The 57,671-nt window shown below is 45.1% G+C and carries 36 protein-coding genes and 2 pseudogenes (2 of these 38 only partly in view); 22 read left to right on the top strand and 16 right to left on the bottom strand.

Annotated features, from left to right (window positions below):
• Positions 1-1,267, bottom strand: the 5' portion of a protein-coding gene (gene ftsH3 / locus QUA44_RS02300) for an ATP-dependent zinc metalloprotease FtsH3 (RefSeq protein WP_333247568.1). The gene continues 572 nt to the left of window position 1, outside the view; 1,267 of the gene's 1,839 nt are visible here — the first part of the coding sequence; the start codon lies at positions 1,265-1,267; its stop codon lies off the left edge, out of view.
• 499 nt (positions 1,268-1,766) lie between these two features.
• Here ftsH3 and QUA44_RS02295 point away from each other — a divergent pair, with 499 nt between their 5' ends.
• Positions 1,767-8,744 carry an FkbM family methyltransferase gene (locus QUA44_RS02295; RefSeq protein ID WP_333247570.1) on the top strand — a complete coding sequence of 2,326 codons (6,978 nt, stop codon included), beginning with the start codon at positions 1,767-1,769 and terminating at the stop codon, positions 8,742-8,744.
• A gap of 146 nt (positions 8,745-8,890) precedes the next feature.
• Here the strand turns inward: QUA44_RS02295 and QUA44_RS02290 are convergent, their stop codons facing one another.
• Positions 8,891-9,784, bottom strand: a complete 894-nt coding sequence (locus tag QUA44_RS02290; protein WP_333247572.1) for a CNNM domain-containing protein — start codon at positions 9,782-9,784, stop codon at positions 8,891-8,893.
• A 369-nt stretch (positions 9,785-10,153) separates the two neighbouring features.
• A complete protein-coding gene (locus QUA44_RS02285; protein ID WP_333247574.1) occupies positions 10,154-11,239 on the bottom strand; it encodes a hypothetical protein in 1,086 nt (361 codons plus the stop codon).
• 114 nt (positions 11,240-11,353) lie between these two features.
• Between QUA44_RS02285 and QUA44_RS02280 the strand changes: the two genes are divergently transcribed.
• From QUA44_RS02280 to QUA44_RS02270, 3 genes and pseudogenes are all read left to right on the top strand, one after another.
• Positions 11,354-12,241: a YihY/virulence factor BrkB family protein gene (locus QUA44_RS02280; protein ID WP_445243618.1), complete on the top strand. Its 888-nt coding sequence runs from the start codon at positions 11,354-11,356 to the stop codon at positions 12,239-12,241.
• Positions 12,242-12,829: 588 nt separating this feature from the next.
• Positions 12,830-13,252: pseudogene (locus QUA44_RS02275) on the top strand (glycosyltransferase); the annotation flags it as partial.
• A 144-nt stretch (positions 13,253-13,396) separates the two neighbouring features.
• A complete protein-coding gene (locus QUA44_RS02270; protein WP_333247576.1) occupies positions 13,397-14,452 on the top strand; it encodes a glycoside hydrolase family 104 protein in 1,056 nt (351 codons plus the stop codon).
• A 235-nt stretch (positions 14,453-14,687) separates the two neighbouring features.
• On the opposite strand, the gene QUA44_RS02265 is transcribed toward QUA44_RS02270, so the two are convergent.
• From QUA44_RS02265 to QUA44_RS02255, 3 genes are all read right to left on the bottom strand, one after another.
• Entirely contained in the window at positions 14,688-15,404 is a 717-nt protein-coding gene (locus tag QUA44_RS02265) for a DevA family ABC transporter ATP-binding protein (RefSeq protein ID WP_333247578.1), read from the bottom strand.
• 176 nt (positions 15,405-15,580) lie between these two features.
• Entirely contained in the window at positions 15,581-16,765 is a 1,185-nt protein-coding gene (gene devC, locus QUA44_RS02260) for an ABC transporter permease DevC (protein ID WP_333247580.1), read from the bottom strand.
• A gap of 132 nt (positions 16,766-16,897) precedes the next feature.
• Positions 16,898-18,319, bottom strand: a complete 1,422-nt coding sequence (locus tag QUA44_RS02255; RefSeq protein WP_333247582.1) for an HlyD family efflux transporter periplasmic adaptor subunit — start codon at positions 18,317-18,319, stop codon at positions 16,898-16,900.
• A 114-nt stretch (positions 18,320-18,433) separates the two neighbouring features.
• Here QUA44_RS02255 and QUA44_RS02250 point away from each other — a divergent pair, with 114 nt between their 5' ends.
• On the top strand, positions 18,434-19,042 hold the full coding sequence (locus tag QUA44_RS02250; RefSeq protein WP_333247584.1) for a TetR/AcrR family transcriptional regulator: 609 nt from the start codon (positions 18,434-18,436) through the stop codon (positions 19,040-19,042).
• An 88-nt stretch (positions 19,043-19,130) separates the two neighbouring features.
• Here the strand turns inward: QUA44_RS02250 and QUA44_RS02245 are convergent, their stop codons facing one another.
• The gene (locus QUA44_RS02245; protein WP_333247585.1) at positions 19,131-20,327 is read right to left on the bottom strand and encodes a flagellar assembly protein H; all 1,197 of its coding nucleotides are present in this window, start codon (positions 20,325-20,327) and stop codon (positions 19,131-19,133) included.
• 11 nt (positions 20,328-20,338) lie between these two features.
• Positions 20,339-21,850 (bottom strand): mechanosensitive ion channel domain-containing protein, encoded by a 1,512-nt coding sequence (locus QUA44_RS02240; RefSeq protein WP_333247587.1) that lies wholly within the window; start codon positions 21,848-21,850, stop codon positions 20,339-20,341.
• A 1,099-nt stretch (positions 21,851-22,949) separates the two neighbouring features.
• On the opposite strand from QUA44_RS02240, the gene QUA44_RS02235 reads away from it, so the two are divergent.
• Together QUA44_RS02235 and QUA44_RS02230 are read left to right on the top strand one after the other, a co-directional pair.
• The gene (locus QUA44_RS02235) at positions 22,950-27,083 is read left to right on the top strand and encodes a PAS domain S-box protein (protein ID WP_333247589.1); all 4,134 of its coding nucleotides are present in this window, start codon (positions 22,950-22,952) and stop codon (positions 27,081-27,083) included.
• Positions 27,084-27,088: 5 nt separating this feature from the next.
• A complete protein-coding gene (locus tag QUA44_RS02230) occupies positions 27,089-28,417 on the top strand; it encodes a response regulator (protein WP_333247591.1) in 1,329 nt (442 codons plus the stop codon).
• A gap of 19 nt (positions 28,418-28,436) precedes the next feature.
• Here the strand turns inward: QUA44_RS02230 and hpsU are convergent, their stop codons facing one another.
• Complete coding sequence (hpsU, locus tag QUA44_RS02225; protein ID WP_333247592.1) at positions 28,437-29,114, bottom strand: hormogonium polysaccharide biosynthesis acetyltransferase HpsU; 678 nt, start codon at positions 29,112-29,114, stop codon at positions 28,437-28,439.
• Positions 29,115-29,169: 55 nt separating this feature from the next.
• Between hpsU and QUA44_RS02220 the strand changes: the two genes are divergently transcribed.
• Complete coding sequence (locus QUA44_RS02220) at positions 29,170-29,967, top strand: cation diffusion facilitator family transporter (RefSeq protein WP_333247594.1); 798 nt, start codon at positions 29,170-29,172, stop codon at positions 29,965-29,967.
• 67 nt (positions 29,968-30,034) lie between these two features.
• On the opposite strand, the gene QUA44_RS02215 is transcribed toward QUA44_RS02220, so the two are convergent.
• A complete protein-coding gene (locus QUA44_RS02215; RefSeq protein WP_333276357.1) occupies positions 30,035-30,952 on the bottom strand; it encodes a glycosyltransferase family 2 protein in 918 nt (305 codons plus the stop codon).
• On the opposite strand from QUA44_RS02215, the gene QUA44_RS02210 reads away from it, so the two are divergent.
• Positions 30,879-31,091 (top strand): hypothetical protein, encoded by a 213-nt coding sequence (locus tag QUA44_RS02210; protein ID WP_333247943.1) that lies wholly within the window; start codon positions 30,879-30,881, stop codon positions 31,089-31,091. The two genes, QUA44_RS02215 and QUA44_RS02210, sit on opposite strands and share 74 nt — an antisense overlap.
• Before the next feature lies 1 nt (position 31,092).
• Here QUA44_RS02210 and QUA44_RS02205 read toward each other — a convergent pair whose 3' ends face one another.
• Positions 31,093-32,064 (bottom strand): glycosyltransferase family 2 protein, encoded by a 972-nt coding sequence (locus tag QUA44_RS02205; RefSeq protein WP_333247596.1) that lies wholly within the window; start codon positions 32,062-32,064, stop codon positions 31,093-31,095.
• Between the two features lie 402 nt (positions 32,065-32,466).
• On the opposite strand from QUA44_RS02205, the gene cobU reads away from it, so the two are divergent.
• The 3 genes from cobU (at position 32,467) to QUA44_RS02190 (ending at position 35,868) form a co-directional block, all read left to right on the top strand.
• Positions 32,467-33,018, top strand: coding sequence for a bifunctional adenosylcobinamide kinase/adenosylcobinamide-phosphate guanylyltransferase (gene cobU / locus QUA44_RS02200; protein ID WP_333247598.1), 552 nt, complete (start codon positions 32,467-32,469; stop codon positions 33,016-33,018).
• Positions 33,019-33,295: 277 nt separating this feature from the next.
• The gene (locus QUA44_RS02195) at positions 33,296-33,718 is read left to right on the top strand and encodes a hypothetical protein (RefSeq protein WP_333247601.1); all 423 of its coding nucleotides are present in this window, start codon (positions 33,296-33,298) and stop codon (positions 33,716-33,718) included.
• 77 nt (positions 33,719-33,795) lie between these two features.
• Positions 33,796-35,868, top strand: a complete 2,073-nt coding sequence (locus tag QUA44_RS02190) for an AarF/ABC1/UbiB kinase family protein (protein ID WP_333247603.1) — start codon at positions 33,796-33,798, stop codon at positions 35,866-35,868.
• Between the two features lie 108 nt (positions 35,869-35,976).
• Here the strand turns inward: QUA44_RS02190 and QUA44_RS02185 are convergent, their stop codons facing one another.
• From QUA44_RS02185 to QUA44_RS02175, 3 genes are read right to left on the bottom strand one after another with little or no spacing between them, the layout of a single operon-like run.
• Positions 35,977-36,372, bottom strand: a complete 396-nt coding sequence (locus tag QUA44_RS02185; RefSeq protein ID WP_333247605.1) for a hypothetical protein — start codon at positions 36,370-36,372, stop codon at positions 35,977-35,979.
• Positions 36,369-36,575, bottom strand: a complete 207-nt coding sequence (locus QUA44_RS02180) for a hypothetical protein (protein ID WP_333247607.1) — start codon at positions 36,573-36,575, stop codon at positions 36,369-36,371. The genes QUA44_RS02185 and QUA44_RS02180 overlap by 4 nt, the downstream gene beginning before the upstream one ends.
• A gap of 50 nt (positions 36,576-36,625) precedes the next feature.
• Complete coding sequence (locus QUA44_RS02175; RefSeq protein ID WP_333247609.1) at positions 36,626-36,826, bottom strand: hypothetical protein; 201 nt, start codon at positions 36,824-36,826, stop codon at positions 36,626-36,628.
• A gap of 358 nt (positions 36,827-37,184) precedes the next feature.
• Between QUA44_RS02175 and QUA44_RS30610 the strand changes: the two are divergent.
• The 4 genes and pseudogenes from QUA44_RS30610 to QUA44_RS02160 form a co-directional block, all read left to right on the top strand.
• A pseudogene (locus QUA44_RS30610) lies at positions 37,185-37,376 on the top strand (HNH endonuclease); the annotation flags it as partial.
• A 27-nt stretch (positions 37,377-37,403) separates the two neighbouring features.
• Positions 37,404-37,712, top strand: a complete 309-nt coding sequence (locus QUA44_RS02170) for a hypothetical protein (protein WP_333247613.1) — start codon at positions 37,404-37,406, stop codon at positions 37,710-37,712.
• Positions 37,713-37,745: 33 nt separating this feature from the next.
• On the top strand, positions 37,746-39,227 hold the full coding sequence (locus tag QUA44_RS02165) for a helicase-related protein (RefSeq protein WP_333247615.1): 1,482 nt from the start codon (positions 37,746-37,748) through the stop codon (positions 39,225-39,227).
• Positions 39,194-39,967 (top strand): hypothetical protein, encoded by a 774-nt coding sequence (locus tag QUA44_RS02160; protein ID WP_333247617.1) that lies wholly within the window; start codon positions 39,194-39,196, stop codon positions 39,965-39,967. Before QUA44_RS02165 ends, QUA44_RS02160 begins: the two co-directional genes overlap by 34 nt.
• Before the next feature lie 205 nt (positions 39,968-40,172).
• Here QUA44_RS02160 and QUA44_RS02155 read toward each other — a convergent pair whose 3' ends face one another.
• A complete protein-coding gene (locus QUA44_RS02155; RefSeq protein ID WP_333247618.1) occupies positions 40,173-41,282 on the bottom strand; it encodes a hypothetical protein in 1,110 nt (369 codons plus the stop codon).
• 522 nt (positions 41,283-41,804) lie between these two features.
• On the opposite strand from QUA44_RS02155, the gene QUA44_RS02150 reads away from it, so the two are divergent.
• The 3 genes from QUA44_RS02150 (at position 41,805) to QUA44_RS02140 (ending at position 44,200) form a co-directional block, all read left to right on the top strand.
• The gene (locus QUA44_RS02150) at positions 41,805-41,972 is read left to right on the top strand and encodes a hypothetical protein (protein WP_333247620.1); all 168 of its coding nucleotides are present in this window, start codon (positions 41,805-41,807) and stop codon (positions 41,970-41,972) included.
• A 141-nt stretch (positions 41,973-42,113) separates the two neighbouring features.
• A complete protein-coding gene (locus QUA44_RS02145) occupies positions 42,114-42,692 on the top strand; it encodes a Uma2 family endonuclease (protein ID WP_333247622.1) in 579 nt (192 codons plus the stop codon).
• Between the two features lie 482 nt (positions 42,693-43,174).
• The gene (locus QUA44_RS02140) at positions 43,175-44,200 is read left to right on the top strand and encodes a hypothetical protein (RefSeq protein ID WP_333247624.1); all 1,026 of its coding nucleotides are present in this window, start codon (positions 43,175-43,177) and stop codon (positions 44,198-44,200) included.
• A gap of 225 nt (positions 44,201-44,425) precedes the next feature.
• Here the strand turns inward: QUA44_RS02140 and QUA44_RS02135 are convergent, their stop codons facing one another.
• Positions 44,426-52,795 (bottom strand): hypothetical protein, encoded by an 8,370-nt coding sequence (locus QUA44_RS02135; RefSeq protein ID WP_333247626.1) that lies wholly within the window; start codon positions 52,793-52,795, stop codon positions 44,426-44,428.
• Between the two features lie 1,349 nt (positions 52,796-54,144).
• Between QUA44_RS02135 and QUA44_RS02130 the strand changes: the two genes are divergently transcribed.
• The 3 genes in view from QUA44_RS02130 to QUA44_RS02120 are tightly spaced (at most 30 nt apart) and all read left to right on the top strand, a layout consistent with a single transcriptional unit that may run on beyond the window.
• Positions 54,145-54,846: a hypothetical protein gene (locus tag QUA44_RS02130; RefSeq protein ID WP_333247630.1), complete on the top strand. Its 702-nt coding sequence runs from the start codon at positions 54,145-54,147 to the stop codon at positions 54,844-54,846.
• A 25-nt stretch (positions 54,847-54,871) separates the two neighbouring features.
• Complete coding sequence (locus tag QUA44_RS02125; RefSeq protein WP_333309465.1) at positions 54,872-56,026, top strand: DUF1822 family protein; 1,155 nt, start codon at positions 54,872-54,874, stop codon at positions 56,024-56,026.
• 30 nt (positions 56,027-56,056) lie between these two features.
• A protein-coding gene (locus tag QUA44_RS02120) for a CHAT domain-containing protein (protein ID WP_333247633.1) crosses the window boundary here: on the top strand, positions 56,057-57,671 show its 5' portion. The gene runs 242 nt beyond the window's last position; the window shows 1,615 of its 1,857 coding nt (coding positions 1-1,615); it begins with the start codon at positions 56,057-56,059; its stop codon lies beyond the right edge, outside the window.

Here is a 57,671-nt window from a genome sequence, read left to right as displayed (position 1 = left end):
GACCGGCTTCGTGGTAAGCTACTAAGGTTTTGCGCTTTTCGCTCATCACACGGTCTTTCTTTTCTGGGCCTGCGAGCACGCGGTCGATCGCATCGTTGACTTCATCCATCGAGACTTCGGTCAAGTTGCGGCGGGCGGCCAAAATTGCCGATTCATTCAGCAGGTTAGCCAAATCGGCACCTGTGAAACCGGGTGTCCGGCGGGCGATTTTCTCCAAGTCCACGTCTTTCGACAAAGTTTTGCCGCGGGCGTGAACGTTGAGAATTTCCAGGCGGCCGGAGAAGTCGGGGCGATCGACCACAACTTGGCGATCGAAACGGCCCGGGCGCAGCAGCGCAGCATCCAGCACGTCGGGGCGGTTCGTAGCAGCAATCAAAATGATGCCTGTATTGCCTTCAAAACCGTCCATTTCGGTCAGCAACTGGTTCAGGGTTTGTTCCCGTTCGTCGTTACCGCCGCCCAAACCAGCTCCCCGCTGGCGACCTACCGCATCAATTTCATCGATAAATACGATGCAAGGAGCGTTGGTTTTAGCTTGTTCAAACAAGTCGCGGACGCGGGAAGCACCCACACCTACGAACATTTCCACAAATTCTGAACCGGAAATCGAGAAGAAGGGAACGCCTGCTTCTCCAGCCACTGCCTTGGCGAGCAAGGTTTTGCCTGTTCCGGGAGGGCCCACTAGCAGTACGCCTTTGGGGATTTTTGCTCCGACTGCGGTGAAGCGATCGGCATTTTTCAGGAAGTCCACGACTTCGGCGAGTTCTAGCTTGGCTTGTTCGATGCCGGCTACGTCGCCGAATGTCACCTGAGTTTGAGGTTCCATTTGAACTCTAGCTTTGGATTTGCCGAAGTTCATGGCTTGGTTGCCGGGCCCGTTTTGGGCGCGTCGCACCAGGAAAAACAGTCCCACCAAGAGCAGGATCGGGAAGAACAGGCTGCTGAGGGCTTTTACCCAGAAACCTTCGTCGTTTTGGGGCAGAACTGAAATGTCTACCTTATTTTTGGTCAGGATGTTGATCAGTTCTGGGTCGTTCGGCAGGTTAACCAGTACCTTGTTGCCATCTTGAGCCGTTACGAGGGCTTTGCTGCGATCGGAACTGATATTTATTTTGTCTACTCTCTTGCCTTCGATTTCCTGAATGAATTGACTGTACTTCCAAACTTCGCGGCTTGGGGGCTGTTTGTCAAAAAAAGCCGTTGCTAAGGCAATGACTACAATAGCCAGCAGTGCGTACAGGCCAGCGTTTCTCCACCGTTTATTCACCGAGGTCGATCCTCCTAATTATTTAGTCCCTGTGATTTGGGATTTTTTATTTATGTTCATCAATCTTAACGTAATTGTAACTTGTTTTTGCGTGGGAGGAATCCCGGCCAGGGCTCTGCGGTCTGAGGTGAGGTCGTGGAAACCGAAGGTTCCTTCACTTCGTCAGGAGATGGGAGTGCTTTACTAACGGGTGCATTTTTATACACTATAAAGTAATATTTGTCAAGTGCATTATAAAAGTGGCGATCGCGCTCCTGTGCTGTTTTGGTAGCCGACTTGGCGTATAACTGTGAAGAAGCTTTGGAGTAACAGGAGCGCGATCGAGCTGATACGACAGAACCAAGGGCAAGGCTCAAGGCTGTTTCCCTATAGGGAATAACTCAAAAAAGTTAAGCATCAGACCTTCGCCGTCCTATAAAATCTCTTGTAAAAGGTTGAAATTTCAGAATAATGATTCAGCTAAACTCTTAATTTAGACTTTCATCTGGAGACACTAAAAATGGACTTAAAAACAATGGAAATTAAATCATCAATGGCAATTAATTTTATTCGTAACTTTGTTCAACCTGGAGATATTGTTTTTGATGTCGGGGCAAATATAGGGCAAAAAACAGAGGTCTATGCTGCCGCTGGAGCGAAAGTAATATGCTTTGAACCCCAGCCAAACTGTGTCAACATCTTGACCGAAAAATACCAGCACAATCAAAATATCGCCATCGTTAACAAGGGATTGGCAGAACAAAAGGGAACGATGGAGCTTTCAGTATGTAATGATGCGAATTACATATCAACTTTTTCTAAAAAATGGCAGACCGGACGTTTTGCTAACTACCAATGGAATGAAACTGTTAGCGTAGAAGTTACTACCTTAGATGAGATGATCGAAGTGTGGGGACGACCACATTTTTGTAAAATAGATGTAGAAGGCTTCGAGTATCAAGTATTAAAGGGACTATCTACACCAATTCCTTATATATCATTTGAGTTTGCCATAGAATTTATTGACGATACAAAAAAGTGCATAAACCACCTGAAAACTCTCGGATATAAGCTTTTCAATTTTGCCAATGGCGAACAAGCTAATTTAGTATTTCCTGAATGGGTTTCCGAGGAACGCCTTGTCAAGTACCTAGAATCTAGCAATGACTCCTTACTGTGGGGAGATGTTTATGCTAAATTCGAGGCAAATCAACATCATATTTCTGGTAGCGGAATAGCTAAAAATAGCAGCAATGAAGTGATAGCAACAAAAGGATATCTAAACTTACAGAAACTTTGTCAGGAACACTCGATTACCCCGCGCGGTCTGATTCACATCGGAGCCCACGAAGGGCAAGAAATGAAGGAATATCAAGCGATGGGCGTGCCAAAAGTGCTGTTCATAGAGGCTAATCCTTCTGTCTTTGAAAGATTGAAACAGAATATAGCTGGACTTCCTAATGTGTGGGCGGCAAATTGCGCTGTCAGCAACGAAAATGGCACAGTCAATCTGCGAGTGAATTCCCACGATATGAGCAGCAGCATTCTGCCCCTGAAGCTGCATAAAGATATTTACCCCGGCATGGTAGAGGTAAATCAAGTTACCGTCATCTCGAAAACTCTAGACGCACTTCTGGAACAAAGCCCCTTCACTTCAGCCGATTTTAATATCATTAATATTGATATTCAAGGGGCAGAACTTTTGGCTTTTCAAGGCGCTGTCGAGACTTTGAAATATATAGACGCAATTATCACAGAAGTTAATCGCGAAGAACTTTATGAAGGGTGCGCGTTAATTGACCAAATTGATGATTTTCTCTCATCATACGGCTTTGTGCGAGTAGCGATGGCCAATCCTTCCCATCCATCTTGGGGAGATGCTTTTTATGTCAAACAACCACTTCCCAGTCAAGATGGGGGTAATTTGAGTTCGAGTGGCTTGTCTGTAAATGAGATAAACAATACCATCATCGTAACCAGCATAGCACCGGGAAATATTGAGAATCAGCGGGCGGCTGTAGAAAGCTGGCGCAGTCTGGGATTTTCCCCTGTTTCGCTCAATAGCCCTGAAGAAATTAGCCAACTACAGCCCATCTATGAAAATGTTACTTTTCATGCGGTAAACCGCGATGCACGGGTCGAAGCGGGAAGACCGCTAGTGTATCTTGATGATATGTTTGCATATTTGCGCGATCGCCCTACAAAAATCTGCGGCATAGTCAACTCAGACATCCGCCTGAAAGCTGGTGACGATTTTCTCGCCTTAATCTGCAAAGAAGCGGAAAATTCCATAGTTTTCGGTTCGCGAGTCGATGTCGAGACATCTGAAAACACAGAGGGGAAAGTTTACGCTCAGGGATTTGATTTCTTCTTCTTTGACAAACAACTGTTAGAACAGTTTCCAACTTCCCAATTTAGTTTAGGTCTTCCCTGGTGGGATTTGTGGATACCGCTTACCGCTCATCAGAAAAATCTCAAGTTGAAATATCTTGCTAGTCCTGTTGCCTATCATATCAAACATCAGGTCAATTACATCAACAATTTTTGGCAAACAAAAGGAATTCACTTCACGCAGTTTTTCGATCTAAATTTGTCGCGCCAATTTGAACAACTGCTGGCGAATGACAATAGCCGTTTGCAAAGCGAACTGACGAATGTTGCAGTTCAATTCATGACCTTGATTGACAAACAGACGCCAAAAATTAAATATGAAACAAAAGATGTCACTGCTCAAGTTTCAGATTCATTAAAAGTATCCGCCATAGTTTCTACCTACAACTCAGAAAACTTTATTCGCGGATGTCTGGAAGACCTGGTAAACCAAACCCTGTACCAAAAAGGCGCACTGGAAATCATTGTAATAGACAGTAATTCTCAACAGAATGAAGGAGCAGTAGTTCGGGAGTTTCAAGGGAAATATCCTAACATAATTTACTGCCGGATTCCAGAGCGAGAAACGATTTATGCGGCTTGGAATAGAGGCATCCAGATGTCGCGAGGCAGATACATTACTAATGCGAACGCCGACGACAGACACCGCCCCGACGCATTGGAAATCATGGCTAATTATTTAGACTCGCAACCAGAAACTGCTCTGGTTTACGGAGATCAATTAATTACGAATGTTGTTAATGATACTTGGGCGGGGACGCAATCTAAAACGCGGTGGAATTGGCCGGAATTTTCCTATGGGGAACTGGAACAGCGCTGCATTACGGGTTCTCAGCCGATGTGGAGAAAATCTCTGCACGAAAAACATGGCTATTTCCGAGCAGAATTGACTGCGGCTGGGGATTACGAATTTTGGTTGCGGATTGGCAAAACAGAAAATATGTGCCGCATCCCGGAAGCGATCGGGCTTTACTACCACAACGAACAAGGTTTAGAATATGGTTCAGGGCGATCGCAACAAGAAACGCTTAAGATATGGAATGAATACGGCATCATCCGCCGAGGTATCAAACCCGCCACTACCGTCCCCGTTGCCATCTCTCCGTCACAGCTAAATGCCATGCCCTACCGCACATCCGAACCAGCACTCGTCAGCATCATCATCCCCTGCTACAACCACGCAAATCTACTCAGAGAAGCTGTAGAAAGCGTTGTCAATCAAACCTATCAAAACTGGGAGTGCATAATTGTCAACGACGGTAGCACCGATGATACCAGCAACTTCACAAATTATTTAATTCAATTGTATCCTCAAAAAGCGCTGCGCCTGATCGATAAACCCAACACTGGGCCCGCAGATTCGAGGAATGTTGGCGTTCAGAATTCGTCAGGAAAATTGATTTTATTCCTGGATGCTGATGATAAAATTCATCCCAAATTTATAGAGGAGTGCGTTGAAGTTTTATCAGCAAAACCGAATGTGGGCTTTGTCTATACAGATGTGCAGCACTTCGGGGCAAACTGCGATTTAGTCAACCACGGCGACTTTGAACCCAATAAATTTTTGAGAGACAATCAAGCCCCCGCTACTTCCTTATTTAGAAAAGAAATTTACGAGCAAGTAGGCGGCTTAAAAAAAGTGATGAAGCTGGGATGCGAAGACTGGGAATTTTGGATTTCCGCCTATGAAAAAGGCTGGTTAGGCGATCGATTACCTCAGCCTTACCTGTACTATAGGCAACATGGCGACGGCTCTAGCAGAACCCAAAAAATGGCGGGAGAACGCCCAAAATTAGACTTGATGAGAGCTACAATTGTTCGCCTACACTCTCAACTTTATAAACCCGAAGAAGTTCGTTGGTCAGAACAAATTTTGCAGCAACACGGCAACTTGATTGCTGATGAATTAGCTCAAGTTATTAAACCAGAACAATTCTTAGTTTCCCTTCCTCAATACTTGGGAGATTACCAAAAAGACCAAACTAATCAAGTTGCTTTGGCTAACATCCGCGACTGCCGCCGACAACTTGCCGATTATTTGGTGAATCTACCCGCAGAAAAACTAGAAACTGCCTACTCCGGCGATACAGGTAAGGCACATCAAATGCTGCTCAATAGCACTATCAAATATGAAGCACTAACAGATGCCGAACAGAGTTTGATAGCTCAACTAGCAGCACATATATCCCAGGGAATTAAAACTCTCAAAGATGTTAACTACTTACTAGCAGCCGCTCTTTACCGTCGGGCTGACCAGTTGTTGCTGAAGTATGAAAACGCAGCTATACCCAATTGGTTTGTCAACGACTATCTCAAATTTATGTTTGCGGCGCCGACTCTCTTTCAAGAATTAGGAGAGGCTGACAATTATTGCCACTACGTGCAGGGATGGGTTAGTTACGTACACCGCAATATATTCCAAAACCAAAATTCACAAGTTTGGCAGGAAATTGCCTGGTTTTTTACTCAAAGTGCTAACTTTATCCCTCTATACTTCAATAGTGAAAATCTCAAAGATATCTACACGAAGCGGGCAGATATTATTGAATTTGCGATGAAAAATCGCGGGGCTGCCATTGATTGCATTTTTCCTGCAAGGTCTGCAAACAGACAGAAAATTCGGGTCGGAGTTCTGACTAAGCATTTCGGGGCGATGACGGAAACTTTCGCCACATTGCCGGCTTTTGAATATCTCAACCGAGAGCAATTTGAAATTATTTTGTACGCTCTTAATCTCGACGGGAACAAACTAGAACAGTATTGTCAGAGTTGCGCTGACAGACTGGTTAAACTGTCGAATGACTTGCCAAGTCAAGTTCTGACAATCCGCGCTGATGATTTAGATATTCTGCTGATAGCTACAAATATTACTGCGGTTACTCACCCGATTAGTTTACTGGCGCTGCATCGATTGGCGCGGGTACAAACTACTTGTTTTAATTCTCCTGTGACTACAGGAATACGACACATTGACTATTACATTGCTGGTAAGTTGATGGAACCTGCACCTGAAGGACAGGAGCATTATCGCGAGGAATTAGCAACTATTGACGGCCCTGGATGCTGTTTTAGCTATACCCTCGAACCTTACACTCCTAACATTAATTTTACCAGAAATAGTATCGGCATTTCCGAGGAATCGGTTGTCTTTATTTCGAGTGCGAATTTGTATAAGCTAGTGCCGGAGTTAAGGGAAACATGGGCAAAGATTATGGCGGCTGTTCCTAATTCGGTGCTGTTTTTAATGCCTTTTGGCCCTAGCTGGACTAATTATTATCCAGGGGCGGCTTTTGTGAATAATATGAAAGCCGTTTTTGCTAAGTATGGCATTGAGAGTAATCGTTTGCGGGTGTTGAAGAGTTTTCCTAACCGTGCGGATGTTAAAGAAGTTTTGAAGTTGGGGGATGTTTATTTGGATTCCTATCCCTATGCGGGGACTACTTCCCTTGTAGATCCGTTAGAAGTGGGACTTCCAACGGTGGTTAGGGATGGGAATACTTTACGATCGCGCATGGGAGCGGCTGTGGTACGATCGCTCTTGATGCCCGATTTAATCGCCCATGACGAAGCATCCTACATTCAGCTAGCCGTTACCCTCGGCACTAACCCGCAACTGCGCCAGCAAAAACGCCAGGAAATTCAGCAAAAAATGCAGGGCAATCCCGCCTGTTTTGATAGTGTTGCATACTCGGGGGCGATCGGCAAATTATTCCAACAACTCTTTGGCAAATGGCAAACCAGCCACCTGGAAGCATCCCGCAGCTTACAAGATAGCATTCCCAAACAGGCAGATTTGGGCGAGATGCTCTCGAATGCCGTCAAGCTTTACCAAAGAAACTCATCAAACATCTCAGCAATATCCGAACTGCGTCAAATCCGCAAACAAATCGCTGATTTTTGGCTGAACCTTCCCACAGAAAACCTTGAAACCGCCTACAAAAGCGCGCCCGGTAACAGCTATCAAATCCTGCTCAAGAGCGGTTTCCAACGTCAACCGATGATCGAAAGCGAACAAATATTTTTGCAGCAATTAACCCAGATTAGCAAAGGATTAGTGCATCCCAAAGCTGTCAACGCCTTGCTCGCGGCGATGCTGTATTTCCCGCCGGAAACCATGCGAATTCCCGAAGCTCGTAACCGTTTGCCACACTGGTTAATTGGGGATTACGAACAAGTTTTTGAGACTGAAGCCGCCGTCAAGTCGGATTCAAGTTCTGACTTGCTAGCTCAATACATTCAATCCCCGCAATTTGCGAATCAACTGTTAGGATGCGTCAATCTTTACCGCATTGATTCGTCAGACGAATCCGTAGTTTTGGAACTCCGCCAAATCAGAAAACAAATGGCTGATTTTTGGCTGACTGTTCCTTCAGAGAAACTAGAAAAGTTTTACCGAGGAGAAGTTCGCAAGGGATATCAAGCAATACTAGGATGTGGCTTGCAAGCAGAAGCAATGACTGAAGCAGAACAAAAATTTTTGCAGCAATTGACCGAAATTAGCAAAGGGTTGGTGCAGCCTCAAGCTATCAATGCTCTGCTGGGGGCAATGCTGTATTTTGTTCCGGGAAAAATGCGGGTTCCCGATGCTCGCACCCGCTTGCCACAGTGGTTGCTTGAAGATTATGAAAAGGTGTTTGAGAGCGTATTCGCGACAACAGAACCAACACTTGCAAAACCCGATTATCTGCCGCAGTTTCTCAATCAATTAACTGCTGCGGTTAATCTTTATGAAATCGACCCGACGGCTGAATTGGTAATAGCAGATTTGCGGGATATTCGCAAGCAAATTGCCGATTTTTGGCGGAGCGTTTCCGGCGAACAAGTAGAAGTTTTGTACCGGAGCGATTTTGGCAAGGGTTACAAAGCAATGCTGGGCAGCGGGTTTATTAACGAGCCATTAAATGAGAGCGATCGCGAGTTTTTTAACTCGTTGGTTGTTGAGTTGAGTAAAGGGTTTGGAGCGCCTAAAGCTGTAAATAATTTGTTGGCGGCGATGCTGTTTTGTCGCCCTGGGCAGTTGCAACTTCAGGATGCGAATAGTTGTTTGCCTTCGTGGTTGTTGGAAGATTACGAGCGGTTTGTTGGGGTTAAGATGGCTGTTGGGTGAGAAAGGTGCAGTTTTTGAGGTTTGGGATTATTTGTTAGTCTCAAATCTCAGGATTGAAACGAACCGCGAAGACGCAAAGTACGCGAAGGAAGAGAATGGAAGGGAAGATAAAGAGTTGAGAAATCCTTGTCCCTACTTGTAGTAATTCAATTTAACACGAGTTGTGGATGTTGAATTTCAAATAAGGGGCGAGTTACCTGACGCACTAGCACTGTTTCTAAACTGCCTTCTACTACAGTTGCTGCTTCTATTTCTAATTCGCCCCACAAGAATCGATCGCCCTGAGTGGGCATTTTACCCAAAGTGTGAATCACGAATCCGGCGATTGTTTGGTACGCTTGGTTCGCGGGCAGGTTTAAGCCGAGTTTTTCGTTAACCGCTGTTACTTCCCAGATGCCGGAAATCAGTGCTGAATGAGCATCTTTTTGAATGATAGTGGCTTCGGAAGTTTGCAGCAGGGGCTCCGACTTTTTACTGGTAATCCAACCGGTCAGCAGCCACACAGTACCGTTGAGAATTGCTAGCAGCGGCCACAGTATTTTTGAGCAGATTTCTAGGGCTGGCATCAGCAGCAAAGCGGTGCGTTCTGGGGCGTGGGTTGCTAATACTTTGGGGATGAGTTCTCCTAATACTATCTCGACGTAAGTTACTAAGATAAAAGCTGCGGGAACTGCGATCGAATGAGCGCTCAACATGGCGGGTAAATGACCGATCGGCAATTTGTCGATCCACGGCTCGATCCAGTGTACAGTCGCACTCTCGCCCAACCAACCCAACAGCAAGCTCCCTGCCGTTGTGCCTGTTTGAGTCACCGACAGGTAATGCGGTATGTTCTTCTGCGCTTGGTGTACGAGTTCGGCGGTTTGGGCGGTTGGGCGATCGCGCAAGTGAGCCAGTTGGCGGATTTGATGGCGATCGGCTGATACTAATGCTAATTCTGCCGCCACAAAAAATGCGATTAAAAGTGTTAATCCCAGCAACATTGCTAATCTCAGCAGTGTTTGGGCGACTTCTATTTCCAGGCAAGCAAGGTTGTTCAAGATAGATATCTAATAGGATAGATGTTTTTGACTAATACGTTTATTTTAGCTGTCGATTCAGATTGATTGACTGCCTCAGCTATCGGATATCCCCACTACCCTTATTCGTAGGCGCGCCGAGGCGCACCTTACCCGTAGAACTTGTGAACTCTTTCTCTTCTCTTCCTTCGCGCCCTTGGCGTCTTCGCGGTTCGTTTTAACTGAGATATTGCACCATTCTAAATTACTTGTTTAGGAACAGGCTTTCCGGCCTGTTCCACAAGAGATAAATTTTATTGTGGAACAGGCTTTCCGGCCTGTTCTGGACAATGATGCAAGATGTGAGTAAAAAAAAGAATCCAATTCACAAAACCGCAACTCATTGCTGTATCAACTCTCCCTTACTCCCCGGAGCGAATTAATTTCCGTAAAAGTCTGCACCGGATCGGACTTCAACCCGCCTTGAATGTAATTCAACTTCACTTCTTCCAACAAATCCGACAGCAGCGACTGCAATTCCCCTAGAGTTTTCTCATCTTGCAATTCCCGCCGCAAACTTTGATTAAATTCTTGGCTGAAATTATCTAAAATTTTTCGACCTTTATCGTCTTCATAAGTAGTAGCTACCACATCAACAGCAGTTTGAGCCAAATAATTCGCTAGCTGTTCCGTCATCTCCGTCGGCAAAATGTTAATCGGAGAGAAATTTTGCAGGATTTGATAAAAATCCGACTGTTTGATTGTTGTTTCCAAATTGTGGTGCAGCAATTCTTCCAAATCCGGTTGCACCTGTGGCAAAACTTTGTAAATTGTCAGATCTAAAATCCGCTTGGTAATTTGTTCGATCGTATTTTCCTGATTGACGTGAAGGTACGGCTGCTGCGCCAGCAACATCTGCACCGCGTCGCCCTGTTCGATCGAACTTTTAGCTTGATTGATAAATCGCACCATCATGTATTCCGACATCGTATTGGCTAAATAAGCCACCGGTTCATAGGTAACTTGAGCAACTGCGCGATCGAGATTCACCAAACCCGACTTGTGCAGCCGCGCCAATACCGGCAGAATCCGCCACCCCTGCCAAATCGGGATCACCAGAAACACCTCGTACCAGCGCCTCAGCACAAAATCAAACCAAGTTACCCCCGGTTTGCGGCGGGTATGGAACAGACTTTTAATCAAAAACTCCGCCCCAAAAAAACCGATAAAAAACGTATCAATTCGCCAAAACTGGTCAGCGCTTTTCAAAAATTCGGGATTTGGCAAACTCGAATCAATGCCTTTAATTGGGTCATAAATTTTAACTAAACCCGGAAAAAAGCTCTGATAAACAGGGCGCAACTGAAGGTAACTGAAATGGAAAAGCACCAGCAATAAATTGACCACCGCTACTAAGGCGCTCAATTTTGCCCAAGACATTGCTTTTTTGGACAAGTTTACATCGGTGCTGTTAACAGTTGTGTTGGAATCTGACATAAAAGTAATTTTCCGAATTTGCTAATCGATAAATCTATCTTGTGGCCGACGCTAAAAAACCCCTAACAGCTTATAATCCCTTGGTGAACGCTAAGTATAAGGAAACCAAAAGCCGTGAAATTAAAAACAGTCATATCGCTGCTAAAAGAAACTTTTAGTCAATGGCAAAAAGATAAAGCCCCAACCCTAGCCGCCGCCCTAGCCTATTACACAGTCTTCTCCCTCGCCCCGTTGCTAATTATCGTAATTGCGATCGCGGGTTTAGTCTTTGGTGCAGACGCAGCCCAAGGTCAAATCGTCACCCAACTGCAAAGTTTAATCGGTAAAGATGGCGCCCAAACTGTCCAAGAACTGATTCTCAAAGCCTCCGAACCCAAGTCGGGAATGATTGCTACTTTAGTCGGCATCGCTACACTTTTGTGGGGCGCTTCCAACGTGTTTACTAATCTCAAAGAAGCCCTCAATACTATTTGGAATGTTTCACCGCCTCCCGGACGTGGGATCTGGGGATTCCTGCAAGACCGCGTATTGTCTTTTGCAATGATTTTAGGCATAGGCTTTCTACTGCTAGTATCTTTAGTAATTAGCGCCGTTTTAGCAGCCATCAGCTCTTGGTTGAACGACTTGCTGCACTTACCAGTCGGCATTTGGCAGATTGTGGATTTTGCTCTCTCCTTTGGCGTAGTCACGATGCTTTTTGCCTTAATTTACAAACTCTTGCCCGATGTCGAGCTTGCCTGGAACGATGTTTGGATAGGCGCTGCCATCACCTCAGTGCTGTTTACGATCGGCAAATCCCTAATTGGAGCTTACCTCGGAGGTAGCGGTATCGCCTCTACCTACGGTGCAGCGGGTTCCTTCGTGATTATCCTGCTTTGGATTAATTATTCCGCTCAAATTCTCTTCTTAGGTGCCGAGTTTACCCAAGTTTGGGCTAACCGATACGGCTCCAGAATGCGAACTTCGCGAAACAATATCCTCAACATCGAAAAAGGAAAATGAATCCTTTGCACGCAAACATCGGAAGAACTCTTAACATTACACAAACGGGAAATTTGAGGTTAAACCAGAATCCCTAGTTTGAGATAAGAAGCAAGAAGCAGAACGCAGAAGGAAGAGGGAAAAAGGCAGAAGGCGGAAGGCGGAAAGAAAGAAAAATTTTCAATGCAATAATTTGGCTTTTTTTTTCTTACCCTGTAACATTCTGTTTTCGGGGCGACATACTTCTGCTTTCTCCAAATCCCTACCTATTTATCCAGAGAAGTAAAAATTATACCTTCGACTGACCTCGCATCTCGAACACCAAGCTGAAAGCAGGTGCGATTTTTACACCCACCAGAATCCAGGAAATTCCCTTCACCCTCATTCATTTCTATTTAGATTATCTAGAGTTTGAGCTGCTGCACGTCTCTGTCAGCAGAAGGAAGTCGTCTGTCAATTTTTCCCTGTAACTTATCCCTGAAGGATGATTTCTAGATCCAGCCTTTTCTATTTAATACAAATTAGCTAGAAGATTCGAGTCCCGGCGCTGCAGCCAAAATTGCATTTTCAATCTTCTCCTGAAATATTTTTAATTTTTGGTAAACAATCATGATTTCATTAACTAAAAAACGCATCGGTCTCATCTCCGTACACGGCGATCCCGCTGTGGAAATTGGCAAAGAAGAAGCGGGCGGGCAAAATGTTTACGTGCGTCAAGTAGGGGAAGCTCTGGCTAAACAGGGGTGGCAAGTTGATATGTTCACCCGCTCATCCGATCGCCAATAAGCAAGAATTGTACAGCACAGTCCCAATTGCCGGACAATTCGGCTAGTAGCAGGGCCGCAAGAATTTATTCCGCGCGACGAACTCTACGGATATTTACCAATCTTTGTTCAAGAATTTCAGAAGTTTCAGTTAGAGTCAGGCTTTCAATATCCGTTAGTTCACACAAATTACTGGCTGTCTTCTTGGGTGGGAATGGAGTTGAAAAAATCCCAACCCCTGCAGCAAGTTCAAACTTACACTCAACTGCTCGAACAATCGGCCCTTGAGCTTGACCCCGTGAGCGCTTAGTAGTATCACTTAATATGGTTGAACCCAGTTTCCCTTGATCCCTATTTCACTCATCCGTTCTAACTGGCAACCTTCAACTAGAAGTGATATCAGGAGGTACTCTTGTACGCGCCAGAACATCTGGGAAGCCATCTACAACCCATTTCCGACATCGAGCTAATTCGCCTGTGGGTGGAGCGCAAATCCCCCCGCAGCAAGCGCTTTAGCTGGCAGGCGGCCAACCGTTTTCGGCTGTTTGTAGAAAAACCGCTGGCAGAAGTGACTCTGACAGATGTCGAGACTTTCGCCGCAGCAATGAGGGTGAGCAAACTTGCACCCGGTTTCTACAAGCAAACCTTGCTAGCGCTGAAATCGCTGTTCGCCTTCGGCCAGCAAACGGGAATCTTGCCCGCAGCCCTCCCTCTGCAGGGGTGGCCTGTGCGGCAGCGCAGGCAAGTGTCCAAACACCTCCGTTTTAAACTTTCGTGGACTTTGTTAATCTGTTTGTGCTTTTTCTTAGGTCGAATGACGCCGAGACTGTGGGGGCAATCGGTCTCGGCAGAAAGCTCGCCCGCCCCGAAACGCCTACCGGAAGTTGCGGCCCTCGGTTCAGCAGACAAAGGAGAGAATAATATCGATCGCGATCGAACAACCGAAACTGGAACCCTGAATTCACCAGATCCGAGACAGGATAGCCGACTCGATAGCATTGGGCCCGAACGTCGAGTCAAAGCCTTTCTCGACACGATTGCCGCCGCCGAAGGAACCGCTAGCCCCGACGGCTACCGCACCCAGTACACCGGCACGAAATTTGTCAGCTTTCAAGATCATCCCAGGGAAATGAGGTGCGGCCGCCGCTATGGCAAAAAACTCTGTTCAGACGCAGCGGGGCGATATCAGTTTCTCAGTACAACTTGGGACAGATTTGCCAAAAAATTTAGCGTCAGCGATTTCAGCCCAGAAAATCAAGATTTGATGGCTATAGAGTTAATCCGAGAAAAAGGTGCATTAGAAGATATAGAAGCGGGTCGATTGGAGTCAGCAGTCAGAAAACTCGCTTACATCTGGCCTTCTTTTCGGCGTTATGGCGGTTCCGTGGAATCCTCTCTGCCGAAACTAGAAGCAATGTACCTGCAAAAATTGGGTAGTTACCGGCAAGGATTGGTTGTTAGCAATTAGTCAACAGTTCAAGGACAAGTTTAGATTGGGGTTGGGAATTTTGGATTAAATTTTGACATCCAAAATTGAAAATGGGGGAGTTATGGGTGATATCAAATCCGTTAGCATCGGAATAGTAAATTCGAGTTCACTGTTGACTGTTGACTGTTCACTGTGCACAGTCAACAGTCAACAGTCAACATCATTCCGGTGTAACCGGAAATGATATGATGTCTATTCTTTGGTATGTTAAAAATTATGCTAATTTGCCATCTTCCATGTGAACGATGCGATCGGCAATATCCAAAATTCGGTTATCGTGGGTTACTAACAAAATAGTACAACCCTGCTCTTTGGCTAGTTGCTGCATCAAATTGACAACTTCGCGGCCGGATTTGCTGTCCAGCGCGGCTGTCGGTTCGTCAGCTAAAACAATTTGCGGTTGGCTGACCAAAGCGCGGGCGATCGCAACTCTTTGTTTCTGTCCTCCCGACAAATCATCTGGATAATAGTTAATCCGCTGTTCCAGTCCTACTAACTCTAGCATTTTTGCCGATCGATCGCGCATTTGGGAACGCGACAAATTGCCGTGAACTTCCAAACCCATTTGCACGTTTTGCAGTGCGGTCAAACTGCGGTGCAAGTTGTGCGCTTGAAAAATGTAGCCTATTTTGCGCCGCGCCTTTACCAATTGGTCTGCACTCGCTTTGCACATTTCTTGACCGAGAATTTTGAGACTACCAGATTGACCAGAACGCAGTGCGCCAATCAATGTTAAAAGCGTGGTTTTTCCCGAACCAGAAGGCCCGGTCATCAGGACGATTTCACCTGCATTTATTTCTAGGTTGATGTCAAAAAGTACCTGTTTTCGCAGTTGACCTTGACCGAAGTAGTGGTCGAGTTTGTGCAGGGAAATTACTGGCTCAGAAATCTGTAAGTTGTCGGTTGTGGGGTTGAGGGTAGTGGATTGCATAATTTAAAAGATTCGGATTTTTTTAACCACAGAGGGCGCAGAGAACACAGAGAGAGAGATGAATAATTCGGATGAATCGAGGATTTGATATGATACAAAATCCGGCTTAAATATCCGTTTACTTTTTATTTCTTAGTCTCGCGGTTTTAACCGCCGAGTTATCTACGAAATGCAGATTAAAAAATATCGGCTGGGTCGGCTGCTTGCAGTTTACGAGTGGCAATAGTTCCGGAAATACTGCACATTACCATGTTCAAAATTAATACTGTAACTGCCCGCATTATAGTCATGTATAGAGGTAAATTTGTTGCATTGCGAGTTAAATGATAGAGTCCTACCGAAACTCCTACCCCAGGCAAAAAACCGAGAACAGAAAGAATTATAGCTTCTTCAAAAACAATGCCAAGCAAATAAATATTGCGGTAGCCCATTGCTTTAAAAGTAGCGTATTCTGCCATGTGGTCGCTGACATCGGTTGATAGGACTTGGTAAACGATAATTACTCCTACTACGAAACCCATCGCTACGCCTAAGTTAAATATGAAGCCGATCGCAGTATTATTCGCCCAATAATTTCTCTCAAACTCGATAAATTCTTGTTTGGTCAATACCTTGACATCCGACGGCAAATATGCCTTTAAAACTTGTTGAACTTCCACAGGGTCAGCACCCGGTTGCAGTTGAATTAATCCGGCATTAACACTCGTGGCATTTTGTCTGGGAAATAGGCGCAAATAATTTTGGTCGCTGGTCATCAAAATACCGTCAGCGGCGAAAGATGCTCCAATTGTGAATAAACCACTGATGTTAATTGTGCGCCGATCGACCTCTGTTTTAACAGATTTTCCCTGATTGATTTGTGCGATAGCTGCTTGATAATTACCTCTAGAAGCTCGGTCAAATAACACAGTATCCGGCAATTTAATCGAGTTCAAATTTTGGTTGACTTCGGGCAACGCAAATGCAGGGCGATCGGGATTGAAACCGACCACCATAATTGACGTTTCGCGACGAGTTTCGGGATTTTTCCAGTTGCCAATTTTGACGTAAAGCGGCTCGGCTGATTTCACACCCGGTACATTCATTGCCTGATATAATCTGCGCCTGGGAAAAGAAGACAAATTAATTAAATTTCTGGCTTGCGGGTGAATCAAAACTATGTCTGTTTGCAAAGTTTGGTGCAGGCGCGTATTGCTGCTAAAAAGCGCATTTTGAAAGCCCAACTGCATGAACATCAAAACGTCAGCAAAGGCAATTCCCGCTACTGCTACTACCATTCGCCCTTTGTCGTGACTAAGTTGTAGCCATCCAAGAGGAGTTCTGTTTCTTAATTGTTGTAATGGTTTGATTAGTCCAAGCATAGGATTTTAGATTTTAGATTGTGGATTTCGTCAGTCATGTTCTTAATCTTTAATTAAAGTCGAAATTATTCATCTCTCTCTTCTCTTCCTCTGCGTTCTCTGCGCTCTCTGTGGTTAAAAACTTCTTAATCCTTAATTCCCGCCGATCGCCACTTTGACTTGCAAATTGGTTAATCCCGCTACTTTCTGGCTGGAAGCTTCATCTAAGCGCACTTTTACTTCCACAATTCGACTATCAATATTCGCAGAAGGATCGGTGTTAATAATATTTTGGCGCTGCACTTGTAAGCCGATATGTTCAACAGTTCCCTGCAATTCACTCTTGAAAGAATCGCTAGTAATTTTAGCTGATTGTCCAATGCGTACTTTGTCCACATCGCTTTGATAAATTTCAGCAATAGCCAGCATTTCGCGAGTTTGTCCGAGTTCGACAATGCCGTCATTCCCCACTTTTTCGCCTGGATATGTGTGAATTTTTAGGACTTGGGCATCTCTAGGAGAGCGAATGTAAGCTAGAGCCAGATTGGCTTTGGCGCCTTTGGCGGCTGAAGCGGCGGAACTGACTTCGGCGGCGGCTGCTGCTATGTCAACGGGACGCACTTCGGCGATACGATCGAGATTTGCCGCAGCTTCATTAATCTGCTGTTGTCGAGATTCCTGAATTTGGCTGAGTTTGGCTTGGGCTTCGTTAATTTGCTGTTGGCGAGATTGCTGAATTTGATTCAATTTGGCTTGGGCTTCGTTAATTTGTTGTTGGCGAGATTGCTGAATTTGATTCAGTTTTGCCTTTCCTTCGTTGAGTTGCTGTTGAGTTGTTTCGGCGGCGAGGCTTTTGCTGTCGCTAGTTGAGGCGGAAATTGCTCCCTGTTCATAGAGTTGCCAATAGCGCCGATCCTCGCTTTGGGCGTTGCGGAGTTCGGCTTGTAGGCGGGCAATTGCGGCTTTTTGAGTTTGAATTTCCCCTTGCTGTTCGGCCCTCAAGCGAGCAATTGTGGCTTGTTGCGCTGCGATTTCGGTGCTGCGATCGATTTCTAGACGGGCAACGATCGCCTGTTGCGCTGTGATTTCGTTGCTGCGATCGGCTTGTAAACGGCTAATAGTCGCTTTTTGGGCTTGGATTTCGCCGTTTTTGGCTCCTGCTTTGACTTTTGCTAGATTTGCCTCGGCGACACGCACTTGTTCTTGAGCTTGGTCGAGGGCCGCTTGCAGGCGATCGCGGCTGTCCAAAATTGCGATCGTCTGACCTGTTTTCACCATGTCTCCCTCTTTTACTAAGAGTCGATCGATCCGGTTTCCTTCCGCCGCACCGGAGGCGGAGACTTTAATTACTTCTCCTCTGGGTTCCAGTCGCCCCAAGGCTGTAACTGTGGTTAATTGGGATGCTGCGACGGCTGCTGCTGCGGCTACTGCGTTGGGATCGGGTATGCGCGATCGCCAGATCGTGTAGCCTGTGGTTCCCCCTGCCGCCAGGGTTGCTACTGCTGCCACAACTAGGAGTTGTTTAACTAGGGATGGAGTGGAGGATAAGCTGTCCGCTGTTGGTTGGTGTACCATGACATACCTCTTTTTGAGTAATAAAACTAAACCGTTTAGTTCTGATATGTTTTAATACTAAACCGTTCAGTATAATAATGTCAAGAGCCCAAATAAAAATTACAGAAGCAAGATATGGCAAGGACAAAATCTATGGAACCAGACGCAGCAGCAAGTGACAAAACCGAGCAAATCCTGCAAGGTGCGATGCAAGAATTTTTAGCCCACGGCTACGCGGGCACAAGTATGGACAAGGTAGCGAAGACGGGGGGAGTTTCCAAAGCCACGGTTTACAGCTATTTTGCAGATAAAGAAGGATTATTCGTTGCCTTGGTACAGCGGCTGGCGCAAAAAAAAGTCCATTTTACAGTTCTGGATGAAGAACCCGCCGTAGCGCTGCGATTCGTTGCCACAACTCTATTAGAGCAGGTGACGCAGGAACCTGAATTTCTCAATTTTGTGAGGTTAGTGATTGCGGAGTCGGGGCGTTTTCCCCAGCTAGCGCAGACTTTTGTGAGAAACTTAGCTAAACCGGGTATCGATCGGCTTACTCAATATTTGGCATCGCATCCAGAGTTAAAATTGCCCGATCCGGAGGCAACGGCGCGGATTTTTATTGGATCGCTGGTATATTTTCAGTTAACGCAGCATATGATGCACGGCCAAGATATTATCCCAATGGAGCGCGATCGACTCATCGACGGTCTGCTGCACTTGATTTTAGGCCCGCAGTCCAATTGCTAAGTGCGATCGACAGAATCTAGGAATTTTCTTTGATAATTATTTAAATGCCATAAAGAGCGAGATCCCTTTATGGCTGCGATCGCAGGTTTTAGTCAGGTGTTTTTCCTAACCTGTCCCTCAATTCATCAGCCGATAACTGCGGCAGTTGTTCTACAAACAATGTCAATTCGGCTACAGGCAATGCCAATAAATTAGTAACTGCTGTAGGCAGAAGATCGCCCAATTCAGGCGATCGTATTTGCAACGCACTTTCAGCTAACAATTTAACCGCTGCTTCTCGCCCTGTTTCATCGACTGTTAACATCGATATTGCCAGCAACAGCACTGTAAATTCCGCCGCCGCCAACTTGGATATTGGAGATAAAAAAGCAGTCATTTTTGGACTTAATTCTCCAAATCGAACTCGCAGAAAGTTTTCTAAGATTAAGCGCTGTTGTTCTTGTCTGCCTCGTTCTAGCCCTTGTTCTAGCCCTTGTTCTAGCCCTTGTTCTAGTCCCCGTTCTAACCCTCGTTCTAGTCCTCGTTCTAGTCCTTCTTCTAGTCCCTGTTCTAGTCCTTCTTCTCTAGCTTGTTGCTGGGCTGCTTGTATTTGTTGTTGAAAAAGTGGTGCAATGGCCATAATTAACTCCCGCTCTTCTGGCTCTAATTCTTGTGGCACATCGGTTACTAAATTTGACTGTAACCGATACAGCAATTCTAGCGCGATAATCCGCAACGGATCGTCTGTTGCTAAAGCGCTTAATTGGGAAATAGCCCTTTGCTGCACTCCCCCTTTGCCCAAAATCCTCAACCACAGGGTGTCTGGAGTTTCTGGCAACTGGTGAATCGCCACAATTGCAGTTCGCAAAGATTCCCCCAAAAAATAAATTCCCTGCATCCAGTTCTCTGTGTCTGGTATCGCATTAAAGCTATCTACCAATGCTTTCGATGCTGTGGGCATCAAAATCCACAGTTTGGGTAACTGAGCGTCATCATAGCGAGTATTTTCTCTCCTAAATTTTCGCTCCAATTCACCTCGCACATCCAATAACTTGCCCAGACAGCTACAAATTTCGCTGACGTTTGCCGGATTGCGAAACGGTTCAAAAATTGCAGTTGTGTTTGCCATTTTCCCCAACAATCCCAGGGTTTCTGAGTATTCGGGAATGGCGGTGCTGGGAGTGAAATAAACATCGATTTCTCGGACTTCTGAAGTCACATCGCGGCCGATATTAACCGTTCCGAGTGGTGACAGCAATTCCTCCAGGTATTCTTTGGCAAAGAGGTCATGAATAAATCGCGTCATAAGAAATCATTTCAAACACTAAATAGATTTTTTAGCCGTTTTCTCACCCATTCTACAGGATTTTCATCCTCTTCTGCTGCCTCTACCAATTCCAGTTCTCGCAATAATTGCTGTCTCTCGCTGAGTTCTTCTTTGTGTTTGACTATTTCTTTAATAATCTGTTCAGATAAATCCGGTCGTTCAGTTAAAACTTTTTGGAAACCTTCTTTATTGATGGCAAACAAAATTGTTTCTTCTAAAGCTCTCACCGAAGCAGTTCTGGGGATTCCCAACATCAAAGAAAGTTCCCCGAAAAACTGACCAGTGCCGAGGTTATTCAGATGTTTGTCAATAGCTTCTACAAAAACTTCTACTGAACCTGAAAGAATCATGTAAAAAGCATCTCCGGGGTCGTTTTCGTGAAACAAATATTCTTGCGATCGCAGCCGTTTGCGGTATCCAACTTCAATCAATTGCCGCAATTCAAGATCAGTCAGATTTTCAAAGTATTCCACCTCTCGCAGCAAACAGCTAAGGGACGATGGCTTTTTCGGTTTTTCTGCAAAAATTGGCTGTTTTTGCTCATTTTCAGAGTAACTGTTCGGGAGGTCAATTGCAGTTTCTTTTTTGTTGAAAATTGATAACAGAACTTCGGGGTTTTGCAAATAAATTTCTCTGTCATTGAACGGAAATTCTATTTTGTGCTGGCGGAAATTGTATTCAATTGCAAAATTCAAAGAACTTTTAATTACTTCTCTTTCAGTCGGCCTGTCCGTCCAAACTAAAAGTTCAAACTTAAAACTATCATCACCAAACTCGACAAACAATACTTTCGGATGCGGTTCGTATAAAACTCCCGATTCCGCGTAAGCAATATTTAACAGAGTTTCTGTCACTAACAGCGGGTTACTATTCTCGGCTACTTCTATGGGAACTCGCAGACAGAGTAGCGAGTTTTCGTAACTCCAGTTAACAATTTTGTTGCTAATCATTTTGCTGTTGGGAACTATGACGCTAGAGTCCTCAGTGGTTTGAATGATGGTCGATCGAATCGAGATTTTTTTGACGATTCCCATTAATCCTTCTAATTCCACAAAGTCTCCGACTTTCACAGGCCTGTCTAAAAGCAGCGTTAAGCCGCTGACAAAATTAGTGGTTAAATCCTGGATTCCGAAGCCAATTCCCACTCCCAATCCCCCCGCAACTACTGCAAAAGAAGCGAGGTTGAATCCGATGCTTTGGATGGCGACTATCACACCCAAAGCTACTATTAAATACCCAATAATTACTGCGATTGCTTCCCGATTTCCCTCGTCAATTCCCAGTCTGACTAACAAGCGTTCCTTAAGAAAATTTGTAAAATATCGTGCTATCACAAGGATAGCCATAAACAATATAATCAGTTCCACCAGGGACTGCAAGGATACAGGATTTTCACCTATTTTAAATAGGGTAGCGGTAAATATTTTCGAGAGCTGTGTCAATACTTCTTCTGGTATTGTATTAAATTCCAATTCCGGCCATAAGGTTTTTTGTGTTGTCATTTTTTAAGTTGGTAGTAGTAAACAATAAAGTCCTCAGTGCCAAATTTAAAAATAAAATCCTGAAGTCTTTATCACAAATGTTAGCCTATTTTGGTAAAAAAAATGAAGTCTTTACATAGATATGTGGTTCCTCATACTACGCAGTTATCCCTCTTGCGAATTTTTCGGATACCTTGTCTTCGCAGACCTGCGGTTATTGTGCCACTTTTTCGCGAGACGAGATCCGACACATCTATTATTAAAGCGAACCCTCTATAGCAATCCTCGCATCATTTGTGAATTTCTTACTCCCTCCCTTTACCAAGGGGAGGGTTGGGGTGGGGTAAAAAAAATACGACTCCTGCAAGGATTGCTATAGTAAATTTATTCAACATTAACTCTATGCGATTTTATCATACTCTCCACTAATTATTTTTGGAAGTCCCGTTATCAACTTAAGCGGGGATTATTCAATGACTCTTTAAGTGGACAAGTCAAATATCCAAGTATTACAATGACTTTAACTGGTGGGAGAGATATTGCTATTACTCTGCCAGTGGCGTCCGTCTTGTGTATATCTAAGTAAAAATTTAACGGATCTAGCTAAAATTGATAACGTTCCAAGAATACTTGGCATTCTACCGATATGGGGGACAAACTATAACTTAATTGCATTTGTCAATCCGTAAATTTACTGAAAATATTGCTTTGCTTATTTAGGAGTGGAAAATTGGCGATTTGGGGGTGGGTGGGCATAAATATGGCGAGCCGATCGCCATTATTGCTCGATCGCCCAAATCTTAGTTTCCCCCCGCCCAATCTGAGTAAATTATGAGCATAATTGCTGATTGACAAGCGCTTCCCTAGCTGATGTTGTCACTAATGTTCTACCGATAGGATTGATTAGGAATAGAATTGATGAGAAATAGAAATACTTGGCGATACATCCGAAGAATTAAGGGAAATAGTGTCGCAAGGGATACAGAATATCGCAGATTGAAAGCCTAATGGTCACGCTACTGAACGTTTTCTTCAGTACCAAAATTGGAGGTAATGAAAACCTTGCGATCGCCCAATTGGAGACAAGTTGTAGAATAAAAGCTGAAATGCACGAGCCAACATGAGCAAATTCCCACCAGAGAAAACCCAATTGCCACAGCAAGAGAACACAACAGCAGAGGTATTGCGACAGGATCACTTCGAGGCTTTTTTTGCAGGTGCCAACGCCGGAATGATGATTTATGACAGCCAACTTCGGTACGTCTCAATTAACGAAGTTCTGGCCCAGATCAATGGCATTCCTGTGGCAGACCATATTGGTAGGTCGCTGGGTGAAATGCTGCCCGACTTGGCTCCGACTCTGGAACCAATGCTGCAAGGGATTCTGGATACGGGCAAGCCAATTCTCGACTATGAAGTAGTGGGTGAAACCCCGAAACAACCAGGCATCCTCCGCTACTGGGAAACATCTTACTATCCTTTGCTGGATGAAAATGGCAGGGTTTTTGGTGTGGGTGTCATTGTGATTGAAATTAGCGATCGCAAGCGGGCAGAACAAAAGCAGGCACGACTGACGGCAATTTTGGAAGCAACTTCCGACTTAGTAGGAGTTTGTGATACGGCTGGGCATAGCGTCTATCTCAACCAAGCCGGACAGGAAATGCTGGGGATGTCCCCAGAGGAAGCACGATCGCCGTTTAGTCTAGATTCTGTGTTAGCTCCCTCGGCAACGGCAAAATTTCAGGATGAAGCCTTTCCCACCGCTTTACGAGAGGGTAGGTGGGCTGGTGAAATCCTATTTTTGTCACGGGATGGGGAAGAAATTCCAGTCTCCCAGGTTTTGATCGTTCACAAAACTGCAGCGGGTGAAGTCGAGTTTATTTCGACTGTTGCGCGGGATATTCGCGAACAACAAGCTGCCCTGCGCGATCGCAAAAAAGCAGAGGAAGAACGGCAATTGCTTGCTACCACAATTGAGAACAGCCGTGACTTTATTGGCGTTGCTTCAATGGATGGTCGGCCGATGCTGTTAAATCAAGCGGGCATGGATTTAATGGGACTGAGTAGTGTGGACGAAGCCAAAACCAAACACATTACCGACTTCTTCATGCCAGAAGATTTAGACTTTGTACAGCAGTATATCCTGCCTGTGCTGATGAAAGAGGGAAGTTGGCGAAGTGATTTCCGGTTGAGACATTTCGTGACAGGTCAACCCATCGCGGTAGACTACACCCTATTTTTGGTCAATCATCCAGAGACTAATGAACCGATAGGAATTGCCACGATTACGCGGGATATTCGCGATCGCAAAAAAGCAGAAGATGTCCTCAAACAAAATGAAGAACGATTTCGTTCTTTAATCGAAGCTACCGCTCAAAGTATTTGGATCGGTAATGCTGAGGGCGAATTGGCTAGTGAACAACCTACTTTAGGTGCATTTACAGGACTGACATTTGAGGAGTATAAAGGACGGGGTTGGCTAGACACGATCCACCCAGACGATCGCGCTCGTGTTGGTAGTATATGGTCGGCTGCCGTGGCCAATCGATCGCTCTATGAAGATGAATTACGTATGCGCCGCTATGACGGGGAATATCGGTACATGAGTTGTCGTGGTATACCAATTCTGAACGCGGATGGTTCAGTTCGGGAATGGGTGGGAGCTAATACAGATATTACCGATCGCAAACAAGTTGAAGAAGCTCTGCACGAACAGCAAGCTGCGCTGCGCGATCGCAACCTCTTGCTGAGCTCTATTTTGGAAAGTACGCCAGACATAATTGTGGTTAAAGACCGGGAAGGCCGATATGTTGCCCTTAATTCCGAGGTAGCAAACTCTTTTTACGGTAGACCCATTGAGCAAATCATCGGCAAAGATGATTCGGAACTTCTTCCTTCTGCTAGTGCCCTTGTAATAATGGCAAAAGACCGCGAACTCATGGAAGCAGGCATTACTGAAACCTACGAAGAAGAGGTTTTTAATGGTAAGGAGACCACTTCTTTTTTAACAACAAAAGCCCCTTGGCGAGACGCTCAGGGCAATATTCTCGGCCTGATCGCCATAGCACGAAACATTGGCGATCGCAAACAAATGGAAGCAAAGTTGCGCGATCGCAACTTCTTACTAAACTCTATTTTGGAAAGTACGCCAGACATCATTGTTGTTAAAGATTTAGAAGGGCGTTATGTTGCCCTTAACTCCAACGTAGCCAACTTTTTGGGCAAGCCAATTGAGGAAATCATCGGCAAAGATGATTTAGAATTAATGTCTGCTGACAGTGCTCGTGAAATTATGGCAAAAGATCGCCAAGTCATGGCAGCAGGAATCACTGAGACTTTCGAGGATGAAATCTCTGCTGATGATGAAACCCCTACAACCTTTTTGACTACAAAAGCTCCTTGGCGGGATGCTAAGGGCAATATTCTGGGCATCATCGCCACAAGCCGAGATATTAGCGATCGCAAACAAGCCGAAGATGCGATCAAACAAAGCGAAGAACGCTATCGATCGCTAATCCTTGCCACGTCCCAAATTGTCTGGACAGGCGATTCTGAGGGGCGATGCTGGGATATGCCGACTCTGAGAGCTTACACCGGACAAACCGAAGCTGAGGTAATTGGTTTTGGCTGGTTAGATGCAATTCACCCGGACGATCGCGAACAAACGGCTCAGGTATGGATGGAAGCAGTGCAAACGAAAAGCCTGTATGACATAGAATATCGAATTCGCGGAGCGGATGGAAACTATCGTTATTTCCAAGGTAGAGGCGTACCCATTCTGAATGAAGATGGCAGCATTCGGGAGTGGGTTGGCACTTGTACCGATATCCACGATCGCAAACAAGCAGAATTCGTACTGTCAAAAGCCAAGGAAGCCGCAGAAGCTGCTAGTCGGGCTAAAAGTGAATTCCTTGCTAACATGAGCCACGAGTTGCGAACTCCCCTGAATGGCATCATGGGATACGCACAGATTCTTCAGCGTTCCAAAGTCTTGAAGGAAGAAGAGCGATCGCGCATTGATGTCATTTATCAGTGCGGTTCCCATTTACTAACCTTAATCAATGATATTCTCGATTTGTCGAAGATTGAAGCACAGAAAGTGGAACTCCAGCCCACCGATTTTCATTTCCCGGCGTTCCTGCAAGGTGTAGCAGAGATGTGTCGCATCCGAGCTGAACTCAAGGGAATTCAGTTTCATTTTCCATCAAGCCCCGAACTGCCGATCGGTATTCGTGCGGATGAAAAACGCTTGCGACAAGTGTTAATTAATCTTTTGAGTAACGCTATTAAATTTACGGATGCGGGCACTGTTACTTTTATAGTCAGTTTTGCCACACACGAAAAAATTCGCTTTGAAATACGCGATACAGGTACTGGCATTGCACAAGATCAACTCCAAACTATCTTTCAGCCCTTCGAGCAGGTAGGCGATCGCAGACGGCAGACGGAAGGTACGGGATTGGGACTGGCAATTAGCAAAAGGATTGTAGAACTAATGGGCAGTACCATTCAGGTTCAAAGTGAGATGAATGTTGGCAGTATTTTCTGGTTTGATGTCGATCTGTATCAAGCCGATGAATGGGTGAAAACGTCTCAAATTGACCATCGCGGGCAGATAATCGGCATCAAGGGCCGCCAACCTAAGATTGTAGTTATTGATGACAAATGGGCTAACCGTTCGGTAGTTAGCAATTTGCTCAGTCCGATCGGCTTTGAGGTGTCTGAAGCCAACGATGGGCAGGAAGGATGGGAAAAAATTATAGAGGTGCAGCCAGATTTAATCGTTACCGACTTACTAATGCCCGAACTAGATGGCTACGAACTAATTAAGCGGGTTCGAGAATCGGAAAATTTCAAAGACATGGTGATTATTGTCTCTTCTGCGAGCGTATTTGAAACCGATCAATACAGAAGTTTAGAAGCAGGAGGCAACACCTTTATTCCCAAACCTGTTCAAGCCACGGAACTCCTACAAAAATTGCAACAGTATCTTGATTTGGAATGGGTTTACGAAGCTAATGAAGAGCCACTGGCGAGATCCTCAGACACCAATGAGCTAATTGCCCCGCCTGCTACAGAAATGGAAATACTATACGAGCTGGCTATGAAAGGAAATTTCCTAGAAATAGTTAAGCAGGCGGCATTACTGGAAGAAATAGATCCCAAATACATTCCCTTTGCTAAAATATTGTATCAAATGGCAAAAGACTTTCAAGACGAAGAGATTTTAACGTTTATTGAGTCCTACAAGTAAGGTTTATGAATTCAGAAATTCAAGCAAAGGGTACGATTCTTATAGTTGATGACAATTCAGCTAACTTGGGTGTCTTGTCTGATGCCTTAAGCCAAGAAGGATTTGAAGTTCGGGTTGCGAAATCTGGCAAAATGGCACTAGAGCGCGTCAAATATGCTCTCCCCGATCTAATCTTGTTAGATGTCATGATGCCAGAAATTGATGGATTTGAAACCTGTCGTCGATTACAGGCTAATCCAGAAACTAAACAGATTCCCATTATATTTATGACTGCTCTCTCGGATACGGCTAATAAAGTTGAGGGGTTTAAGCTTGGGGCTGTAGATTATATTACCAAACCCTTCCAACAGGAGGAAGTATTAGCTCGCGTCAAGCTGCATTTAAAGCTTCATGTTCTAGCTGAGAAATTAGAAGAAAAAAATACGTTATTGGAGGAAAAAGTTGTAGAAGTCAGCCAAGCCTATGATAATTTACAACAAATGCAGCTTAAGTTAATCCAAGGCGAGAAAATGTCCGGCTTAGGGCAAATGGCGGCTGGGATTGCTCATGAAATAAATAACCCTGTAAATTTCATATCTGGCAATCTGGGTTATGCCCAAGAGTACGCTCATAACTTACTAAAACTTATACATCTCTATCAAGAAGACTATGTAAATCCCACCCCTCGGATTCAAGCAGCAATGGATGAAATAGAACTAGAATTTGTAGAGGAAGATTTTATCAAAGTTCTTAACTCAATCAACTTAGGAACGGAGCGCATCCAGGAGATTGTCAAGTCTATGCGAATCTTTTCTCGTGTGGATGAGGCAGAGGTGAAAGCAGTAAATATTCATGAAGGAATTGATAGTACACTCACGATTCTGCATCATCGTTTAAAAGCAAAACCAGAGCATCCTGAGATTGAACTAATAAAAAAATATGGTCAGCTTCCACCAGTAGAATGCCATGCCGGACAATTAAATCAAGTGTTCATGAATATTATTGCCAATGCCATTGATGCTTTAGATGAATCTAATCAGCAGCGTTCGTTTTCAGAAATCAAACAACACCCGAACCGCATTCAGATTAGTACAAAAGTAATTGACGAGGATTCAGTGGCTATTCATATTAGTGACAACGGTAGAGGAGTTTGCGAAACCCTACAACCAAAGCTATTTGACCCCTTTTTTACCACCAAACCGATCGGTAAGGGAACTGGATTGGGGTTATCTATCAGTTACCAAATTATCGTTGAAAAGCATGGGGGCAGATTGTACTGCCAGCCTACAGAAGGAAAGGGAATAGAATTCGTCATTGAAATTCCTATTCGACAGCAAGCTTGTCAAGCTGCTTAGTTTCCCGGTGCAATGTCTCTTATGAACTTTGGTTAATTTCTCGCAGGTAGCGCGGACAACAGGGTGTTCCCGTGCAAATAAAGCCGGCTGGCATATTTTTAAAGACGCTGCTACGAGCTCCAATTAAAGCATTGACACCGATTTCGACACCGGGGCCAATGAAACAGTCGGCGGCAATCCAAACGCCGTTATTTATGATAACAGGTGCTGTGATTAAGCGAAACGCTTGATCTTGAGGGTCATGAGTGCCGGTGCAGAGGTAACTTTTTTGAGAAATGACGCAGTGTTTGCCGATCGCAATTCGATCCAAACTGTACAATACAACATCATCTCCGATCCAACTGTAATCGCCGATTTCAATTTTCCAAGGATAGGTAAAACGAGCCGTGGGGCGGATAATTACGCCAAAACCTATTTTCGCTCCAAATAACCGCAGCAAGCCGCTTCTGATGCCGTTAAAAGGGTGTGGAGTGAGGGGAAATGCGATCGCCTGGACGAACCACCAAAGCAAAATTAGCCAAGTAGGCTTTCCCCGATCGAACTTTGATTGATCGTAGCGGCGCAAATCAACCAAAGATTCGCCTGTCAAAGTATTTGCGTGATTGTCGCTAATTGGACTAGGGTTTATTTGAGGATTTGGGGAATTTGCGATCAAATTTTCCTGATCTTGGTTGGGATTTGGTATATAATCGGTCATTGATAGTTAATTTAATGTTTAATTTAAAATCGAATTTAACCTTAAGGACTGCTGCATGACATTTCTAGTTAGGGACAATTTTGACTCGGAAAACGCCAAGGATATCGCACAATGCGAGAATATAAATCCCAGAATTGGCAAAGTTCGACTTTTACAAACAGCATTGGTACTGCTTAGCAGCTTTTTTGTAGCAGAGTTAATCGCCGCACTTAATTCTCATAGTTTGTCCCTATTAGCAGACGCGGGTCACGTTTTTTCAGATGTAGCAGCTTTAGCAATAACTTTGACAGCGACTTGGTACTCCTCAGTCAAACGCAAAAGTAAATCCGTAGATTGTACGATCGCACAATCGCCAATTCCTGAACGAGGAGAAATCATTGCTGCTTTAGTTAATAGTATCAGTTTAGTGGCGATCGCCCTGTGGATTGCAGTAGAGTCGATCGCCCGTTTGCAGTCCCCAACCCCCGAAGTAGAAGGGCTCCCGATGTTAATTACCGCCATAGTCGGTTTAAGCATCAACTCGATTAATGCTTGTTGTTTGCATTCCTGCTGTCACGGCGACTTGAATCTCAAAAGCGCCTTTCTGCACGCAGTCGCCGACATTTTTTCGTCGGTTGGAGTAATTTTAGCTGCGATCGCCGTCGCGTGGCTGCACTGGAATTGGGCTGACGGCTTGATTAGCTTGCTGGTGTCAGCATCAATTATTTTATTAACTCTACCATTGCTAATCGAAAGCATCCAATTGCTGCTAGGAAAAGTATCAGCAATATCCGCAAGTCAACAGCCTTGTGATTGCGAAAAAGTGAGCGCCGAAAAATTGCTTTTTCCATCCCTAGAAGAACTTATTAAATGAAAATGTCTCAAGCCACTCGCTATGGGCTGGCTTTCCTAATTCCCAATTTCCCCATGCTTCCAAAATATTAAGGCAATTTCACTTCTGTCTCCTGAGTTATAACTACTGGTGCCGACAGAGTAGGCTCAGGTTCTGCCACATTCAACTGACCGCCACAACAACGCAACTCGTAAAGTTTTGCATTAATTTGATACTCATATTGACTCAATAACCTCGCATAAATATAGCCAGCTTTTCCATCCAAAAAGCCGAGCTGAATGAAGTAAAATAAAATAAATCTGAGCATTGGTTTAAAAGGCAGCCGCACCCAAACTTTTTTGAGAAAGCGTTTCCGCTGCACTGCATCTCCAAATAAGTGAGCGCCAATAGTGCCGCTGTCGTCGCGCCCTTCAATAATATTGTAATAAACGCGAGCTTCCCAATTAGAATAGCGGTTGTGCCGTTCTATCCAGTGAAATAAATCGCGGTAATCCTCGTGGATCATGTCATTTTTTAAGTAGCCGACTTGACCGGCTAAAATGACGTGTTCGTGAACTTCGTTGTCGCCAGTATTGGGGACGGATTCAGTGCCGAGATTTTCGTAACGTCCTTTTTGATGCTTGAACAAACGCAAATTCCAGTCGGGATATCGGCCGCCGTAACGCAGCCACTGACCTAAAAAGAAGACTTTGCGGTTGAGGTAGTAACCGTCAAAATTTGGGTCTTCAATCACCCGTGCGATTTCGTCCCAAAGTTCCGGCGGAATGCGCTCGTCGCAATCGACAATTAATACCCATTCGTTGCGAAAGGGCAGATTGTCCAAAGACCAATTTTTCTTTTTCGGCCAGCGGTTGTCGAAGTAGAATTGCACTACTTTTGCGCCGGTGCTGATGGCAATTTCTACCGTGCGATCGCTACTTTGGGAATCAACCATGAAAACTTCATCCGCCCTGGCAATGCTGGCTAGACACGCAGGTAGATTAAGTTCTTCGTCTTTTGCCGGAATGAGAACTGAAACCGGAATCTTGGATGAACTAGATGTCATAATCGAGTGCTTGAACCTAAATGCGGTCGAGTTTTGGTGGATGAATTGCGATCGGCACAGCCGCGCCGACGACTTGAGCAGCGAGGGATATTGCCTATAGCCTAATGCCTGCTGGTCGATTTCGGTGCAAAAATCAGGCCGCGGATGGCTGCGATCAAATAACCGATTTGACCCCAGGCAAAAACGAAATTTTCAAAGCGCAGCCCTGGATCTCTAATATATTTAAAAGACTTCCATACACCCCTCAATATTCTTTCACCCCCCCGCCCAAGCTGAGCAATACCGGCTCGATCGCACAATTGTTCCCGATAACACTCGCTGATGCCTTGCCACCAACCGCGCTCTAGAAACCAAGCTTTGTTGAGCCGTTCTGGGGCAACATTGTGCATCACCAACGCGGACGGCAGATAAATTACTTGCCAACCTAACTCTAATGCTAATTCTGTGGCGCGCAATTCTTCATTTGACAGCAACTTTTTGCCGACTCTACCGAGTTTGACATCGAAGCCGCCAATTTGTTCGAGAAAATCGCGCCGGATCGAGTAGTTTACGCCCCTGGGAGTCAAACCTGCTGTCGTCACGTACTGGTAAGTATCGCCCAAATCGTAAACTCCCAAATTCTGGGCCAATCCGGGCGACAGCCAGTCGGGCGGAGAGACTCCAGCAGGCCACAGCAAATTAACTTTGCCGCCTGCTATGGCTAGTTTTTGATTGCTTTGATAAGCCGCGTGCAGCACCCTGAGCCAATTCGGCTCAGCAATAGCGTCGTCATCGAGATAAGCCAATATTTGGCTACGAGCTGCCTTTGCGCCAGTGTTCCGGGCTACTGACAGACCGATTTCGGGTTCCCATACGTACTTGAGCCGTCGATCGCCCAGTCTCGCTTCTACCACCTCACGGGTGCGCGAAATGGAACTTTCGGCAGTCGCATAATCGCTAGAACCGTTATCGACTATTACTACTTCAAAGTTGTCGGGAAAATCCTGTACCAGCAAGCTGTCGATCGCCCCAGCTAAATAGGCGGCGCGATTGTGGGTGCAAATAATCGCTGAGATCTGAGGATGATCTGGCATAAATAACAGCTTGGGAAATATTGGGCATCGGGCATCGGGCATTGGCCAAACAGGGCATTGGGCGAAGCGAAGCGGAGGGATTGAGCATTGGGAATAGTTTCTGCTTCTTGCTTCTTCTACCTGAATTGCGAATTAGTAGTACCTCACTTGAAAAGAAAACGGCTATGCTAGGAAGCTCGATCGACTGACTCTGATATAGCCTTTCTCAGAAAGATCAGGTACGCTTCGGGCATCGGGCATCGGGCATCGGGCATCGGGGATATGGCATACCTCACTTTTTTGAGAACCGCTATATTGTCCCATTAATGCTATTATCGCCTTAAAATAATTGGCAATCAAATAACCAATAACCAATAACCAATAACCAACAACAAATAACCAACAACAAATAACCAACCATAAATGACTAAAATAATCTTAGTAACTGGGCCGGCCCGAAGTGGCAAAAGTGAATGGGCCGAAACTTTGGCGGCGGATTCAGGAAAACAAGTAATCTATGTGGCTACCGGCTTGGTTGATGAAGCGGATTTGGAGTGGGTTCGTCGTCTCGAACAGCACCGAAATCGCCGTCCAGTTAATTGGAAAACTCTCGAAGTGCCGATCGCATTACCGAAAGTTGTGCGTGCCGGCCAACCGTCGGATTGCTTGTTAATTGATTCTCTAGGAACTTGGACAGCAAATCTTTTGGAACAAGAAGCTGCAGTTTGGGCTACTACGCAGCAAGATTTGCTCGCTAGTTTGAAGTCAACGGCGGCCGATGTAATTTTTGTAGGAGAAGAAACCGGATGGGGTGTTGTGCCTGCTTATCCGGCGGGGCGACTGTTTCGCGATCGCCTCGGCACTCTCGTCCGCCACATCGGGGCGATCGCCGATACTGTTTATCTCGCTACCGGAGGTTACGCCTTGAATTTGAGCGCTCTGGGTACGCCACTGCCGCCTGCTGCGAAAAATTAACAGGCGGAGTCCCGATCGACAAGGGAGAAAAAATGTCGGTTTCCCGATGAACAATTTTAACTAAAAATCAGGTATAGTTCTAACTAAGATTGAAAACTCAAACCTCACAAAAATTACTCGCAAAAAATACTCCATCGGGCAACCCGCACAACAATTTGATACGAGGAATAGCCAAATTTTGCAAAAATGTAAAATAGAAAATGTCTTTTGAACAAGAGTGCAAATTTCAATTTCTAAGCTTAAAATCATCAACTAATCGCAGGATTGACAAAAAGTTATGGCATCAAATACTGAAGTAAAAAAATATATTGCTTACTGGTTTCAGTTAGGCAAAAAAGTATTAATTCGCAACGGTTCCGAAGCGCTGCTGCCAAAATCGGTAATTGCGGGCGATCGCTACAGCCAGGAATTTGAAGAATGCTGGGAAAAAATCATCTCCCCCGACAGCGGAGACTGCTACCTGCAAGGCACAAACGAAACAATTGCCCAATTGCTGACACCAGCATGGGAAGTCAGTCCCTGCGCGCGCTGCGCCATGCCCGTAGTGTTCCCACAAGCCGGAATGCCACCTGAATCCTGTGCCTGTAACGACTTACCGAACTGGCCCGATACCGAAATGCCCCAACCTCGATCGCCCGTCAGCACAAAATCGCAACTGTCAGGCATTCGCGATCGACTCAAAAAATCCAGCGACGAGTAAGTATATAAGAAGGAAGAAGGGTCTTCTTCCTTAAATTGTTACAATATATTTACAATGCTTCACACTAGGTCTGATTTATGAATGTCAAGACAGTATCGCCAGCCTCCCCGCAAACTTATGTAAATTCAGGGACTCAGGCTGTACTCGGCAATCTCCAAGATGCAAATACAATTCCCCTACAAGCAGTACCAGTATCACTAGAGACGGATGTCGTAACGGACGATCGGCTCAAATCAGCCAGAGACATAGCTTTCGAGTTGGCCGGAGATGCTGTTCGGTACGATCCAGTGGCGATCGCAGCCCTGTACCGAAATCGACCTCTACAAGTCTGGGGAAGGCTGTCGAGCGTTGTTTGGACATTTTTTAGCTTTGCCTTCAGTGTGTGGTTCGACGGCAAAACAGGTCGTACCGCCACCAACCAAAAGCGTCGCGCCGTCCGACTGAGGGAAATTCTCGCCCAACTCGGCCCAGCTTTCATCAAAATCGGACAAGCACTCTCAACACGGCCCGACTTAGTACCACCAGTATATTTAGAAGAACTAACAACGCTGCAAGACCAATTGCCAGCGTTTCCCAACGAAGTAGCATATCAATTTATACAAGAAGAATTGGGCGCGCACCCCAACGAAATTTACGCAGAAATCACGCCAGATCCGATCGCCGCAGCATCCCTCGGACAAGTCTACAAAGGCAAACTCAAAACCGGAGAAACAGTCGCCATCAAAGTGCAGCGACCGGGTTTAGCCGAGAACATCGGCTTAGATATCTACATCCTGCGGCGCGTTGCAGTTTGGGCACAAAACAACTTCAAAATAATTCGCAGTGACCTCGCAGCAATTATGGACGAATTGGGCGAGCGCATTTACGAAGAAATGGACTACACCCACGAAGGTCAAAATGCCGAACGGTTTGCCCAACTCTACGGCCACATCAAAGACATTTACGTTCCCAGCATCTACTGGGAATATACCCGCCGCCGCGTCTTAACAATGGAGTGGATCACCGGCATCAAACTTACGAATTTAGAAGCCGTTAAAGCTCAAGGAATTGACGCTCCTTACTTAATTGAAGTAGGAGTCCAGTGTTCTCTCCGCCAACTTCTAGAACACGGTTTCTTTCACGCCGACCCGCATCCCGGCAATCTTTTGGCAACTCCTGATGGTCAATTAGCTTATCTCGATTTCGGAATGATGAGCGAAGTTAAACCTTATCAGCGATACGGCTTGTTGGAAGCTGTAGTGCATTTGGTCAACCGCGACTTTGAAGGTTTAGCTAGAGATTATGTCAAGTTAGAATTTTTGACACCGGATACCGATTTAACGCCAATTATTCCAGCTTTGGCCGGCGTGTTTAACAATGCTTTGGGTGCTAGCGTTGCCGAACTCAATTTCAAAAGCATTACTGACGAACTTTCCGCCGTGATGTACGAATATCCGTTCCGAGTTCCAGCGTACTACGCTTTGATTATTCGATCGCTCGTCACCCTAGAAGGCATCGCCATCAACGTTGACCCGGAATTCAAAGTGCTCAGCAAAGCCTATCCTTACGTAGCAAAACGGCTGTTGAGCGACCCCGCACCGGAATTGAGAGCATCTCTGAAAGATTTGCTGTTCAAACAAGGCGAATTCCGCTGGAACCGCTTAGAAAACTTGCTCAACAATGCCCGCGAGAGTGACGATTACGATGTCAGCAAAATCATGAATCAAGCCTTAGAATATTTATTTTCTGAAAGGGGAGATTTTATTCGCGATCGGATTGTCGCTGAATTGGTAAAAAGTCTCGACACACTTTCCAGCAATGCTTTTGCTAACGCCAAAGCAGTTGTCGGCGAATGGTTTGGAGTCAAGGCAAATCAACCTGTGGTTTCACAAACCGAACAAAAAAACTTAGAACACATCAAGCGGATTTGGGATATTTTGCAATCAACTCCAGGTTTTGACACGATGAAAGTATTGCAGCTACTGCCGCAGTTGTTGGTGAAACCGGAAGTGCAGAACATGGGTCAGAAAGTAGTCGGCGGTTTAGCGCAAAGGGCAGTTGCTAGATTAATTCGCGAGTTTTTGTTGTCGCAGGAACCGCCTTTGGTGATTGCTGAAAATGGCAGCTATTCTCATCCTTCGCCTCAGTTGTCTTTACCTGCTGCGAAGTAGTTAGATTGGGATGCTTTTATTTTGTAGGTTGGGTTGAGCGATAGCAAAACCCAACACTGATTAATTGGATGTTGGGTTTCGTTCCTCAACCCAACCTACACTATCACATTAAGCTGCTGCTGTAGCTGCTGGTAAAGGTTCAATTTCTTCTGGCTTAGCGTGACGGCGGGGGTCATCAAAACCCCAAGCAAATAGCCAATCGGGGTCAGCGTTACCGCAGCCGATCGAATATATTTGGCTGTGTTTGAAATGGTTGAAAAATTCCTGACATTTTTCATCGGTCATTAGCGATTTTTCCAGCGGTAAGTCATGAATTAGGGCGTATAGATCGAATTCGTTGCGTTCTGGATTCCATTGATAGCGCAGTTCTGGAGTGTAACCGAGTTCGATCAGTTTTGCAATTGCGCGATCGGGATTTTCATAGTTGTCTAAATGAACGCGATTTAGGGAGACAACTACTTGTACATGGTGGTATTTGGCAGGAGTTAATTGATATTTGGTCATCGGTTTTTCCTTTTTTTATCGTCACAGGTGTAGTAGGTTTTTCCGGTAACATCAGGGTGTCTGGTTGCTTCGCGGTTTTGCTGTTCGCATCGCTTAGCAGCTTCTGCGTCACTCCGAGCATAAAAAGGTCTGTCCGGGCGTTGGGCGAGTTCGGCTTCCAAGTCTTCCCAAGATTTTTCTGGGTTGTCTGCGTCTCTCAACATTTGTCCCTCACAAATCTGTCTGCGCTAGAGGTCATTTGCTTAATTACTCCTCAGTCTGGAACGTTTTGCCCCGCTTGAGTTTGAGACTCTGACTGGGTTTCTATTGTCTCTAGCCATTGCTTCATCAATAAACCGATGACTTCGCTCATCGGCTTTTCTTGAGCTGTGCAAGCTAGTTTGAATCGCAGCTTTAGCTTTTTATCTACGTAAACGCTTAGTTCAGCCATTTCAGGTGGAATTTTTTTAGCCATGTCTCTCATACGCGCATACCGTATTCTCGCATCTGGCGAGGCGGTGGTTGACTGCGGATGAGTTTGACTGCATTTTGCGCGGTTGCGCGGTTGCGCGGTTGCGCGATATACGTTATCATACCAATACAGCCAAGAAACGGCAACCCCACCGCATTAAGAAATGTTGCTACCGGAACAGCAGAACAAGTCATCGCCACGGCGTTGTTCCAGTAAGATGTCGCTGCTTCACGATCGTCCTATTCACAAAAATGGAGACAGCTAGCCCATAAAATTTTGATGTTGACTAAAACTTCAAAAACAGATAAAATTTCTACAGTAGATCTTTTTACTTGCTGCGTAAGCCTTATAGCTTTTTCAGATGCAGAATCAGAGTCGCTTCCTTCGATCGAAACGGCTACGCGCTGCCCTCTGGTATGCCGCCAACGGCAAGTGCCAGCATTGCAAATGTGGTTTGCCTTCAGACTGGCACGCAGATCATATTGAGCGATGGGCAGAAACTCAGAGAACCAATGTCCATGAAATGCAGGCATTATGCCCTAAATGTCATTATCAAAAAACTGCTGAGGAGAACAGAAACATGACAGATGCAATCCAATTAGATATTTTTTCACAATCTCCTAAAGAACCTCTTAATTTAAGAAGACATCAAGATGAATTTTATCAAATCTGTAAACGCATACAGGCTGGAGCACAAATAAAAAAAATTCTCATGCTTGTTACGCCTGGAGGCGGTAAGAGTCTTATCCCAGTAATTGCAGCAGCACAATTAATTCCAAATCCTAATTCTGGGAACAGCTTTCATGGAACTATAGCTGATGCAATTTGTTGGGTGGTTCCTAGACTCAATCTCCAAAATCAAGCAGAAGAACAATTTGAAGATTGGTAGTTCAAAAATATGCTAGGGCATCAGCATAGAATTATGGCAAATAATAATGAGCCTAATCCATGCAAGGGAATGTCTGGCTATGCAGCTACATACCAGGCTATTACAGCAAGTCCTGACCTTCATGCTCAAGAGATTCGACGCAAGCGTTATATTTTAGTGCTGGATGAGTTTCATCATGTTGAGGAAGATGGAGCATGGCATAGAGCGTTGCAGCCGTTGGTAGATAATGCTGTATTGGTTATCTTGGTAACAGGAACTGGTGAACGTGGAGATCGGAAGCCAATTGCTTTTATGCCCTATAAAGCAACTCCTAGCGGTCTTACTCCCACCCTATCTAGTAGTGAAGATACCGTAGTTATTGAATATACGCGAGGACAAGCACTCAGAGAGGGTGCGATCGTTCCTCTCCATTTTGAATGGGGTGATGGGGAGGCTAAATGGATCGACGAGCAAGGGCAAGAATGTTCAGTCGAAAGCTTAGCAGAGGCTGGAGACTATAGGGGTATAGCACTTCGCACAGCGCTTAGTACCGGATACGCCGAGCAATTACTCACAAAATGTGTGGATAATTGGAAGTCACATAAAGAAAAGAACCACAGATCTAAGCTATTGGTACTCGCGCCCTCAATAGCAACAGCTAATCAATATTTAGAGTGGCTGAAAAAGTTAGGAGTCAAAGCCTTAAAAGCCACAAGTGATGAATCGAAAGAAGCGCAAGCCTCAATTAAAAGATTTAAGAAGCACTACAATTACGGCGATTCAAAGGCAGTTGATGCTTTAGTAACAGTGGCAATGGCTTATGAAGGACTTGATGTTCCGGCAATTACCCATGTTGCCTGTTTAACTAATATCAGAAGTAAGCCTTGGCTCGAACAATCATGGGCAAGGGCTGCGAGAGTTGATCGAGAAGCTGGAGACTTGAAAAAAACAGGGTTGATTTATCTTCCAGATGACCAGTTGGCTACTAAATGCGTACAAGATATCATAGCGGAACAACAGCCAATTCTTAGAGAAAGAGAATTAAATAAGCGTGATAATGATAATGGTGGTACTGGGGATAATGATGCCAAAAGTAACGATCGGCGATATAATAGTAGTATCGCATTAAATTCAAGCTTAACACGATCGAGAGCATCTGATTTAAGTAATGGGGAAACAGTTGATTATGCTGAGACTGCTCAAATCCAATCAGCAATGCAAAAGGTTGGATTGGGTGGAATTAGTACCGTGCAAATGAAACGATTTCTAGATGCTTATCAGGAGCCAGAAGCCAAAGATAGTCATGATTATTTAATTGGGAGAAAAGAATCTTTGACTCCCAGTGAAGAACGGGATATTATCAGAGAAAAACTTGAAAAATATGTCCGTTACTATGCAGCTCGGAATCGAATAGAATCCAAAACCATTAATCAGGAAATTGTCAAACAATTTCGCAAGGGACGCGCAGCAATGACACTTGAAGAATTGAGGCAGGTGTGGGCATGGCTACAAGGCAAATATCCAATGAACGATTGAAAGCTCACATAGAAACTCTCGGCAATGCAGGCGAACTGAATGCACCTCCTGGATCGCGCCCCTGGGCGATCGCTGTCAGGTTGGAACTGCAATCAGCCCTACATGATGCTGCATTCAATGCTCAACAATTGAAAGCATGGCGCGATTTGATGAAGCAATTCTCTGGCTATCATCAGCTTGTTGACGATCGCGGAAAGCCATTCAATACTTATGAGGAACTGTGCAAGGCTAAACCACCATTTGGTTTGGGTTGCGATCCGTCAGATATTGACAAAATCATTCAAGAATTAGCATCACCTAATGCAAAGACGTTTGAGCTTAACGAAGACCAAGCTGAAGAACACGGAATTCCGTCAAAATATCTTCATGATTTTTCTAAATTGGTTCAACGTTGTGCGGATAATCAGCCTATTAATGCAGCCAAGATTAAGCAAGTATTGCGTCTCACATCTAGCCCAATATATCTCCGGCAAAAATGCTGGCTAGACTTGGGATGGATTGAACAATTATCTGGTAATAAACGTGGTTATTACCAAATCACCGATCTGGGGCGGAAACAGGTGAAAGATTGGTTAGAAAAAGTTCCATCTAGTAGCCTAAATACCCCTTCATATATAAAGATTCCTCGACATAATTCCAAAAGAGCTGGAGAGGCACTAATTAAAGCTTTGGACTCTGAGCAACTTAGAGAACTTTACAGTCTAATCGGAGAATCACTTGCGCTTGAAAACAACCCATAATAAAAACCCGGTTTTTTCAACAGCACTTATGCAATGGGCATGAGGACAATCAACTTGTAGGGTGCTCTACTACTTTCACGATCGACGGATTATCGAGGGGTTGGGATAGTAGAGTGCCTTACTAATTGTGACACTTGCATAATTCATGATTTTTTAACCGCAGATAAACACAGATGAACGCAGATAAAATTTCGTCTGCGTTCTTTTACTGAAGCTTAAATCCTTTAGCAGCTAATTGTTGGCGGAGACTTTGAATTATTACGCTATCTAGAGTATTCTCGCCTCTATTGGTACTAGATTGGCGCTGTTGTTCAACATATTCGGTTCGCTTTTGAGATAAGTCGCGGATTGTCTTTTTAATGCTCTCTCTTTCGGCTTTCTTGGCAGCTACATATGCTCTTTTTTCTGTTAGAGTCATAACACGCATAATTTCCGGCAAAGCATCGTCTGATAGTGACTCCAGCGTAACTCTTCCGTTTTCGAGAGCATCGAGCAAATCCCAAGAAGCATTATCATAGTATTCAGAAGCTTTGGAAACACCACGCATAAGCAAATTTCTGCCAGCATTACTATCTTCAACTTCTTGACGTTGTTGTCCTACTCTTCCTTCTCTACCATAGGGAATGTAGGTTTGATTTAGTTTAGTATTCCAACTAGAAATTTCGTCATCGTAAGGAGACTTAATTACCACAATTTGTTGGTTTTGATTGATGTTGAAGCTACTGCCTTTTGCTAACTCGGCTCCTGATGCCCAAAGTCTTCGCTCCTGACTTTCGGCTGAACCACAGTAGATTGTATTAACGAGGGTATCTCCTTTGACAGCGAGATTGACAGATTGATTCCAAACTATTGGGCCTTGATCGAATGGTTCATTACCCGCAATAAAAATCACGCGAAAATCTTCTTGATTTTTACTCCAATTTAATTCTTGCATTGCTGAACGAATTACCCAGCCAGCATATTCTTGACCGCCGTTGGTTTTGATACTAAACAGCTTTTCGGAAACTAAATCTAATTCAGGAGTAAATCCAGTTAATAATCTGACAAAACCTTCCGAGGAAGGTAAGCTGTCATTACCATAATGGTAAAGGGCAACCTCTAACTCTGGCACTTCACCATCTTTGGTTACTTTAGTTAAAAAATTCACAATTTGCCAAAGTTGAGTGCGCGTCTGGTCGATCAATCCATCCATGCTATTACTAGAATCTAAAAGGATGGCTATCTGAATTTTCGCTTTGGCGAAAGCTGCTGTGGGAGAACACAAGATACTTAGGGTTAAAGCTGTAGTGAATAAAATTCGAGTTAGTTTCTGCATGGAATTTCCCCTACAAAACGATTTTTTTCCAATTATAGTCAGTTAAAATAGATTTAGTCACAGTTGTCAAGTTACTTGTAACAACATTTTACAGTTGTGATTAATTCAGTACAGGATTTACGCAATCAGACGAAAGAAACCGAGTTTTCCTTGGGTGTGGACTGCAACGTTATAGCAGTTTTGTTGATGCTGCATCATTAGTTTTATAGTTTTCTAAGTGAATGCGGTTTAGGGAAACAACTACTGTACTTTGCGGGCGTTAATTTATATTCAGTCATCGGTTTTACCTTTTTTATTCCCAAGAGTAATAGGTTTTTCCGGTTACATATTATGGGTTAGAGTTGCTTTTGGGAAAATCAAACAAATTTATTGAATTAACTGCAACGATCGCCCTACTTGTCCGTGCGCTATCATAGAAGGAGTCACAGAAAAGCCTAGCATCGGGAGTCAATATATGCAGGCAATCCTTTTAAGCCGCGAAGAAGTTGCACAACGTGCCAAGCAGCGGATGATTCTAGCGTTATGACACGGCTACATCTGGCAACAATTATCTGGCATGGGGTAGAACGCGAGGTCATTGTGTTGGCAATGGGGCGTCGTCCGCTGATGGGAACCGCGTTAATTGAGGACTATCATCTCAACGTTGATTTTTGTGAAGGTGGTTCTGTCATTATTGACGAGATTATGTGAGGATTGGGCGATCGGTGAGGTTAATTCCAAAATTTTAAATCTCAAATCGATCGAGATAATTTACGTAAGTTTACCAGAGCGTGTCACTTTTTATCGAGTTTTGAGTTGGTATTATTAACTTTTGATTAATGGAGTATTGTGATGATAGCAGCACGAGATAACGATCGGCACTTTACACCGGAAGAGTATTTTAGTTGGGAAGAAAAGCAGCTAGAAAGACACGAACTGATCGATGGTCGGGTTTATGCAATGGGTGGTGGCACTCAAAATCATAGTGCGATTAAATTAAATGTTGGTAGTTTAATCAGAGCGCACTTGCGGGGAAATCCTTGTCGTGTTTTTAATTCAGATTTAAAGGTTAACATTCTCAATACACCCAACTATACGTATCCCGATCTAAGCGTGACTTGTGACGGGCGCGATCGCGAGAATGCTCTTTATATTACCTATCCCTGCTTAATTGTGGAGGTTTTATCGGATAGCACCGAAGCTTACGATCGAGGGAAGAAGTTTGAAAAGTATCGCCGCAACCCCAATATTATCGATTATGTATTAGCAAGTTATGATGAGGTGGCGATCGATATTTATCATAAAAATGATGCTGGTGAATGGGTGATTTTGAGCTATCGGGAGGGCGAACGGGTTGAGTTTCAAAGTATCAATCTAAGTTTGCCGATCGAGCAATTATATGAGGAAATTATTTTCGAGAGACAGCCCTAGATATAGCCTTTCAAGCTCTCATATGAGGTACTGTCGGGCATCGGGCATCGGGCATCGGGCATCGGGCATAAGGCATACCTCATCTTTCTGATAAGTGCTATGGGAGGTAATTTTTGATAAAATTATGTGAGGATTTGGCGATCGGTGAGGTTAATTCCAAAATCTCAAATCTCAAATCTCAAAGCTTAAATCGATCGAGGTAATTTACGTAAGTTTACCATATCCTGTTACTTTTTCTCACCAACAGGGCGATCGGGGTGGTTTATTTTTTGAATTAAGTCAGAGCAGAAGGTGTTCAGACTGTTCAGAGTTAAATTGCAGATGTTCCGGATCAGTCGATCGGAAAGAGTATTCTACTGTAGCTGCGGGACAATTATAAGTTATGCGGTTAGTTTATCGGTGGGGGTGCAGTCGAAAGCTCACTTGTAAATTCCGCAGTATGAAGTTCCCACAAGATTGTTTGTGGATACGAAAAATCATCTATGAATTGCGATTATCAGCCTAGTTTTATAGCTATGGTTGATCGTATAGTGCAAAGTGTGGTGGGGTCTTGTATGAATAGAAATTATCCTCGAAAAATTAATCAAGATGAGCGATTGAATATCAATTCAGCTCTTTCCTCTTCTTTGAGAAAAAAATACTCGATTACTATCATTATCTTAATCATATTAAGCGTACTCAGTATTTGCGTTAAATCGGATAAAGTTAACAGCAATATTTGGAGTTTGTCAGTTGAATTAAAGGTTACATCGGTAACTTTAGTTCTTCTCTTTCTTTTTTGTATTCCTATTTTACTTCCTTGGATTCTTTATCAAGTTCCGCAAGTGGAAGGTTCTTTAAATTGGTTGCGTGAACAAGGCATTGAGGAAATTGAGACTAATCTACTGAGAATTAAACTAAAATACGGTATTCAAGAAGCATCAGAAAAATACGAAGAAAAAATATCAGATATTGGTGCTATAAATCTAACATCTCAGGAAACGCAGCAGCAGCTTGAGGGACGCTATCGAGAGGCCATAGCTTTAGTTGATGCTGCGAACGATATAGATTCAACGGAAGCATTGAAGCGGATAGATCAATTGGGTGGCTATTACGATAGGGTTAGAGATGAAATGCCATTTGGACGTAACCGCACAAAATTACTGCACGAAATTTCCTCAACAATGTGGACTTTAATTCCTAAAGTTATAAATTTTCCTGTTCATGAAAGATTAAATAGCAACAAGGGGGGAGAGCGTTTGTCTGCTTACCAGCACGTTGAGTGGAACACATCAACTGATTATATAAATTTGTTAGTTTCTAGAGCAGTTGGTATTATGGAGATGCCCTACACTCAATACAGTGCTTTATTGGCACTAAGAAGAGTGGTAACAAATAATCAATTTGCTCCCAGTAAATCAGCAGAAATCATACATATTTTGAACTGGTCAGCAAATCTTGATTATATGAAGCCAGATCGCCGAAAATTAATGATTGAAATTGCTGGCATACTAGAAACAAAGGCATAAAGCCTGCTAGTTCCGCCGCAAACCAAGAGTATCCTGTCTGGTCGCCCTACAATTGCTCTGAGGATGCCAATGTTTTAATGAATTTTCTAGATACAAAACAACGATGAAAATGAAGAAAGGTTCGTAGTGTCAGTTTTTTACTTTTGACCTTAAAAACTGCAAAAAACCCGGCTTCTTTAAGAAACCGGGTTTTTATTCGATCGCCCTCAACCAAACCTACAATTACTACAAGCTAGAAATTCCTGTCAAACCGCTATTTGCTAGCGGGTTGCCGGGACTTGCAGCCGGAGTAATTAAGAGGCTGCTGTCGTTGCCAAAAGTATTGGCAATTGGGGAAATTGAACTACTAGCGATCGTGCCGCTTAAAGGCATAATTGGCTGAGTTTGAGCGCTGGTTAGAGAAGTCAACAAGTTGTTAGTGTCGTAGATCAGGATGTCATCGTCGGTTTCGCTAAAGGTCATCATGGTGGGAATTGCACCGCCATTCAGCAAGATATCGTCGGGGATAGTATTGGCAGAAGTTACTGTCAAACTAGCTGGATCAGTCGCTGTTGTTAATGGTTCCAAGGTGATAGTTGCTGGTGCAGCAGTTGTGCTGTTTGGCTGACTAATTGGTGCAGTTGCTGTTGCTGGATTAGTACCTGTTGTTAATGGTTGCAGAATCAAACTTGCTGGTGCAGCAGTTGTGCTGGTTGACAGACTAATCGGTGCAGTAGTCGTGCTTTGGGGCAGGCTGGTAGATGCAGGAGTAGCGCTGGATAAGCTAGTGCTAGAACCGCTGTCGATCGCACTTAGAACATCGTCACTCTCAACAGGTTCCCCGGTTAAATCATCGATCGTCGGGGGAGTATTGAAAACTCCAGGCAGCGGGGCTCCGGGGGTGATGGAAATAAACCGAGAACTGTCGATCGCACTAAATTGAGTATCTTTCAACCAAGCTAAATGTTCGCCGGTGCCTGCGATGCTGATCAAGGCATCGTTAGTATAATTATCGCCGCCTTGAACGATTTGCAATTGGTCAAAAGTGAGGTCTTGTGCGAGTCCTAAGTAATCGCGATCGGTCTGGAAGTAGAAAATGTTATCGAGTCCCGAACTTGGCGACAGTACAAATATGTCGGAACTGCTGCCTCCAATCAGCGAATCTTGACCGTTGCCGCCCTTGAGCACGTTGTTGCCTTCGCCGCCGTAAACGCTGTCATCGCCGTCGTTGCCGTTGAGGCTGTCGTTGCCGCTGCCACCGTTTAAGAAGTCGTTGCCGTTACCGCCGTCGAGGGTATCGTTGCTGCTGCCGCCGTCTAGGCTGTCGTCGCCTTCGTTGCCCAACAGGTAGTCGCTGCCGGCTTCCCCGGTTAGCAAGTCGTTGCCGCAACCGCCGTCGAGAGTGTCTTTACCCGCGCCTCCCAGCATCGTGTCGTCGTCGCATTCGCCGAACATCAAGTCGTCGCCGTTGCCTCCGCCCATCCAGTCGTTGCCGCTGCTGCCGACGAGGGTGTCGTCGCCGGAATCGCCGGTGAGAGTGTCGTCGCCGGAGTCGCCGACAACCAAGTCGTTACTCGCGCCGCCGTCCATCAAGTCAGTTTCGTCGCCGCCGTAGAGGGTGTCTTCGCCAACTTCGCCTAACATCGTGTCTTGCCCTTGACTGCCAAACATCAAGTCGTTGCCGGCCCCGCCGAACAGTTTGTCGTCGTCGATGCTGCCGTCAATTTTGTCGTTGCCGGCACCTCCTAATAATTGGTCGTTGCCGGTACCGCCGAATAGTTCGTCATTGCCAGCGCCGCCGTCGATGCTGTCGTAGCCGGAACCGCCGTCGATTTTGTCTTGCCCTGCTTCTCCGAGAATGGTGTCGTCGTCTTCGTTACCCCAAATGTTGTCGTTGCCCGCGCCGCCTTTGATGAAGTCGTCGCCTGCTTGCGCCCAGATGTTATCGTTGCCGTCGCCGCCGAGAATTGAGTCTGCGCCGGAACCGCCGTCTATGTTGTCGTCTCCGGTTTGTCCGAGGAGGGTGTCGGCTGCGTCTCCGCCGTAGATTTGGTCGTTGCCGCGGCCGCCGTCGATCGCATCTCGGTCTTCGCGGCCGTAGAGTTCGTCGTCGCCGTCGTTGCCCCAAATGTTGTCGCTGCCGGTACCGCCATCGATGAAGTCGTTGTCGTCGTTGCCTTCGAGGCTGTCGTTGCCGGATTGACCGAAGATGCGATCGTCCCCTTCTCCTCCTGCTAAAGTATCGTTGTTCGCGCCGCCGTCGATGTAGTCGTCACCGCTGTTGCCGTCGGCGAAGTCGTTGCCGTCATTTCCGTAAATTCGATCGCGCCCTTCACCACCACTCATGCTATCGTCGTCAGCGCCGCCTTCTAAGTAGTCGTCGCCATTGTTACCGGAGAGGGTGTCTTTGCCGACTTGACCGAAAAGTCGATCGGCCCCATCGCCTCCTTCCAAGCTGTCGTTGCCGGATTCGCCCCACAGTTGGTCGTCTCCGGTTTGTCCCAACAGCGTATCGTCGTTATCTCCGCCCCAGAGTCGATCGTCATCAGCATTGCCTTCTAAGAAGTCGTTGCCTTGGCGGCCGTATAATTTATCACGTCCGTCGTTGCCGGAGAGAGTATCGTTTTCGGTGCCGCCGTCCAGGATGTCGTCGCCGCTGCCGCCTGCGAGAGTATCATTGCCGGCTTCTCCCAACAGGCTGTCATTATCTTCGCCGCCGTCGAGGGTGTCGTCGCCGCTACCGCCGAACAGGGTATCTGTACCCGATTCTCCCTGCAAGATGTCAGCGTCGTCTCCTCCCCAGAGGGTGTCGCTATCGTCGCCGCCGAACAGGGTGTCGAGGCCGGCTTGACCGTAAATTCGATCGCGCCCTTGGTTGCCTTGAAGCAAATCGTTGCCGGAACCGCCGTCAACAATGTCATCGCCGCGGTTGCCGATAACCGTATCATCACCGACTTGTCCGAACAGACTGTCATTATTATCACCACCGTCCAGGATGTCGTTACCGTCGCCGCCTTCGAGGGTGTCATTTTCCGTACCGCCGTCGAGGGAATCGTTGCCGAGTTCGCCAAACAGCCTGTCCCTTCCCGAATTGCCTTCGAGAATGTCATCGCCGCTGCCGCCGTAGAGAGTGTCGCTGTCACCTTGACCCAGCAGGGTATCGTTGCCGTCGCCCGCCAACAGCGAGTCCTCGCCGGAACCGCCTTCTAATAAATCGCTGCCAGCTTCGCCGAACAAAGTATCTTTGCCGTCGCCGCCGTAGAGGGAATCGTTGCCGTCGCCTGCATCGAGAATGTCGTTGCCGTTTTCGCCGTAGAGGTAATCGTCGCCAGTTTGGGCTAATAAGGTGTCATCATCTTGACCACCCCAGAGATAGTCGTTGCCGCTTCCGGCATCGAGAATGTCTTTGCCACTGTCGCCGTAGAGACTGTCGTTGCCTTCTGCTGCGTTGAGTGAGTCGTTGCCCGCTTCCCCAAACAGGTAGTCGTCGCCAGCTTCGGCTAATAAAGTGTCGTCGTCTTGACCGCCCCAGAGGTAGTCGTTGCCTGCGCCAGCATTCAGAAAGTCTTTGCCACTATCGCCGTCAAGGGAATCGTTGCCTTCGGCTGCGTAGAGGAAGTCGTCGCCCGCTTCGCCAAACAGGTTGTCGTCGCCGGCTTTGGCGTATAGCGTGTCGTCGTCTTGACCTCCCCAGAGGAAGTCGTTGCCAATTCCGGCATCGAGAATATCTTTGCCGTCGCCGCCGTAGAGGCTGTCGTTGCCTTCGCCTGCATCGAGAAAGTCGTTGCCGCCTTCCCCAAATAGGTTGTCGTCGCCGGCTTGGGCGTATAGCGTGTCGTCGTCTTGGCCTCCCCAGAGATAGTCGTTGCCAACTCCGGCATCAAGAATATCTTTGCCGTCGCCGCCGTAGAGACTGTCGTTGCCTTCGGCTGCATCGAGGGTGTCGTCGCCCTCTTCGCCGTAGAGGTTGTCGTCGCCTTCTTTGCCGAGGAGGATGTCGGCATCGTCGCCGCCGTAAAGGTTGTCGTTGCCTTCGCCTGCATTCAGGGTGTCTTTGCCGGTGCCGCCGTAGAGATAGTCGTTGCCAGTTCCGGCATCGAGGGTGTCGTCGCCTGCATCGCCTGCGAGGGTGTCGTTGCCGGCTTCGCCGATGAGGGTGTCGGCATCGTCGCCGCCGGAGAGTTCGTCGTCGCCGGTGCCGCCGTATATGAGGTCGGTGTCTCCTTCTCCGTAGAGTTTGTCGTTTTCGCCTTCGCCGTAGATGGTGTCTTTGTCTTCGCCGCCGTACACAAAGTCGTCGCCAGCGCCACCGTAGAGTAAGTCGTTGCCTGTTTCGCCGAAAATCGTGTCGTTGCCGTAACCCGCGTCTCCTGCCACGGTGTCGTCATCGCTACCGGCGTAGATTAAGTCGTCGGCATCGCCACCTCGGATGTAGTCTCGGCCTGCTTCGCCGTAAAGGGTGTCTTCGTCTTGGTTGCCGTAGATGCTGTCGCCGCCTTCGCCGCCGTAGATTAGGTCGTTGCCGAATTCGCCGTAGAGTTTGTCGTCGCCGCCGAGTCCGTCAATGCGATCGTCTCCAGCATCGCCAGTGATAACGTTAACGGTATCGTCGCCGGTAATATTATCGTCATGGCGAGAACCGGCGACGTTTTCAATGCCAGCAATCTTGTCTTGGTCTCCCCAGCCGTCAGTAGCATCGCCTGTTTGTAAGTTGACAGTAACGCCGTTGGGGTCGCGGCGGTAGCTGAGAATATCGATGCCTTCTCCGCCGTAAAATGAGTCATTACCGGCATTACCAATTAATAAATCGTTGCCTTCTAATGCCCAAATTCGGTTATCTTTTTCGTTGCCAATTAAGATGTCTTCAAAGCGAGTACCGATGATATCTTCTAAATTTATCAAAGCATCGGTAGTGCCAAAACCATCTTTACCTGTACCGGCAGCAATTTCAAAATCTCGTTCGAGTTCGGTGTAATATTCGCTGGGATTGACATCGGTAACGAATTCTTTGAAACGTTGGTTGATGTTGTTGTCGTAGTCGCTATTTTCGTCAATATTAACGATAACGCCGCTGGGAGAATTGATGTAATTAACGAGGTCAATTCCTTCGCCGCCGTCAATTAAATCGTCGCCGATTTCTCCGATTAACGAGTCATTGCCAGTACCGCCAAATAATTCGTCATTTCCGGCGTTGCCGTTGAGAGTGTCGTCGCCTGCTTGGCCTAAAAGTACGTCGTCATCGAGGCCGCCAAACAGAGTATCTTTGCCGTCGCCACCATCGATGAAATCTTGGCCTTGACTGCCGAAAAGATTGTCATCGCCAGCTTGTCCGTAAATATCATCGTCGTCGGCACCCCCATCAATGATGTCTTGGCCATCGCCGCCTTCTAACCAGTCATTGTTTTCGTTGCCTTGGATAACATCGTTGCCAGCTTGTCCGTAAATTCTGTCATCTCCGGTATTGCCGGAAAGCGAGTCTTGGCCGCTGCCGCCATCGATGTAGTCGTCGTCGGCGTTGCCTTCTATGGTGTCGCTGCCGTCTTGTCCGTAAAGGATGTCGTCGCCTTCGTTGCCTTGGATGAAGTCGCGGCCGCTGCCTCCTTCGGCGTAGTCTTCGCCAGTGTTACCTTGGATGATGTCGTTGCCTGCTTGGCCGTAGAGTTTGTCATCGCCTTGTTCGCCGTAAAGTAGGTCATTTTCGCTACCGCCATCGATGATGTCGTCACCTTCACGACCGTAGATAATGTCGATGCCGGCGTTGCCGTAGAGAAAGTCGCTATCAATCCCGCCGTCGAGGGTATCTTCACCTTCATTTCCTTGTAGGGTGTCGCTGCCAGCTTCGCCAAGGATGATGTCGTTACCATCGCCACCACGTACTTCGTCGTTATCTGTGCCAGCATAAACAATATCATTGCCAGCTAAGGCATAAACAATATCATCGCCAGCACCACTGGTGATTATATTAACTCCATCGTCACCTTCAATTCGATCGCCAAAGCCAGAACCGACAACATTTTCTAGACCAGAAATATTATCTTGCCCGCCAAATCCATCTGTAGCAATACCATCTTTCAGGCTGACGGAAACACCGCTAGGATCGCGGCGGAAACTTACAGTGTCAATTCCTCCATTTCCTTCTAGTCGGTCGTTGCCAGCACTGCTAATAACAAGATCGTTGCCAGTACCTGCTTCAATGACATTATCTAAACCATTGCCGATTAAAATATCGTTAAAAGAAGAACCAACAATATTTTCAACTGCAACAATACTATCTGCAAAACCAAAACCATCTAATGCTTGACCTGAAGCAATTGCAAAATTAGGTTCAAGGTCAAATATTCCTGCTGTTTGTTGGTGTTGATAGTTATTGTTTTCATCAATGTTGACAATAACACCACTAACTGAATTGGCGTAACTGATTGTATCTATGCCAATTCCTCCATTAAGTAAATCATTGCCTTGTTCACCTTGCAAGAAATCATCTCCTTGTTCGCCATGAAGACTATCACTACCAACCCCTCCATAAATAGTATCATTGTCTTCAGCACCCATGATTCTGTTGGCGTATGAATTGCCGTAAAGGACATCATTACCTGCTTCACCATAGAGATTTTCAACACCAGCAGATTCAGGTAAGCTTAAAATGTCGTCGCCAGCCGTTCCTACATTTGGATAAATGGCATTAAATGGTATCTGGACAGAAATTTTGTTAAATTCCGGAGCCGCACCACCATTAAACTTCGCATACAGATCATTGAAAGGTATGCTGAAATCTGACTTGAAAATATCAATGCGACGGCTCAACCCATCAATAACGATTTCAGGTAGGTCAATAAGGTTAACATTTGCACTGACATTTTTCAGGAAGGGATTGCTGAAGACTGTACTACTAAAGTCTACTTTTGCGGTAAGCCTCCCGATATCTACATTAAACTGTGTTTCTAAATCTAATGCAAAGTTTGGCTTGAAGAAAATATCTGGATTCAGTTCAAATTTAACATCCATCTTGGAATCATTGTCTAGATCCTTGGCGAGTAATTCATCAAGCTCAGAATATGGGGTGGTAACATCTAGAAATTCACCGCCAATTATTTTTGGTTCAGTATTTCTAATCCCTACCTCAAGTTCATAAATTGCACTTACTATACCAGTAAGCTCCATAGGTAGTAACCTGTATTCAGCTTTAAATGGTCCAGTTTCTATGCTCTGAGCGAGAAATGCTAACTGTGGTATTTTTGCTAGAAGTTTATCAAAATTTAGTGTGAGGCGAGCCAACTCATCGGGAAGAGAGGGCTCAGGGTTAGGTTCGCCAGGAGCAAGGAGTTCAGGATCGTCTGGGAGGTTAGGATCATTTGGAGAGCCAGGATCATCTTTAGGTCTTTCATTACTAACTTTGATAGAAAACTGGTCTTCTGTAGATGAATTTTTCAAGCTAAAGTTAAACTTGGGGAGGGGACTTGCTTTAAAAGTTGCCAAGCCACCCAATAGGGGAATTGTATTAACACTAATTGAAGGAGCTAGAAAATTCACTTGCCCTGGCAAGAGGTTCACTTGTATTACTGGATTGTTTAACGTATTGATGTTAACCATTCTGTGTGTAAAGTCTCCACTTATACCACCAAGAATGGTTTGCTCTGTACCCACTCCAGCAATACTTGCAGATGCACTCAGCGAACCAATATTGTAGTCAAAAACAGCATCTAAAACTGCATAAGCAGAAGGAATTGTATAGCCAAGCTTTGCATCAAAGATAGTGGTGAAGTCAAACAGAAGTTTCTTCCCAGAATCACTTGCATTCAAAAGAGCTTGCAATGGAAGATCGAAATCTATTTCACCTAAATTTATACCTGCATATGCTTTAAACCCTGCGCCAAACGATCCACCTCCTAGCTTGATTCCAGCCTTCAAGCCACCTTCATCAAAAAAAGTTTTCTCAAACCCAGGGTATCCTGTCTTTAGAATCAAAGAATCCTTAGAGTCATAGTCATAAGAATTTTCAATTTGTATGCCAGAAAACTTTTCTATATAGTCTGCTGTCTCAGCCTTAAAAGCATAACGGCCGAAGTCGATACCATCGGAATAAGTTCCTGTTGTTATTGACTGTTCAACAACAATACTAGAATTGTCGATAGTTAAAAGATTCGAGTCATCCTCTTGTTTAATTGCATCCAAAGTAGAAGCATCTAAATCTTGACCTAAAACTGTTGCGGAAAAAATGGCACCTTCATCCCCAGGAGTATCAGAAGTGTTAATACTCCAATCCACAGAATGACCAATTTCTTCCAATAAAACACTGGCAATCCCTTGAAGATTATCAGTATTTTGGATCAAAAAGTTTTCAGAAACATAAATGGTATTATTTGAACCCGCATAAGCAGCATTAGCCCCTTGGAGTTCAGAACCAGTGCGAATTTCGATCGCAGGTAAAGATCCAAAATCGCTGTTAATCCACTGCTGGTGGATTTCTTCTAACTTACCAGCATCAAAATTTGTGCCGAAAATACTTTGAGCTTTGGCAACAAAATCATCACCCTTGGCAAAATTATTTAACGTGGTGTAAACGGCTTGCAGGGAAGTTTCGATCGCAGAATTGAAAGAGTTATTAGTAGTAGCCATGATAATGGTCCTCGCGTGGTAGATACAATGTGTTCTGAAAATTGACAAAGCGACTCTATCGACAAGCCCGATCGCACTTATGCACTTCTGCACTCTCGAACTGCCGTATATCCGTCATTTACCCAAACTGAAGTCTCGCGAAGTACGATCGCACTTCAACTCAGTTGTCGCAATTACCGGTTCAAATCAACTCAATAAATGCAACTGTGGAAATAGACTAAACCAACATTGGAAGAACCCCTTTCCAATACCCGTTGGGATGTTGGTTCGGAATTCGATCGGGAAGTTACGGGCGATGCGACTTTTGAATAAATCTCAACAAGTGCGATTAGCTTCGTAATTTCCCTTCTATTTATCTATCAGGGTGAACTCAGTGGTTTTATGCAAAACTCTCAAGTTTTTTGGTAAAGTTTTACAAACACTGGGTGGAAGTACGGAATAATCCGTGTTTTTGGGGTTTTGGGGCGATCGCCCCGTCAGGCCTGTTTGTTCTTCCTATTTATCTATCAGGGTGAACTCAGTGTTTTTATGCAAAAATCTCAAGTTTTTTTTGATAAAGTTTTGCAAACACTGCGTGAAAGTACGGAATAATCCGTGTTTTCGGGATTTAAGGGCGATCGCCCCGTCAGGCCTGTTTGTTCTTCCTATTTATTTATCAGGGTGAACTCAGTGGTTTTATGCAAAACTCTCAAGTTTTTTTTGTGAAGTTTTGCAAACACTGGTGAAAGTACGGAAAAACCGGTGTTTTCGGGATTTAAGGGCGATCGCCCCGTCAGGCCTGTTTGTTCTTCCTATTTATCTATCAGGGTGAACTCAGTGGTTTTATGCAAAACTCTCAAGTTTTTTGGTAAAGTTTTGCAAACACTGGGTGGAAGTACGGAATAATCCGTGTTTTTGGGGTTTTGGGGGCGATCGAACTTACGCACGGGTGGTCAGAAACCGGGTTTTTTCGGATAATACTCGTTACAAATGGCAAAAACCCCAAAAACCCGGTTTCTTTGATTTTGATGCGTGAATAAGGCTTTCATAGGCGGGCTAGGAGAAACGGCCCACAAAAAATTAATTGCATTTTTGTGGAACAGGCCGGAGAGCCTGTTCGCGAGCCCACCCCACAAAAAATTAATTGCATTTTTGTGGAACAGGCCGGAGAGCCTGTTCTTGAAAAACCCGGTTTCTTTAGTTCCGATGCGCTAGTCTTAACAAAAATTTACATCCAATTTTACAGCCAAATCCACCGCACAGCAGGACTTTCAACCATCTGCCGCAAAAAACTTTCAGAATTTCACATAAAATTTCCCAGCTAACCCTGATAAGTAAATGTAGGAACAAAGTTGCGGCCGCACTGAACTATGAATGATGAGTACAACCCCTCCCAGGGGGAAGACCACCCATGCGATCGACAAATTCTATATCAAGAGCTCGACATCCTTGTCACCCAAATTCGCCAGGAAACATCGAACCCTTGGAAGCAGAAACGTTTATTGAGTCAGCTTGTTACTAAAATGACAAACTCCGGTCTGATCTGGAAGGAAAAAGTACCTTACTATGAAGATGCTCTAGCAGAACAGTGGGTGTTTTTCTGTAGCAATTTGTGCGAATCCCGCACGGGCCGTCAGTACGATCCTACTCGCAGTAACCCGATGACTTGGTTCAATTATTATTTCAAGCGACGGCTGCAAAATTGGGTTGTGAGGGTAGATAGAGAAAATAGCAGGAGATGCGATCGAGAACAATTTTCAGAAGACGGAACGCGGAGAGATAGAATCGAAGAGATACCCGCTGAGGATGACAGTCATATTATTGAATGTATCCAATACTTTGAAACCGTTAAAAACTGGATCGAGACTAATCCTGATGGCATATTAAACGCACACATTCGAGGACGGAAGGATCTAACTTGTCAAGTTATCTTGAGAAATTTGTTGTCTGGTAAAAATATTACGCAAATGACCGCAGAATATGGCTGCGCTTATCAGACAATCTACGGGTTTTGGAAAAACAAATGTCGTCCTCGTTTGTTGGAAAAATTTGGCAAACATCATGGCTATTAATCATACAGGGAGTTCAACTAGGCAAATGAAAAACAATAGTACCGGAATCCAATCATTACCAATGCCAATTACCCAAAAGGCAATTCGTCTAGCATCGCAATTTGCTTCCGAACACAATCATCCGCAAAAGGTGGAACAAATTTATATCAACACTTTGGCAGTGTTGGTAGTTGGCGATTATTTAAAATTGTTAGATATTGAAACTGACTTGAGTCAATGCGATAGCTGGAATCCAGTGATTCGCTTGTTTGAAAATGTCGCAGATTTGTATATCAAAGGATTGGGTAAAATTGAGTGCATCCCAATTAGAAAAGTTCATCACAACGTACAAAATGACAATGAAAATTCTGCGGCAGATTTGCCGGAAATGTGTCGCGTTCCCACTGAAGCTAGGGATGAACGCATCGGTTATATTGCGGTCGAAATTGATGAAGAAGAAAAAGAAGCAAGATTGCTGGGCTTTTCTCCGACTGCGACAACGGGTGAGTTAGTATTGAGCGATTTGCATTCCCTGGATGAATTTTTGATTCATCTGGAACAAATACATGAATCTCAAGTCGATCTGCGTCAGTGGTTGGAGAATATATTTACATCGGATTGGCTGTCTGTTGAATCGATATTCGATCCGCAACCGGAGACTGAACCGACTGAAATTGAAAATCCGGTCAAATCTAATTTAGGCAATTGGTTGCAGAATGTTGCAGAAACAGGTTGGCAGAAAATCGAGCAAGGTAAACAAAATTTAGAAGACCTGATTTTTCCTGACGATAACCCAAGTTTTGTATTTAGAGGAGGTGGAAATTCCGGTACAGAATCCGTTTCGCACGGGCTTAGAAGTAATATCAATAGGTTTCCCGAAGCTGATGTCACGCGGGGAAAGTTGATTGATTTGGGAATGCGTTTGGGTTCAACAATTATTGCTTTGTTGGTAGCGATTGCCGAAGATGACGATCGCACTCTCAGAGTTCACGTGCAATTGCATCCGGCGATTGGCGATCGTTATTTGCCGCGTCACCTTAAACTGTCGCTAATATCTGATGCTGGAGAAATTTTACAGGAACTTGAATCTACTGTTCAACATCAGTGCATTTCACTGGAATTTTACGTAGAACCCGGAGAATGTTTTGGTATTCGACTGGCGATCGACGATTTGAGCATAACAGAAACTTTTATGGTATGATTCTCTAATTACTCTTACCGCAGCAAATTTATGACTTGGACTGTCATATTGGCTTTAGGGTCTGGAACTCTTCAAGAAGGCTTTCCTCACGTCACGGCAAAGTTGAAAAACCAAGCAAGACCTATCAATATTCAATTCAAAGGAAGCTTGCCACCAGTACCAGACCTTGAGGTACTGCAAAGAAGATGGAAAGTTTGTTGTTCCGGGTTCCAATCTAGCAGAAGCAATTCTCGGATAAAAATCAAGCCTACAAGCACAGCTTATGTTTCGGAAAACAATCCTCGCGCTATCTATGAAGGGTTGAAAGAAGAAATGCAAAAATGGCTGAATGCTGACGAATTTTACCGAAAAATTGAGGTAAATCTCAGGACGCAAATCGGCAATACATCTGAATACATTCAAATATTTCTAGAGTGCGATAATTCTGAGATTTGCGAGTTGCCTTGGGATGTGTGGAACTTTCGGGAAGTGTACCGCAACAGTGAAATCATCCGCAGTCCGTCAGAGTATACAATACCACATCAGCAGGAAACTCAAGCAGGAATATATCTACCTTCTAGGGGCAGAATTTTATGCGTTTTAGGTAATAGTAAAGGCATAGATGTTAAAAAAGATACTAAAAGTATCGCACAAAGTTTGGGCGATCGCTGCCAATTAGAATTTTTAGATAACCCGACGCCGGAAGAGTTTAACGAACAACTGTTTGATGAAAAAGGCTGGCAAATTTTCTTTTTTGCAGGACACGGCGATAGCGACAATAATGCTACTAACGGACGGCTGCACATAAATCAAAATGCTGCCAACAATACTGTTACAGTAAATGATTTAAAAATAGGTGTAAAGCGAGCGAGTTTTAAAGGGTTGCAATTGCTAATCTTTAATTCTTGTTCGAGTTTGGGATTAGCAGCGGATTTGGTGGCCCAGAATTATCCTTTGCCGTCAATAATTGTAATGCGCGCACCAATTCCCGACCAAATTGCTCACGATTTTGTGAAGTCTTTGTTCGGATATCTGGCGGATGGAGAACCTTTGTTTTTGGCAATGCGAAAAGCTAAGGATGATTTGCTGCACTGGGAATCTCAATTTCCGGGCGCTAGCGGGATTCCGGTGCTATGTCAGCATCCAAATTTTGAGGAATTAACGTTACCGCGAAGAGGCGCAACTAAACCTTTGATTTCAGCAGCGGATGGTGCGGCCGATCGCCCAAACCGCCCCCAATTTACTGTTTCAACTAAACTTATGCAGCGTACAAGCATTAGTTTAGCTGTTTTGGCGATCGGCTATATATTAATGGGCCCGATCTTAGCCCGTGTTGCCAATGAAATTGGTAGAATAAATCACAAAAATGGTCAACTATTTATTGCCGAAAAATGCTACCAATTAGCAAATTTATTCAATCTAAATTATGCTGGTTCTTACTATAATTTAGCCGATTTGTACGAGAGATTGAATGAAAAAGAATACGCCGAAAAAGCAATGAAGGAGGCCGCGCGGCGGGGTTCTGCTGAGGCGAATGCTCAAATATCTCGATCGCTCATTATCGACAATCAACCTCAAGAAGCTTTAAAGTTTGTCGCCGCTTGTTTAGAAAATACTGAATACGACGGAGTAAAAGCCGCTTGTTTTAAAAATCGCGGCTGGGTGC

This window comes from Microcoleus sp. N9_A2, assembly GCF_036701775.1.
Taxonomy (GTDB): Bacteria; Cyanobacteriota; Cyanobacteriia; order Cyanobacteriales; family Microcoleaceae; genus Microcoleus.
This window is presented reverse-complemented; position numbering and strand designations above follow the sequence as displayed.

What these genes read in the sequence shown, in the direction of transcription:
- QUA44_RS02240 (WP_333247587.1), bottom strand. Translation starts at nt 21,850, where the DNA reads ATGACAACACAAAAAACCTTATGGCCGGAATTGGAATTTAATACAATA.
- QUA44_RS02245 (WP_333247585.1), bottom strand. Translation starts at nt 20,327, where the DNA reads ATGACGCGATTTATTCATGACCTCTTTGCCAAAGAATACCTGGAGGAA.
- QUA44_RS02140 (WP_333247624.1), top strand. Translation starts at nt 43,175, where the DNA reads ATGAATTGCGATTATCAGCCTAGTTTTATAGCTATGGTTGATCGTATA.
- QUA44_RS02155 (WP_333247618.1), bottom strand. Translation starts at nt 41,282, where the DNA reads ATGCAGAAACTAACTCGAATTTTATTCACTACAGCTTTAACCCTAAGT.
- QUA44_RS02255 (WP_333247582.1), bottom strand. Translation starts at nt 18,319, where the DNA reads ATGGTACACCAACCAACAGCGGACAGCTTATCCTCCACTCCATCCCTA.
- QUA44_RS02210 (WP_333247943.1), top strand. Translation starts at nt 30,879, where the DNA reads ATGAAAACTTCATCCGCCCTGGCAATGCTGGCTAGACACGCAGGTAGA.
- QUA44_RS02175 (WP_333247609.1), bottom strand. Translation starts at nt 36,826, where the DNA reads ATGGCTAAAAAAATTCCACCTGAAATGGCTGAACTAAGCGTTTACGTA.
- QUA44_RS02145 (WP_333247622.1), top strand. Translation starts at nt 42,114, where the DNA reads ATGATAGCAGCACGAGATAACGATCGGCACTTTACACCGGAAGAGTAT.
- devC (WP_333247580.1), bottom strand. Translation starts at nt 16,765, where the DNA reads ATGCTTGGACTAATCAAACCATTACAACAATTAAGAAACAGAACTCCT.
- QUA44_RS02295 (WP_333247570.1), top strand. Translation starts at nt 1,767, where the DNA reads ATGGACTTAAAAACAATGGAAATTAAATCATCAATGGCAATTAATTTT.
- QUA44_RS02165 (WP_333247615.1), top strand. Translation starts at nt 37,746, where the DNA reads ATGGCAAATAATAATGAGCCTAATCCATGCAAGGGAATGTCTGGCTAT.
- QUA44_RS02130 (WP_333247630.1), top strand. Translation starts at nt 54,145, where the DNA reads ATGAATGATGAGTACAACCCCTCCCAGGGGGAAGACCACCCATGCGAT.
- QUA44_RS02265 (WP_333247578.1), bottom strand. Translation starts at nt 15,404, where the DNA reads ATGCAATCCACTACCCTCAACCCCACAACCGACAACTTACAGATTTCT.
- cobU (WP_333247598.1), top strand. Translation starts at nt 32,467, where the DNA reads ATGACTAAAATAATCTTAGTAACTGGGCCGGCCCGAAGTGGCAAAAGT.
- QUA44_RS02190 (WP_333247603.1), top strand. Translation starts at nt 33,796, where the DNA reads ATGAATGTCAAGACAGTATCGCCAGCCTCCCCGCAAACTTATGTAAAT.
- QUA44_RS02230 (WP_333247591.1), top strand. Translation starts at nt 27,089, where the DNA reads ATGAATTCAGAAATTCAAGCAAAGGGTACGATTCTTATAGTTGATGAC.
- hpsU (WP_333247592.1), bottom strand. Translation starts at nt 29,114, where the DNA reads ATGACCGATTATATACCAAATCCCAACCAAGATCAGGAAAATTTGATC.
- QUA44_RS02125 (WP_333309465.1), top strand. Translation starts at nt 54,872, where the DNA reads ATGAAAAACAATAGTACCGGAATCCAATCATTACCAATGCCAATTACC.
- QUA44_RS02170 (WP_333247613.1), top strand. Translation starts at nt 37,404, where the DNA reads ATGACAGATGCAATCCAATTAGATATTTTTTCACAATCTCCTAAAGAA.
- QUA44_RS02150 (WP_333247620.1), top strand. Translation starts at nt 41,805, where the DNA reads ATGACACGGCTACATCTGGCAACAATTATCTGGCATGGGGTAGAACGC.
- QUA44_RS02250 (WP_333247584.1), top strand. Translation starts at nt 18,434, where the DNA reads ATGGCAAGGACAAAATCTATGGAACCAGACGCAGCAGCAAGTGACAAA.
- QUA44_RS02135 (WP_333247626.1), bottom strand. Translation starts at nt 52,795, where the DNA reads ATGGCTACTACTAATAACTCTTTCAATTCTGCGATCGAAACTTCCCTG.
- QUA44_RS02195 (WP_333247601.1), top strand. Translation starts at nt 33,296, where the DNA reads ATGGCATCAAATACTGAAGTAAAAAAATATATTGCTTACTGGTTTCAG.
- QUA44_RS02220 (WP_333247594.1), top strand. Translation starts at nt 29,170, where the DNA reads ATGACATTTCTAGTTAGGGACAATTTTGACTCGGAAAACGCCAAGGAT.
- QUA44_RS02285 (WP_333247574.1), bottom strand. Translation starts at nt 11,239, where the DNA reads ATGTCAGATTCCAACACAACTGTTAACAGCACCGATGTAAACTTGTCC.
- QUA44_RS02185 (WP_333247605.1), bottom strand. Translation starts at nt 36,372, where the DNA reads ATGACCAAATATCAATTAACTCCTGCCAAATACCACCATGTACAAGTA.
- QUA44_RS02160 (WP_333247617.1), top strand. Translation starts at nt 39,194, where the DNA reads ATGGCTACAAGGCAAATATCCAATGAACGATTGAAAGCTCACATAGAA.
- QUA44_RS02180 (WP_333247607.1), bottom strand. Translation starts at nt 36,575, where the DNA reads ATGTTGAGAGACGCAGACAACCCAGAAAAATCTTGGGAAGACTTGGAA.
- QUA44_RS02205 (WP_333247596.1), bottom strand. Translation starts at nt 32,064, where the DNA reads ATGCCAGATCATCCTCAGATCTCAGCGATTATTTGCACCCACAATCGC.
- QUA44_RS02235 (WP_333247589.1), top strand. Translation starts at nt 22,950, where the DNA reads ATGAGCAAATTCCCACCAGAGAAAACCCAATTGCCACAGCAAGAGAAC.